The sequence below is a fragment of the Ruegeria sp. YTSA135 genome, assembly GCF_059610165.1.
Window position 1 is genome coordinate 171,855 of record NZ_JBXWNC010000001.1, and the last position, 55,022, is coordinate 226,876.

Annotated in this window: 60 protein-coding genes (1 of these 60 only partly in view); 28 read left to right on the forward strand and 32 right to left on the reverse strand. The window is 57.6% G+C overall.

All coding sequences use genetic code 11. From position 1 onward, the window contains the following. A protein-coding gene (locus tag AC2FIT_RS00795; protein WP_068331600.1) for a replicative DNA helicase crosses the window boundary here: on the forward strand, positions 1–441 show its 3' end. Its footprint begins 1,050 nt before the window's first position; the window shows 441 of its 1,491 coding nt (coding positions 1,051–1,491); its start codon lies beyond the left edge, outside the window; it ends in the stop codon at positions 439–441. 1 nt (position 442) lies between these two features. On the opposite strand, the gene AC2FIT_RS00800 is transcribed toward AC2FIT_RS00795, so the two are convergent. After that, complete coding sequence (locus AC2FIT_RS00800) at positions 443–982, reverse strand: GNAT family N-acetyltransferase (protein WP_496825739.1); 540 nt, start codon at positions 980–982, stop codon at positions 443–445. Between the two features lie 214 nt (positions 983–1,196). Here AC2FIT_RS00800 and alr point away from each other — a divergent pair, with 214 nt between their 5' ends. The 10 genes from alr (at position 1,197) to AC2FIT_RS00850 (ending at position 11,092) form a co-directional block, all read left to right on the forward strand. Next, the gene (gene alr / locus AC2FIT_RS00805; protein ID WP_496825741.1) at positions 1,197–2,231 is read left to right on the forward strand and encodes an alanine racemase; all 1,035 of its coding nucleotides are present in this window, start codon (positions 1,197–1,199) and stop codon (positions 2,229–2,231) included. Then, positions 2,228–3,010: an MlaE family ABC transporter permease gene (locus AC2FIT_RS00810; RefSeq protein WP_224889148.1), complete on the forward strand. Its 783-nt coding sequence runs from the start codon at positions 2,228–2,230 to the stop codon at positions 3,008–3,010. Before alr ends, AC2FIT_RS00810 begins: the two co-directional genes overlap by 4 nt. After that, complete coding sequence (locus AC2FIT_RS00815; protein WP_224889149.1) at positions 3,007–3,753, forward strand: ABC transporter ATP-binding protein; 747 nt, start codon at positions 3,007–3,009, stop codon at positions 3,751–3,753. Before AC2FIT_RS00810 ends, AC2FIT_RS00815 begins: the two co-directional genes overlap by 4 nt. 453 nt (positions 3,754–4,206) lie before the next feature. Further along, positions 4,207–4,659: a paraquat-inducible protein A gene (locus AC2FIT_RS00820; protein ID WP_224889151.1), complete on the forward strand. Its 453-nt coding sequence runs from the start codon at positions 4,207–4,209 to the stop codon at positions 4,657–4,659. Positions 4,660–4,976: 317 nt separating this feature from the next. Then, on the forward strand, positions 4,977–5,594 hold the full coding sequence (locus AC2FIT_RS00825) for a DNA repair protein (protein ID WP_496825744.1): 618 nt from the start codon (positions 4,977–4,979) through the stop codon (positions 5,592–5,594). 119 nt (positions 5,595–5,713) lie between these two features. Beyond that, positions 5,714–7,075 carry a DNA repair protein RadA gene (gene radA / locus AC2FIT_RS00830; protein ID WP_496825745.1) on the forward strand — a complete coding sequence of 454 codons (1,362 nt, stop codon included), beginning with the start codon at positions 5,714–5,716 and terminating at the stop codon, positions 7,073–7,075. Positions 7,076–7,116: 41 nt separating this feature from the next. Next, positions 7,117–7,737 (forward strand): CvpA family protein, encoded by a 621-nt coding sequence (locus AC2FIT_RS00835; protein ID WP_224889154.1) that lies wholly within the window; start codon positions 7,117–7,119, stop codon positions 7,735–7,737. A 628-nt stretch (positions 7,738–8,365) separates the two neighbouring features. Further along, positions 8,366–9,889: an amidophosphoribosyltransferase gene (gene purF / locus AC2FIT_RS00840; protein ID WP_496825747.1), complete on the forward strand. Its 1,524-nt coding sequence runs from the start codon at positions 8,366–8,368 to the stop codon at positions 9,887–9,889. Positions 9,890–10,156: 267 nt separating this feature from the next. Continuing rightward, positions 10,157–10,405, forward strand: coding sequence for a hypothetical protein (locus AC2FIT_RS00845; RefSeq protein WP_496825749.1), 249 nt, complete (start codon positions 10,157–10,159; stop codon positions 10,403–10,405). 42 nt (positions 10,406–10,447) lie between these two features. Next, positions 10,448–11,092, forward strand: a complete 645-nt coding sequence (locus AC2FIT_RS00850; RefSeq protein ID WP_068331633.1) for an SDR family NAD(P)-dependent oxidoreductase — start codon at positions 10,448–10,450, stop codon at positions 11,090–11,092. 61 nt (positions 11,093–11,153) lie between these two features. Here the strand turns inward: AC2FIT_RS00850 and AC2FIT_RS00855 are convergent, their stop codons facing one another. The 4 genes from AC2FIT_RS00855 to tatA all read right to left on the reverse strand — a co-directional run bounded on the left by AC2FIT_RS00855 (position 11,154) and on the right by tatA (position 13,667). Then, a complete protein-coding gene (locus AC2FIT_RS00855) occupies positions 11,154–11,996 on the reverse strand; it encodes an ATP-binding protein (protein ID WP_496825751.1) in 843 nt (280 codons plus the stop codon). Positions 11,997–12,114: 118 nt separating this feature from the next. After that, on the reverse strand, positions 12,115–12,990 hold the full coding sequence (gene tatC / locus AC2FIT_RS00860; protein ID WP_496825753.1) for a twin-arginine translocase subunit TatC: 876 nt from the start codon (positions 12,988–12,990) through the stop codon (positions 12,115–12,117). Next, a complete protein-coding gene (gene tatB / locus AC2FIT_RS00865; protein ID WP_068331639.1) occupies positions 12,987–13,445 on the reverse strand; it encodes a Sec-independent protein translocase protein TatB in 459 nt (152 codons plus the stop codon). The genes tatC and tatB overlap by 4 nt, the downstream gene beginning before the upstream one ends. 6 nt (positions 13,446–13,451) lie before the next feature. Beyond that, the gene (gene tatA, locus AC2FIT_RS00870; protein ID WP_496825756.1) at positions 13,452–13,667 is read right to left on the reverse strand and encodes a twin-arginine translocase TatA/TatE family subunit; all 216 of its coding nucleotides are present in this window, start codon (positions 13,665–13,667) and stop codon (positions 13,452–13,454) included. A 218-nt stretch (positions 13,668–13,885) separates the two neighbouring features. On the opposite strand from tatA, the gene AC2FIT_RS00875 reads away from it, so the two are divergent. Both AC2FIT_RS00875 and AC2FIT_RS00880 read left to right on the forward strand, forming a co-directional pair. Beyond that, positions 13,886–14,191, forward strand: a complete 306-nt coding sequence (locus tag AC2FIT_RS00875) for a hypothetical protein (RefSeq protein WP_496825758.1) — start codon at positions 13,886–13,888, stop codon at positions 14,189–14,191. A gap of 21 nt (positions 14,192–14,212) precedes the next feature. Continuing rightward, the gene (locus AC2FIT_RS00880; RefSeq protein WP_068331643.1) at positions 14,213–14,884 is read left to right on the forward strand and encodes a helix-turn-helix transcriptional regulator; all 672 of its coding nucleotides are present in this window, start codon (positions 14,213–14,215) and stop codon (positions 14,882–14,884) included. 39 nt (positions 14,885–14,923) lie between these two features. Here the strand turns inward: AC2FIT_RS00880 and AC2FIT_RS00885 are convergent, their stop codons facing one another. From AC2FIT_RS00885 to AC2FIT_RS00920, 8 genes are all read right to left on the reverse strand, one after another. Continuing rightward, positions 14,924–16,090: a peptidoglycan DD-metalloendopeptidase family protein gene (locus AC2FIT_RS00885; RefSeq protein WP_496826478.1), complete on the reverse strand. Its 1,167-nt coding sequence runs from the start codon at positions 16,088–16,090 to the stop codon at positions 14,924–14,926. A gap of 62 nt (positions 16,091–16,152) precedes the next feature. Further along, entirely contained in the window at positions 16,153–16,803 is a 651-nt protein-coding gene (locus tag AC2FIT_RS00890; RefSeq protein ID WP_496825760.1) for a protein-L-isoaspartate(D-aspartate) O-methyltransferase, read from the reverse strand. Further along, positions 16,800–17,582: a 5'/3'-nucleotidase SurE gene (surE, locus tag AC2FIT_RS00895; protein WP_496825762.1), complete on the reverse strand. Its 783-nt coding sequence runs from the start codon at positions 17,580–17,582 to the stop codon at positions 16,800–16,802. The genes AC2FIT_RS00890 and surE overlap by 4 nt, the downstream gene beginning before the upstream one ends. Before the next feature lie 121 nt (positions 17,583–17,703). Next, positions 17,704–18,825: an ABC transporter ATP-binding protein gene (locus tag AC2FIT_RS00900; protein WP_496825764.1), complete on the reverse strand. Its 1,122-nt coding sequence runs from the start codon at positions 18,823–18,825 to the stop codon at positions 17,704–17,706. Between the two features lie 45 nt (positions 18,826–18,870). Continuing rightward, positions 18,871–19,917, reverse strand: a complete 1,047-nt coding sequence (locus tag AC2FIT_RS00905) for a methyltransferase domain-containing protein (RefSeq protein ID WP_496825766.1) — start codon at positions 19,915–19,917, stop codon at positions 18,871–18,873. 95 nt (positions 19,918–20,012) lie between these two features. Beyond that, entirely contained in the window at positions 20,013–21,125 is a 1,113-nt protein-coding gene (locus AC2FIT_RS00910; protein WP_496825768.1) for a YhaZ family DNA alkylation repair protein, read from the reverse strand. Between the two features lie 2 nt (positions 21,126–21,127). After that, positions 21,128–21,907 (reverse strand): SDR family oxidoreductase, encoded by a 780-nt coding sequence (locus AC2FIT_RS00915; RefSeq protein WP_496825770.1) that lies wholly within the window; start codon positions 21,905–21,907, stop codon positions 21,128–21,130. Between the two features lie 75 nt (positions 21,908–21,982). Further along, positions 21,983–22,345: a nuclear transport factor 2 family protein gene (locus tag AC2FIT_RS00920; protein ID WP_496825772.1), complete on the reverse strand. Its 363-nt coding sequence runs from the start codon at positions 22,343–22,345 to the stop codon at positions 21,983–21,985. A 109-nt stretch (positions 22,346–22,454) separates the two neighbouring features. Here AC2FIT_RS00920 and AC2FIT_RS00925 point away from each other — a divergent pair, with 109 nt between their 5' ends. The 3 genes from AC2FIT_RS00925 (at position 22,455) to AC2FIT_RS00935 (ending at position 26,557) form a co-directional block, all read left to right on the forward strand. Then, positions 22,455–24,059, forward strand: a complete 1,605-nt coding sequence (locus tag AC2FIT_RS00925; RefSeq protein WP_496825774.1) for a peptide chain release factor 3 — start codon at positions 22,455–22,457, stop codon at positions 24,057–24,059. 18 nt (positions 24,060–24,077) lie between these two features. Continuing rightward, the gene (locus tag AC2FIT_RS00930) at positions 24,078–25,016 is read left to right on the forward strand and encodes a glycosyltransferase family 2 protein (protein ID WP_496825776.1); all 939 of its coding nucleotides are present in this window, start codon (positions 24,078–24,080) and stop codon (positions 25,014–25,016) included. Between the two features lie 185 nt (positions 25,017–25,201). Continuing rightward, complete coding sequence (locus AC2FIT_RS00935) at positions 25,202–26,557, forward strand: DEAD/DEAH box helicase (protein WP_496825778.1); 1,356 nt, start codon at positions 25,202–25,204, stop codon at positions 26,555–26,557. Here AC2FIT_RS00935 and AC2FIT_RS00940 read toward each other — a convergent pair. From AC2FIT_RS00940 to AC2FIT_RS00950, 3 genes are read right to left on the reverse strand one after another with little or no spacing between them, the layout of a single operon-like run. Continuing rightward, positions 26,554–27,456: an EamA family transporter gene (locus tag AC2FIT_RS00940; RefSeq protein WP_496825780.1), complete on the reverse strand. Its 903-nt coding sequence runs from the start codon at positions 27,454–27,456 to the stop codon at positions 26,554–26,556. The two genes, AC2FIT_RS00935 and AC2FIT_RS00940, sit on opposite strands and share 4 nt — an antisense overlap. Positions 27,457–27,477: 21 nt before the next feature. After that, complete coding sequence (locus AC2FIT_RS00945) at positions 27,478–28,362, reverse strand: fatty acid desaturase (RefSeq protein WP_496825782.1); 885 nt, start codon at positions 28,360–28,362, stop codon at positions 27,478–27,480. Next, the gene (locus AC2FIT_RS00950) at positions 28,355–28,558 is read right to left on the reverse strand and encodes a DUF2061 domain-containing protein (protein ID WP_496826480.1); all 204 of its coding nucleotides are present in this window, start codon (positions 28,556–28,558) and stop codon (positions 28,355–28,357) included. Before AC2FIT_RS00950 ends, AC2FIT_RS00945 begins: the two co-directional genes overlap by 8 nt. 107 nt (positions 28,559–28,665) lie before the next feature. Between AC2FIT_RS00950 and AC2FIT_RS00955 the strand changes: the two genes are divergently transcribed. Together AC2FIT_RS00955 and AC2FIT_RS00960 are read left to right on the forward strand one after the other, a co-directional pair. Then, the gene (locus tag AC2FIT_RS00955; protein WP_496825784.1) at positions 28,666–29,532 is read left to right on the forward strand and encodes a helix-turn-helix domain-containing protein; all 867 of its coding nucleotides are present in this window, start codon (positions 28,666–28,668) and stop codon (positions 29,530–29,532) included. An 82-nt stretch (positions 29,533–29,614) separates the two neighbouring features. Next, positions 29,615–29,797, forward strand: a complete 183-nt coding sequence (locus tag AC2FIT_RS00960) for a hypothetical protein (RefSeq protein ID WP_224889171.1) — start codon at positions 29,615–29,617, stop codon at positions 29,795–29,797. A gap of 6 nt (positions 29,798–29,803) precedes the next feature. Here the strand turns inward: AC2FIT_RS00960 and AC2FIT_RS00965 are convergent, their stop codons facing one another. From AC2FIT_RS00965 to bcoG, 3 genes are read right to left on the reverse strand one after another with little or no spacing between them, the layout of a single operon-like run. Further along, positions 29,804–30,562 (reverse strand): SDR family oxidoreductase, encoded by a 759-nt coding sequence (locus AC2FIT_RS00965; protein WP_496825786.1) that lies wholly within the window; start codon positions 30,560–30,562, stop codon positions 29,804–29,806. Then, positions 30,559–32,025 carry a carnitine 3-dehydrogenase gene (locus tag AC2FIT_RS00970; RefSeq protein ID WP_496825788.1) on the reverse strand — a complete coding sequence of 489 codons (1,467 nt, stop codon included), beginning with the start codon at positions 32,023–32,025 and terminating at the stop codon, positions 30,559–30,561. The genes AC2FIT_RS00965 and AC2FIT_RS00970 overlap by 4 nt, the downstream gene beginning before the upstream one ends. 39 nt (positions 32,026–32,064) lie before the next feature. Then, entirely contained in the window at positions 32,065–32,976 is a 912-nt protein-coding gene (gene bcoG, locus AC2FIT_RS00975) for a 3-dehydrocarnitine:acetyl-CoA trimethylamine transferase BcoG (protein WP_496825790.1), read from the reverse strand. Positions 32,977–33,108: 132 nt separating this feature from the next. Here bcoG and AC2FIT_RS00980 point away from each other — a divergent pair, with 132 nt between their 5' ends. Further along, the gene (locus tag AC2FIT_RS00980) at positions 33,109–34,095 is read left to right on the forward strand and encodes a GlxA family transcriptional regulator (RefSeq protein ID WP_496825792.1); all 987 of its coding nucleotides are present in this window, start codon (positions 33,109–33,111) and stop codon (positions 34,093–34,095) included. A gap of 64 nt (positions 34,096–34,159) precedes the next feature. Here AC2FIT_RS00980 and AC2FIT_RS00985 read toward each other — a convergent pair whose 3' ends face one another. Genes AC2FIT_RS00985 through AC2FIT_RS00995 form a run of 3 tightly spaced genes read right to left on the reverse strand, consistent with a single transcriptional unit; the run spans position 34,160 to position 37,173 of the window. Next, entirely contained in the window at positions 34,160–35,206 is a 1,047-nt protein-coding gene (locus tag AC2FIT_RS00985) for an aldo/keto reductase (protein WP_496825794.1), read from the reverse strand. 37 nt (positions 35,207–35,243) lie between these two features. Continuing rightward, positions 35,244–35,702 (reverse strand): DNA polymerase III subunit chi, encoded by a 459-nt coding sequence (locus AC2FIT_RS00990; RefSeq protein WP_496825796.1) that lies wholly within the window; start codon positions 35,700–35,702, stop codon positions 35,244–35,246. A gap of 4 nt (positions 35,703–35,706) precedes the next feature. Further along, positions 35,707–37,173: a leucyl aminopeptidase gene (locus AC2FIT_RS00995; protein ID WP_496825798.1), complete on the reverse strand. Its 1,467-nt coding sequence runs from the start codon at positions 37,171–37,173 to the stop codon at positions 35,707–35,709. 239 nt (positions 37,174–37,412) lie between these two features. On the opposite strand from AC2FIT_RS00995, the gene lptG reads away from it, so the two are divergent. The 5 genes from lptG to rsmA are packed head-to-tail and all read left to right on the forward strand — an operon-like array spanning position 37,413 to position 43,747. Next, complete coding sequence (lptG, locus tag AC2FIT_RS01000) at positions 37,413–38,513, forward strand: LPS export ABC transporter permease LptG (RefSeq protein WP_496825800.1); 1,101 nt, start codon at positions 37,413–37,415, stop codon at positions 38,511–38,513. Next, positions 38,513–40,675, forward strand: coding sequence for an LPS-assembly protein LptD (locus AC2FIT_RS01005; RefSeq protein ID WP_496825802.1), 2,163 nt, complete (start codon positions 38,513–38,515; stop codon positions 40,673–40,675). Before lptG ends, AC2FIT_RS01005 begins: the two co-directional genes overlap by 1 nt. Then, entirely contained in the window at positions 40,666–41,919 is a 1,254-nt protein-coding gene (locus tag AC2FIT_RS01010; RefSeq protein WP_496825804.1) for a peptidylprolyl isomerase, read from the forward strand. Before AC2FIT_RS01005 ends, AC2FIT_RS01010 begins: the two co-directional genes overlap by 10 nt. Next, complete coding sequence (gene pdxA, locus AC2FIT_RS01015) at positions 41,916–42,908, forward strand: 4-hydroxythreonine-4-phosphate dehydrogenase PdxA (protein WP_496825806.1); 993 nt, start codon at positions 41,916–41,918, stop codon at positions 42,906–42,908. The genes AC2FIT_RS01010 and pdxA overlap by 4 nt, the downstream gene beginning before the upstream one ends. Further along, on the forward strand, positions 42,905–43,747 hold the full coding sequence (gene rsmA, locus AC2FIT_RS01020) for a 16S rRNA (adenine(1518)-N(6)/adenine(1519)-N(6))-dimethyltransferase RsmA (RefSeq protein ID WP_496825808.1): 843 nt from the start codon (positions 42,905–42,907) through the stop codon (positions 43,745–43,747). Before pdxA ends, rsmA begins: the two co-directional genes overlap by 4 nt. Before the next feature lie 57 nt (positions 43,748–43,804). Here rsmA and AC2FIT_RS01025 read toward each other — a convergent pair whose 3' ends face one another. From AC2FIT_RS01025 to prfA, 3 genes are all read right to left on the reverse strand, one after another. Next, positions 43,805–44,386, reverse strand: coding sequence for a DUF4167 domain-containing protein (locus AC2FIT_RS01025; RefSeq protein ID WP_224889184.1), 582 nt, complete (start codon positions 44,384–44,386; stop codon positions 43,805–43,807). Positions 44,387–44,629: 243 nt separating this feature from the next. Next, positions 44,630–45,472, reverse strand: a complete 843-nt coding sequence (gene prmC / locus AC2FIT_RS01030) for a peptide chain release factor N(5)-glutamine methyltransferase (protein WP_496825810.1) — start codon at positions 45,470–45,472, stop codon at positions 44,630–44,632. Next, positions 45,469–46,524, reverse strand: coding sequence for a peptide chain release factor 1 (gene prfA / locus AC2FIT_RS01035; protein ID WP_496825812.1), 1,056 nt, complete (start codon positions 46,522–46,524; stop codon positions 45,469–45,471). The genes prmC and prfA overlap by 4 nt, the downstream gene beginning before the upstream one ends. Positions 46,525–46,587: 63 nt before the next feature. Between prfA and AC2FIT_RS01040 the strand changes: the two genes are divergently transcribed. Beyond that, the gene (locus tag AC2FIT_RS01040; RefSeq protein WP_475182583.1) at positions 46,588–46,890 is read left to right on the forward strand and encodes a hypothetical protein; all 303 of its coding nucleotides are present in this window, start codon (positions 46,588–46,590) and stop codon (positions 46,888–46,890) included. Here the strand turns inward: AC2FIT_RS01040 and AC2FIT_RS01045 are convergent. The 4 genes from AC2FIT_RS01045 to AC2FIT_RS01060 form a co-directional block, all read right to left on the reverse strand. Beyond that, positions 46,816–47,220: a DUF1499 domain-containing protein gene (locus AC2FIT_RS01045; RefSeq protein ID WP_496825814.1), complete on the reverse strand. Its 405-nt coding sequence runs from the start codon at positions 47,218–47,220 to the stop codon at positions 46,816–46,818. The two genes, AC2FIT_RS01040 and AC2FIT_RS01045, sit on opposite strands and share 75 nt — an antisense overlap. Before the next feature lie 63 nt (positions 47,221–47,283). Beyond that, entirely contained in the window at positions 47,284–48,231 is a 948-nt protein-coding gene (gene speB / locus AC2FIT_RS01050; protein WP_496825816.1) for an agmatinase, read from the reverse strand. Between the two features lie 63 nt (positions 48,232–48,294). Next, positions 48,295–49,263: an agmatinase gene (gene speB, locus AC2FIT_RS01055; protein WP_496825818.1), complete on the reverse strand. Its 969-nt coding sequence runs from the start codon at positions 49,261–49,263 to the stop codon at positions 48,295–48,297. A 12-nt stretch (positions 49,264–49,275) separates the two neighbouring features. Further along, on the reverse strand, positions 49,276–50,439 hold the full coding sequence (locus AC2FIT_RS01060) for a M20 aminoacylase family protein (protein ID WP_496825821.1): 1,164 nt from the start codon (positions 50,437–50,439) through the stop codon (positions 49,276–49,278). A 66-nt stretch (positions 50,440–50,505) separates the two neighbouring features. Here AC2FIT_RS01060 and mazG point away from each other — a divergent pair, with 66 nt between their 5' ends. The 3 genes from mazG (at position 50,506) to AC2FIT_RS01075 (ending at position 52,814) form a co-directional block, all read left to right on the forward strand. Beyond that, positions 50,506–51,363 (forward strand): nucleoside triphosphate pyrophosphohydrolase, encoded by an 858-nt coding sequence (gene mazG, locus AC2FIT_RS01065; protein WP_496825823.1) that lies wholly within the window; start codon positions 50,506–50,508, stop codon positions 51,361–51,363. 63 nt (positions 51,364–51,426) lie between these two features. Then, positions 51,427–52,368 (forward strand): nucleoside hydrolase, encoded by a 942-nt coding sequence (locus tag AC2FIT_RS01070; RefSeq protein ID WP_496825825.1) that lies wholly within the window; start codon positions 51,427–51,429, stop codon positions 52,366–52,368. Next, positions 52,365–52,814 carry a GNAT family N-acetyltransferase gene (locus AC2FIT_RS01075; RefSeq protein WP_496825826.1) on the forward strand — a complete coding sequence of 150 codons (450 nt, stop codon included), beginning with the start codon at positions 52,365–52,367 and terminating at the stop codon, positions 52,812–52,814. The genes AC2FIT_RS01070 and AC2FIT_RS01075 overlap by 4 nt, the downstream gene beginning before the upstream one ends. On the opposite strand, the gene AC2FIT_RS01080 is transcribed toward AC2FIT_RS01075, so the two are convergent. From AC2FIT_RS01080 to eno, 3 genes are all read right to left on the reverse strand, one after another. Further along, positions 52,811–52,978, reverse strand: coding sequence for a hypothetical protein (locus tag AC2FIT_RS01080; RefSeq protein WP_496825828.1), 168 nt, complete (start codon positions 52,976–52,978; stop codon positions 52,811–52,813). The genes AC2FIT_RS01075 and AC2FIT_RS01080 overlap by 4 nt on opposite strands. A 161-nt stretch (positions 52,979–53,139) precedes the next feature. After that, positions 53,140–53,586 carry a GNAT family N-acetyltransferase gene (locus AC2FIT_RS01085; RefSeq protein WP_496825830.1) on the reverse strand — a complete coding sequence of 149 codons (447 nt, stop codon included), beginning with the start codon at positions 53,584–53,586 and terminating at the stop codon, positions 53,140–53,142. 116 nt (positions 53,587–53,702) lie between these two features. After that, positions 53,703–54,980 (reverse strand): phosphopyruvate hydratase, encoded by a 1,278-nt coding sequence (eno, locus tag AC2FIT_RS01090; protein ID WP_496825832.1) that lies wholly within the window; start codon positions 54,978–54,980, stop codon positions 53,703–53,705. Positions 54,981–55,022 lie beyond the last annotated feature (42 nt).

A 55,022-nucleotide genomic window follows, 5' to 3' on the forward strand; every position in this document is an offset into this window, starting at 1 on the left:
CTCTGCCGCGGCATGGCCGACAACCGTGTCAACGAAATTGCCGAGATTTCGATGGGCATGAAAGCCATCGCCAAAGAGCTGAACATCCCTGTTATCGCGCTGTCGCAGCTAAGCCGTCAGGTGGAAAACCGGGATGACAAACGCCCCCAGTTGTCTGACCTGCGGGAATCAGGCTCGATTGAACAAGACGCCGACGTCGTTATGTTCGTCTTCCGCGAGGAATATTACAAAGAGCGTGAAAAACCCGGCGATCACGAGTTGGACAAGATGGAAGAGTGGAAGCAGGCCATGGAACGCCTGCACGGCAAGGCCGAAGTCATCGTCGGCAAGCAGCGGCACGGCCCCATCGGAACGGTCGAGCTGTCCTTTGAGGCTCAGTTCACGCGCTTCGGCAACCTTGTCAAACCCTGGCAGCAAGACGGTCAGATCGAAGGCTACTGATCTACCAAAGTTCAGGTTTGTTGAATGCGCTGACACAGCGCGATGGCCCTTTGATCGGCATGTTCGATTGCCTCAGGGATTGCCCCAACCATCCGTGCGGCATGCTCAGCGGCATGGGCGATTGCGCATCCGTTTCAGTGATCGGATGAAACCCGGACTTACCGTAGTAAGCCGGATCACCGTAGGTAACGACAAAGTCCACCCCTTGCTGGCGTAGGTGCCCAAGCCCAAAGCTGATCAGTTTTTGGCCAATACCCGTTTTCTGGCGATCGGTTCGCACAGCCACCGGAGACATCAGGAATACCTGTCGCGGGTCCTGATCATAGTGAAGCCGCGAAAACAAAATGCATCCACAAAGCAACCTTTCATCCAAGGCCAACACCGCCACCAAATCATCCTTGGGTGTTGAGTGCAAAAGGTCAGACGACAGAGAACTGACCGCAAGCCCCTCGGCCTCGCCTTCCGAGGCGGTAAAGACGTCGCGAAACAGCTCGGGCAGTTCGTCCGACCATGCTTGGTATTCGGCGGTCAGGTTCAGCATTTTGCCTCCATAAAGTTGCATGCACGGTCCCACGTATTGCCCACAGTTGATCACGTCTTGGACACAATGGCGAGATACGTCAAACAACACGACCGCCATTTTTTTGCCGAGGGGCAAGTATACGGGCCAGAAGTCGCGCAGTATCAAGGATATATGTACAGGAATTACCGCATTCCCCCTTGACCTACCGCGATCCAATGTCATGAACAGCACCATGAGTACCGCACGACTAACGATCAACCTACATGCGCTGGCCAGCAACTGGCGCGCGCTCAACGCCAAGACGGATGTCGAGACCGGCGCCGTGGTCAAAGCCGACGCCTATGGCCTTGGCGCCGGGCCGGTGTCAGCAACGCTGGCCGAAGAAGGTGTTCGTAAGTTTTTTGTCGCCGTCGCCGAAGAAGGTGCCGCCGTGCGCAAGGCCATTGGTCCCGGGCCGATGATCGCCGTGTTCTCCGGCCATATGGAGGGTGACACAGATCTGCTTCGGGATCATGATCTGACGCCGCTGATCAACTCACCCGAGCAATTTGTGCGCCACCAACAAGCGATGCCCGATCACGCCTTTGGCATTCAGTTGGACAGTGGCATGAATCGCCTCGGGCTAGAGCCGACAGATTGGGCCGAACTGCGCCCCAAAGCTGAGCCTTTAAAGCCGGTGGTGGTTATGTCTCATCTGGCCTGTGCGGATGAACCCGATCACCCAATGAACCAACAGCAATTGAAAACCTTCCGCGCGATGACCGACGGCGTTGCGGCCCCTCGGTCCTTAGCGGCCACCGGGGGTATACTGTTGGGGCCGGAATTCCATTTTGACTTCTGCCGCCCGGGTGTCGGTCTTTATGGCGGTATGCCGTTCGCCGAGACCAAACCGGTTGTTACAGTCGATTTACCCGTTATTCAGGTTCGCGCGGTCGAGGTCGGAGAGACCGTTGGCTACGGCAACACCTGGGTCGCCCGTCGTCCTTCGCGCATCGCAACCGTTGCGGCTGGCTATGCGGACGGCCTGCACCGGGCAATCGGAGGTGGCATCGACACATTCGCCGGTGATCAGCCCTGCCCGGTGGTTGGCCGCATCTCGATGGATTTGATCACGGTCGACGTCACCGATCTGCCCCAAGACCCCGAGCGTCTGCGCATTCTGAACGGGCATCAAACCGTCGATGACCTGGCCGAAGCCGCAGGCACGATTGGGTATGAAATCCTCACCTCGCTTGGCGCGCGCTACTCTCGGGGTTACGTAGAATGAATCCTCTCTTTTTGCTGGGCGGGTTGGGCCGGGCGGTTCTGGCTCTTTTCGCCACTTTTGGCCGGGTGGGGCTGTTCGCGTTTCATGCGGTCTCACATATTTTCCGCCCGCCCTATTACCCGCGTGAGTTTGCCGTTGCGCTGATGAATATCGGCTGGCTGTCCCTGCCGGTTGTCGGCCTGACCGCTATCTTCACTGGCGGTGCGCTGGCTCTGCAAATCTATGCCGGTGGCGCCCGTTTCAACGCCGAGGCCGTGGTGCCGCAGATCGTCGCCATCGGTATGGTGCGGGAACTTGGCCCTGTCCTTGTGGGCCTGATGATCGCCGCGCGCGTCACCTCATCCATCGCGGCCGAGATCGCCACCATGAAAGTTACCGAGCAGATCGACGCGCTGGTCACGTTGTCGACCCATCCGATGAAATACCTGACGGCCCCCCGCGTTCTGGCCGCGCTGATCACCGTTCCGCTGCTGGTCGGTATCGGTGACATCATCGGTATCGCAGGTGGCTATGTGGTTGCGACACAGAACCTTGGCTTCAACCCCGCGACCTACCTGTTGAACACCGTCAATTTCCTTGAAACGAGGGATATCGTTTCCTCGCTTGTCAAAGGGGCCGCCTTCGGCGTAATCGCAGCCGTCATGGGATGCTACTATGGCATGAATTCGGGGCGTGGCGCGCAGGGCGTGGGCCGGGCCACCAAATCCTCGGTTGAATCCGCCGCTATCATGATTCTCGCCGCCAACTTCATTCTGACAGGGGTGTTCTTCTCGCTATGATCCGGATGGAGAATGTACAAAAAGCGTTTGGGTCCAACCAGGTTCTGCAAGGTATGAACCTTGAGATTGCGAAGGGCACCTCAATGGTCATCATTGGCGGCTCGGGCACCGGAAAGTCGGTGGCTCTGAAATGCATCCTTGGCCTGATTAAGCCCGACAGCGGTATGATTTATGTTGATGGCAAAGACGCAAGCACGGGCGACCGCGACGCGTTCTTGGCCCGGTTCGGCATGTTGTTTCAGGGGGGTGCCCTGTTCGATTCCCTGCCCGTTTGGCAAAACGTCGCGTTTCGTTTGCTGCGCGGCCCAATGAAGCAGCCTGCCGACTATGCGCGCGAAATCGCTATCGACAAGTTGCGCCGCGTCGGACTGCGTTCCAACGTGGCCGACCTCTACCCTTCGGAACTTTCGGGCGGCATGCAGAAACGCGTCGGCCTTGCCCGCGCAATCGCCGCCGAGCCCGAAATCATTTTCTTTGACGAACCCACCACCGGTCTGGACCCGATCATGTCCGGCGTCATCAACGACCTGATTCGCGAGATCGTGACCGAGATGGGCGCCACCGCGATGACCATCACCCACGACATGAGCTCGGTCCGCGCGATTGCCGACAACGTGGCAATGCTGCATGACGGCGTGATCCAGTGGACTGGTCCGGTGAGCCAGATGGACTCCTCGGGCGATCCGTATCTTGAGCAGTTCATCAGCGGTAGTGCGGAAGGGCCGATTGAGGCGGTGCGGTAGCAGGTTTATCCGACCGTCGAATGGAGAAACCTACTCTATTTTGTTTTTGAACCTTCGCGCTCGCGAGAATGGTCTGAGACCCTTTTCAGCAGTAGCAATACCGTCCAAGGTATTATTAACGGAAACAACCAAACTATGTATGGAACAAGGTGAACAGACCGGCTCTCTAGATAGAATTCAGGTTCGTAAACAACATAGTAAATCAGCACAATTTCTGTAAAAATAACGATTAAGAGAACCTTATAAATTCCTCGGCTTTCAGGAACTTCTTTGAAAAAAACTATTTGCGACACACTTGGCATTGCTTAAACCATCCAACTTTGAATGCTAACTTGTCAGCGATCTTACACTTCCATGGAAATGCGTATATCTGAGCTGGCTATGCTCTGACGAGTCTCGCGGCAGAGTTGAGTGACACTTGATGCGAATTAATAGCTTAACTAGGTGTCCTTTATGACCCTCCGCCTCGCCACCCTCTCGCTCCTGATCCTCTACCCCATCGCGTGGTTCGCTCCGTTGATGCGAGCGGGCCTGCTCCCGATCTTCGGCTTGTCGGAAATAAGCGTCATAACCGGGCTCCAGTCCTTGTGGAAATCAGACGTCTTCCTGGCACTGATCGTCACGATCTTTGCCCTCTTCGCACCTTACATCAAAACCATCGGCACCGCGCTGATCCAATGGGACCTGCTGGATGCACGTGTCCAACCCGCGCTGAATATCCTCGGCAAACTGGCGATGGCCGACATTTTCCTGATCGCGCTTTACATCACGCTGGCCAAGGGAATCTCTTACGCGACCATTGAAACAGCGTGGGGTCTTTACCTGTTCACGGCCTGCATTCTGGCCTCGATCGCACTGGGTCACATTACGGAAATGACACGCAGTTCACGAAATACTCTGAGCTAATTGATTGAAAACACTCATCTGAGTATCATTATCTTATTTCGAGCAGCAAAAAATTGTCGTTTTCAGGTCCGCAGCGGATCAATCTGTGTGTTTTGGATTTCTCCGCTTGGGTCTGGTTGTGTACCGGTTTTAGAAGGAGTTCGTCGACCATGACTGCCCTCCATAATATTACTTTGCAATTTCAGAATGTCTTTTTGAGACTAACTTTTGCACTCATATGTGCAGCAGCCCTTTTCGCCGTTTCCGTAACGTTTTTGTCAGCATTGGGGGTGCTTCCCTGGCTGTCCATGCAAGCCGGTCTCGCGGGAGGATCAGCTATGGACGCCGGAATGTATATCCAGATTGGCCTGACCATGCTGGTCCTCATGCTGGCTTTTTACTTGCCGGCAAATGCGCGGATGATGGCCTTAGAAAACAGCCACCGTAAGTTTGCTTTGAACATGCACGATGTGTCCGAAGCCTATCAGTTGGCGCACGCTGCGGATCGTGGCGGTCTGTTCGTCATGTCTTCCGAGTTCGACGCAGTCAAAGAGCGGATGGCCTTCTTGCGCCAGCACCCGCAACTGCAATCTCTCGAACCCGAGATACTGGAACTGGCGGCGCAAATGAGCCACATCAGCCACGAACTTGCTGAAACCTATGGCGATGCTCAGGTCAACCGGGCACGAACCTTCCTGCAACAACGGCAGGAAGAAATCGAAATGTTCCAGCACCGTTTGGAAGAAGCGCAAGTCATCCAGAATGAACTGCGCCAGTGGACGCGCGACGTTGAAATGGAAGAAACAATTGCCCGATCGCAATTGACGCGCCTCCGGGACGAACTGTTTGAATTGCTACCGGAATTGTCGGTTCAGCTGCAGGCACAGTCGCAGGATGGCGCACCTGCTTCATCCAGCGTTGTCGCTATGTCGCCACCCCCCCGCGCGGCTGAGTAGGCGCGTATGCGCCCGCCGCGGACGATGGCCCAAGGGGCCTGAGGACGCGGCGCGCCATCGGCGGAAAGGAAAGCCCGTAAGGGCTTGAAGAACGGCCCAACCTCGGGCACCAAGGCCGCATGGCAAAAACGACTTTCTCCTGCTCGGCCTGCGGCGCGTCGCATTCGCGCTGGTCCGGGCGTTGCGATGCATGCGGTGAATGGAACACGATCACGCAAGACGTGCCCCTTTCGGCTGGACCCGCGAAAAAGTCACTCGGTGGCAAGCGCGGTCAATCTATAACCCTCACGGATCTGTCCACCGAGGAAACGCCCCCACCCCGCACGCTCTGCGGGGTTGAGGAACTGGACCGCGTGCTTGGCGGTGGCCTGGTTCCCGCTTCGGCGCTGTTGGTCGGCGGAGACCCCGGCATTGGCAAATCCACCCTTTTGCTTCAGGCCGCAGCGCGGTTTTCCCGCGCGGGCGTCAAGACCATCTATGTTTCGGGCGAGGAAGCCAGCGCGCAGGTTCGCATGCGTGCACGGCGTCTTGGACTTGAGGACGCACCGGTTCAACTGGCCGCCGAAACCAACCTGCGCAACATCCTGACGACGCTCGAGGCAGAAAAGCCCGGCCTTGCCATTATCGACTCGATTCAGACGATGTGGGCAGACAATGTGGACAGCGCGCCTGGTTCAGTATCACAAGTCCGGGCTGCTGCGCATGAATTGACCACGTTTGCGAAACGACACGGTGTATCGATCATCATGGTCGGCCATGTCACCAAAGAGGGTCAGATCGCAGGCCCGCGCGTTGTCGAACACATGGTTGATACCGTGCTTTATTTTGAAGGTGAGCGTGGTCACCAATTCCGTATTCTGCGTGCCGTTAAAAACCGGTTTGGCCCCGCTGACGAGATCGGCGTATTCGAGATGACCGGCAGAGGGCTGGCTCAGGTCACCAATCCTTCGGCCTTGTTCCTGTCGGAGCGTGGCACCCCCAGCCCCGGATCTGCCGTTTTCGCTGGTATAGAGGGCACACGCCCCGTCCTGGTTGAGTTGCAGGCACTTGTGGCCCCTTCGCCCCATTCTCAATCCCGCCGGACCGTCGTTGGATGGGACAGCGGGCGGCTGGCCATGATCCTTGCCGTGCTCGAAGCGCGCTGCGGCGTGCCTTTCGCTGGGCTTGATGTCTATCTGAATGTGGCCGGAGGGCTGAAAGTCAGCGAACCCGCCGCAGACCTTGCGGTCGCCGCCGCCCTGCTGAGCGCCCGCGAAGACACGGCCCTGCCCGCTGACACCGTTGTTTTCGGAGAAATCTCTCTATCAGGGGCACTTAGACCGGCCCCACAAACCGAAAACAGGTTGAAAGAGGCGCAAAAACTTGGTTTCAAATCGGCCATTGCTCCGGCGGGTGGCAAAACTGGTACTGTGGCAGGTCTGACACTCACCCGACCCTCTGATTTGGTGGGGTTTGTTGGCGAAACCTTCGGAGCAGGTTAAGATAGCACCTTAAGGGGCTGAAAAAAATACAGGCGAGGGCCATGGAAGGTTTTACAATTATCGACGGGGTGGTTGCCCTGATCATCGTCGTGTCGGGCTTGCTGGCCTACTCACGAGGGTTCCTGCGCGAGGTTCTGGCCATCGCGGGCTGGGTCGCGGCCGCCGTTCTGGCCTTTATCTTTGCGCCTCAGGCTGTCCCATTGGTGAAAGAAATCCCGGTGGTTGGGGATTTCCTGCGCGACAGTTGCGAACTATCGGTGATAACGGGCTTTGCCGCAGTTTTTGCCATTGCGTTAATCGTGGTCAGTATCTTCACACCGCTATTTTCGTCGATCGTGCAACGTTCAGCCATTGGCGGGTTGGACCAGGCGCTTGGCTTTTTCTTTGGCATCGCACGCGGTATCCTCCTGGTTGCCATCGCCTTCTTTGTCTACGACACAATCATGACCGGCCAATCCTACACGATTGTAGACGAAAGCCGCTCTGCCAAAGTTTTCGAACAATTCAGCGACCGGATCGAAGAGCAGAACCCGGAACAGGCTCTGGGCTGGGTTACACAGCAATATGAGGAACTCGTGGCAAGCTGTGGCGCTGACACTCAAACCACGCAAGAGCCAGCGGCCCCCGCCGCAGACGAAACAGCACCCGCTACCACTGAATGAGAAAATGCCCGGTTTCTACCGGGCTTTTTTTTCCGTAGCGACGAAATGGGCGAGCTAAACAAACCCCTCGCCCGCGCAGACCGTACATCTCATGGTTTTAACGCCAAAACACCCATCACAGCGCCCAAAAACCGGCTTACCATGAATATCCCGACTTTTGACAACTTCTCCCGCTCCATTGCAGATGGGACACGGCGCACGCCCCATGCCGCGGCAACGATGGCACCGGCGGTTTGTATGCTCTTCCTTTTTTTGTCCTTGCTTGTGTTCCCACATAACCAAGCCCCAATCGACACTAGACGCATTTTGATACTCTTTAATCTTGATATGACAACACAAGGCTGGCCCGGTGTCACCTTTTGATGCCGTGACCGGAAAAACCTTGTGCAGGAAATCACAATTGTGATCCTTTGATGACACAGGTCCCGTTAGGCATTATGTGGATGCCGAACTGACATGGAATCGGAGCTACCGATCTTGCTGTACCCGTTTTTACCTCGCGCCTGCCCGCAGGACGATGACGCGTCTACGTCATCTGTCACGGCGGCACCGCCGGGTGCAAAACCAGCCATGCAGATGTTCAATTCATCACCGCTAGTGAAAACGTCGTAGAAATTGGAGCCCGTACATGTGTGGGATTTTGGGGATCGCAAGCAAGACGCATGATGTCTTTGCGGAAATCTATGACGGGCTGCTTATGCTGCAGCACCGGGGTCAGGACGCCTCGGGCATCGTCACTTACAATGGTGAATTCTTCCGCGAAAAAAAGGCCAATGGTCTGGTCAAGGATGTGTTTAACGCGCAAGACGCTGAAACTCTGTTGGGCAGAATCGGGTTGGGCCATGTCCGCTATCCGACCGCAGGATCACTAAGCGCGGCAGAGGCTCAGCCTTTTTTTGTCAACGCGCCCTATGGCATTTATCTGGTCCACAATGGCAACATCACCAACACGGCTGAACAGCGCGAGAAAGTGACCGCCAAGTACAGCCGCCATCTGCGGACCACATCGGATTCCGAAATTCTGCTGAACGTGCTGGCGGATAAAGTGGCCGACGCAATCAAGGTCAACGGTAATGCCGAGCCAATCCGCAACATCTTTGCCGGTGTAAAAATGACTATGGAACGTGTTCAGGGAGCCTATTCGGTAATCTGCCTGGTTGCCGGAGTTGGTATGCTGGCGTTCCGCGATCCGTTTGGAATTCGCCCTCTGTCGGTTGCTAAGCGCGAAGTGGATGGTGCCGGAGACGATTATGCTTTTGCCTCGGAAGACGTGGCTTTTGGGATCAACGGGTTCAAAAAACTGCGGGACCTTGAGGCAGGTGAGGCGATTCTTATTGATCTGGAAGGCAACATGCACACTTTCCAGGCCGTCGACGGCCGGTTGACCCCCTGTATTTTTGAGTATGTTTATCTGGCGCGCCCGGATTCATTACTGGACGGTGTGTCGGTTTACAAAACCCAGATGCGTATGGGCCAAACGCTCGCCCACCAGATTGAGGAAGCGGGTCTGGAAATCGACCGGATCATCCCCGTACCGGACAGTGCCCGCCCGGTCGCGCTGGAAGTCGCCAAGGCCACGGGCATCCCCTATCGCGAAGGACTGGTCAAAAACCGTTATGTCGGCAGAACCTTTATCATGCCCGGACAGGAAGAGCGTCAGAAGTCCGTGCGCCGTAAGCTGAACGCCGTTCCGCTTGAGTTCAAAGACCAAAACGTTTTGCTGATCGACGATTCGATCGTGCGCGGGAACACGATCAAGAAGATCGTTCAGATGTGCCGAGAGGCCGGTGCCAAGAAAGTCTACGTCGCCAGCGCCTCTCCGCCTGTGAAGTTCCCGAATGTCTACGGCATCGACATGCCTACAAAGCACGAGTTGATCGCCAACGGCAAAGAGATTGAAGAGATCCGTCAGGAACTGGGCGCGGACGCCCTGTTCTATCAGAACCTTGAGGATCTGATCTGGGCCGCCAAAGAAGGCAACCCCGAGATCGAGTCTTTCGACTGCTCGTGCTTTGACGGCGATTACATCACCGGCAGTGTCAGCAATGACTATTTGAACAGCCTCGAAAACAGCAGTCGCGCGAGCAAGAAAAAAGAAGACATGCAGATGCCGGGTGGCTCGTGGAACCGGGCGGAGCTGGCATCAGGATAAGCCTTTTCGCGAATCAATATTTTGATCGGCCCGTGTCACAAAGGTGATGCGGGCCTTTATTTTTGGGTCTCAGGATGGGATGAGTGGATTTTTGCGCACAACCCTTCGCTGAAGAAATCGCAATCCCAATGGCTTCGCCGTCAAAGCTAACCGCATTGCCTTGATGCGACGTCAGTGAGGCTTTTTCTTGGCCTATCTGTTTGCTAATCCGCCGTTTGCCAACCACTCACAACAAGGGGCCGTGCCAAAGCGGCGGGGCCGAACTTCATGTCGAATTCAACTGTCGAAAGCGCAGCTACGCAAAAGGGTGCGCTGAAGAAAAACTCTATTTCTGTACTTGGTGTTTTTGGTTCCCCGCAGGATATGCGCGCGCTTATTCGATTGTCTTCTGGACGCATCAAAGAAATCAAACCTGGCAGTCGCGTGTCGTCGGGGACCGTCATGGCGATCGATCCCGAGGGCATTATGCTGCGACAAAGCGGCCAGACTAAACGGATCGCCATTCCGGGCGGCTAATCCTGTCTTGACGCCCTGCGCCCATGGGTCCAAACCGCTGTCATGACCGATCAGACCAAAATTGCACTCGTTACCGGAGCTTCTCGTGGCTTGGGCGCTGCCCTGGCCGAGGCGCTCGCGCCCGAATATCACATCGTCGCCGTTGCCCGCACGACGGGCGGCCTGGAAGAACTGGATGACCGCATTCAGGCCAAAGGTGGCGCGGCCACGCTGGCGCCGATGGATATTGCTGATCCGAACGCTATGGCGACCTTGTGCCGTGGCATTCACGACCGTTGGGGGAAAGTGGACTTGTGGCTGCACACAGCCGTCCATGCCTCGGCCCTGACGCCGGCACATTTCATCGACCCGAAAGAATGGACAAAGGCGGTTAGCATCAATGCAACTGCCACGTCTGTGCTGATCCCCTACATCGCGCCTTTGTTGGGTGAGACTGGCCATGCTGTTTTCTTTGATGACCCGAAGGCAGGCCAAAAATTCTATGGCATCTATGGCGCGACCAAGGCCGCTCAGTTGGCGCTGGCACGCAGTTGGGCGCTTGAGACAGAACGCACCGGTCCGCGGGTTTCAATTGTCGAGCCGTCACCGATGCCCACCGCCGTGCGCGCAAGGTTCCATCCCGGAGAAGATCGCGATGCATTGACCGGAACGGCAGACGAAGCCGCACGGATTTTGTCGCTGCTTTAGTGTATGGCCCTTTGGGCCACGCCTCCGGCGGGGATATTTTCAGCCAGATGAAGCGTACAGGTTATGCGATATGCACACCGTTGCGCCCAGCCAGATCAACGAAGAATTGCCATGCAACGCGGCCCGAACGCCCGCCGCGTGTTGCCTGCCATTCGATGGCTTCGGCACGCAAGGTTTCGGCGTCGACTGACACGCCGTAGGCAGCGCAATAGCGGTCGATCATCGCAAGATATTCGTCCTGATCGCAGGGATGGAAGCCCAGCCAAAGACCGAACCGATCCGATAGCGATACCTTTTCTTCGACCGCCTCTGACGGGTTGATGGCGCTGGAGCGTTCATTCTCGATCATGTCCCGCGGCATCAGATGGCGGCGATTGGACGTCGCGTAGAAGACAACGTTCTCGGGGCGACCTTCGATGCCTCCGTCCAGCACGGCCTTCAGCGACTTATAGTGCTGGTCGTCGTGACTGAACGACAAGTCATCGCAGAACAGGATGAACCTGTGCGGTGCAATCCGCAGGTGATTCAGCAGGCGTGCGACCGAGCCCATGTCTTCACGCTGCAGTTCGACCAGTTTCAGGTCCGGGTAATCGGCCTGCAGTGACCCATGAACGGCCTTAACGAGGCTGGATTTCCCCATTCCACGCGCACCCCACAACAATGCATTATTGGCCTTGAAACCGGCCGCAAAGCGGCGCGTGTTGTCCAGTAGCGTATCTCGGGACCGGTTGATGCCAATCAATAGTTCCAGATCGACGCGGTTGACTTGTATGACCGGTTCAAGCCTATCGGGTTCGATATGCCAGACAAAGGCGGGTGCGGCACCGAAATCCGGCGCGGCCAAAGGGGCCGGTGCCATGCGTTCCAGTGCATCGGCAATTCGGTTCAGGGCTTGGTCATCCATTCGGGCCTCCGGTCGTGACTTGGCGGGTTCAAACCACGTTCCGACCCGAGCAACAAGAGTCCCAGATGAAAAAGGCGCGCCAACAATGGGCGCGCCTGATCTTTAGCCAACAGCAGATTTACTTGCCGTCTTCTTCACGGATGATCTCGTCATCCGCCTCTTCTTCGTCGTCATAATAACCGTCTGCGCGCAGTTGCTCTTCGCGCTTCTTTTCAACGCGGGCAACAAGGAAGATCGACACTTCATACAACCCGTAGACCACGACAAAGAGAATGATCTGAGTAATTACGTCTGGCGGGGTCACAAGCGCGGCCAGAACCAGAATGGCGACCACGGCATACTTGCGCACGCTGCCCAGCCCTTCGGCGCTGACAAGACCCGCTTTCCCCATCAGCGTAAGCAAAACGGGCAGTTGGAAGCACAGCCCAAACGCAACAATGAACTTGATTGTCAGATTCAGATACTCTTGTGCTGACCCTTGAAACACCACGCTGAGCGGAGCGGAAGCCGTGCCTTCGACAACAGCTTCGCCTTCTGCGCCAAACTGCTGGAACCCTAGGAAAAAGTCATAGGCCAGCGGCGTGACCACGTAGAACGCAAAGCTTGCCCCCAGTAGGAACATAAAGGGAGAAGCCACCATGAAAGGCAGAAATGCGTTCTTTTCCGACTTGTAAAGACCCGGTGCCACGAACCGCCACATCTGCATTCCAATATACGGAAACGCCAGCATGAACCCACCCAGAAGCGAGACTTTGATGGCGACAAAAAAACCTTCCTGCGGAGAGATAAAGATCAGCCCGCAATCCTGTCCCCTTTCGGCCAGCACGTCGCACAGGGGACGGGTGAGGAAGTTAAAGATCGGCGTAGCAACCGTAAAACAGATGATCATGCCGACCAGAAACGCAACGACACAGTGAATCAACCTTGTGCGCAGCTCTGCAAGATGCTCGATCAGTGGGGCCGAGCTGTCTTCGATCTCGTCAGTGTTGGTCATGTCTTGCTTTCAGTTTTTAGCGCGGCCTCGGCCTCTTCGGCCTTGGCAAGAGCATCTGCGGCTTCCTTGGCCTTGCGTTCGGCAGCTGCGCGGGCGGTCGTGGCCTGAATCTTCTTGGCCTGCTCGGCACGTTCAGCGGCCAGTTTGCCCGTCTCGCTATCAGGGTCGAACTTGGTCGGGTCAATGCTGCGGGCCATGTCCTGTGCGGCTTCTTTCACACCGTCCATGGCGCTGCTGACCGGGTTGGCTGCCGCATTCAGACCTTTTTTGATTTCGTTGACACCCGCTTGGTCGGCCGCTTCGTTCATGGCACTGCTGAATTCGCGCGCCATGCCACGGGCCTTGCCAACCCAACGACCAACATTGCGGAACAGCACCGGCAGGTCCTTTGGCCCCACAACGATCAGGGCAACAATGCCGATGACCAAAAGCTCGGTCCAGCCCAGATCAAACATCTTCGTTTAGACCTTATCTTTTTTAGACTCAGGCGTAACGTCTTTTGCCACTTCGGCGGCGTCTTGCTCTATCTCGTCGGTGCCTTCTTTCACACCTTTCTTGAACGATGTGATGCCCTTGCCCACTTCGCCCATCAACGAACTAATCTTGCCGCGGCCAAACAGTACCAGTACCACAACGGCGATCAACAGCAGGCCGGGAAGGCCGATATTATTGAGCATGTCTCTTCTCCTTGTACGTCGACGCCAAGCGTCGGGAATATGATCTGGCTCGTGTCTACGCCTGCCAGGCCCGTGGGAAAAGTGGCGGAACGGCGTTCGACGCTCAAATCTGGCGGCATCACACATTTTTTGTAGACTGGTTATTTCCAACTGACAGGTTTATGTCAGTTGCACAGGGTTAGGACACGGTTATCGAAACTTGATCAACGGAGATACATATGACCCATGTTGCAGAAATCGTCACCTTCACCCTCACTGACGGCACATCGCCGGAGGAATACGTGAAGCTCAGCCAGGCGTCCGAGGCGTTTGTCCGCTCAGCCCCCGGATTCGTCCACCGTCAGCTGAGCCAAGGTGAGGATGGACGTTGGACCGACTATGTCATCTGGACGGATTTGAAAGCTGCACAAGACGCAGCCGCTCAGCTTCCTCAGCAGGAATGTGCTGCTGGCATGATGGCTGCGATCAATCCCGAAAGCATCCAGATACGCCATGAGAATGTGCTATGGAAAATGACCGCATAAAAGCAGCCGGAACGGCGTGTCATGCGCCGCACTGACCGTCTGTTCGACATCATCCAGATCCTGCGCGACGGCAAACTGCACCGCGCGCAGGACATCGCGGACCGGCTTGAGGTCTCGGTCCGCACGATTTACCGCGACATGGACACTCTTGTCGCCTCGGGCGTGCCTGTGGAGGGCGAGCGCGGCGTCGGCTACATGGTGCGCGAACAGATCACCCTGCCCCCCTTAACCCTGACCCCGATAGAATTGGAAGCCTTGAACCTTGGCATGGCTATCGTGGCCGAGGCGGCAGACGCTGATCTTAAAGCGGCAGCCGAAACACTGGCTGAAAAGATCGACGCAGTTTTGCCGACCCAAGTCGTGGCCGAGGCAGATACATGGAAATTCGCGGTGTATCCCTTTGCGGATGCAGCGCGTGGATTGGCCCACATGGCCCCGATCCGTGCTGCGATCAAATCCCGCCAGAAACTGCATTTGTCCTATCGTCGCATTGATGGTGTGCTGACCGAGCGCACGATTCGCCCGTTGCACATGGAGTATTGGGGTCGTGTCTGGACCCTGACCGCGTGGTGCGAGTTGCGGGACGGTTTCCGGGTGTTTCGCATCGACTTGATCGAAGCCGTTTCACCCCTGCCCGAGATTTTTGCCGATGAACCGGGAAAACGGCTCAGCGACTACGACCCCTATAACTAGGTCGCCCAACCAAAGGCGGGTCGAATCCAGCCAGTGCATTTACTGTAAATAGGGCTCGGGATCGACAGCTTCGAATCCTTTGCGCACTTCGAAATGCACGTAAGAATTGTCTCCGCCCCTCAGTGAGGCGATCTGCTCACCCCGGCGCACGCGATCGCCCTTTTTCACCGTTATCTTGTCGACATTCGCATAGACCGTCAGAAGATCGTTGCTGTGTTTGACTACAATGATAGGTACCTGATCTGCATCTGCGGTAATCGCAGCCACGGTGCCCGCTTCGGCTGCCTTTACAGCCGCGCCCGGAGCGGCGGCGATGTCGATCCCCTCGTTCTTGCCCTTCTCATAGGTCCGAATGATCGTGCCTGTCACCGGCAGCCCAAGGGCTGCGCTGCTTTGGTTGGTCGGTGCTTCGGCGGTCACGTCCGGTGCTGGCTCGGCCGGGGCGATCACCTCGTCCGGCAGTGGTTGCGTTGCACTGGGCGGGGTCGGCGTTGGCGAACCCTGCCCCGGCTGCGTCACGTTGGTGGCGGCTACAGGAGCCTGTTGTGGTGCGGGTTGGTTCTTGATCGGGATCAGCAGGAACTGATCCTCGCGCACGGTAAAGTCCGGACCCAATCCATTCCATTCGGCCAGCGCATCCACTGGCACATCGTAGAGCCGCGCGATGGTGTAAGCCGTCTCACCGCGTTTGACCTTGTGCCGGATCGGCTCTGGCCCAGATGGCGCAGGGGTCGGATCGGGTGCCGTCGCCGCAGGCTGCGCGGGCTCCAGCGTCGACGTCCGGACCGACCCATCTGTCGGCGCCTCGTCAATCGCGGTTCCGGCTATGGTGGCGATATCGACGGTACTGGCACCACCGACCGGGCGCGGCAGAGCGATCACTTCACCGTCACGCAACTTATCAGTGGGTTTCAAGCCATTGAAACTTGCCAACTCGCCCTCGGGCAATCCAACCCGCGCGGCAACATCTGCAACCGTATCACCGCGGCGCGCGACAACCACCTGGTATGTTGGATAGGATATGACGCCTCGGGCATCTGGGGTCGGACGATTGGCTGTCGCGGCTTGCGCGGCATCAGAGGTCGAAAATCCCCCCACATTTCCACGAAGATCATAATCCAGCGGACCTTCGCACCCCGCAAGGATCACCAAAGCTGTCGCGCCGGTGGCGCAGCGGAGTATCGCTGACTTGGAAACTGCTCTCATCATACTGTCCTCAACGCCTGCCCGTGTTCTCCGGGGTTCCGTCGCGTGTTGCCTAACAATCCTTACACCCCGTCCTTACCAAGACCCTCTAACAAGGGCACAAAACGAACGGGCAACAACTCATCATAGTCCAAGCCGGTCTCGGTCCGCCTGACACGGATCAGCGTCTGAACCGCATCCGACTGTCCCACCGGCAAAACCATGATACCGCCGATTTTAAGCTGCGCCAAGAGCGGCCCGGGCGGATCCTCTGCCGCCGCAGTTACAATGATACGGTCAAATGGGGCCTGCTCGGGCAAACCAAAAGATCCGTCCGTCAACATTGCGGTTACATTGGTCAGGCCGAGGTCGCGGAATAACTGCCCGGTTTCCCGCACCAGCCGCTTGTGGCGCTCAACCGTATAGACCCGGCGCGCCAACTTGGACAGGATCGCAGCCTGATAGCCAGATCCGGTGCCAACCTCTAACACTTTGTCGCGCGGGTGCACATCTAACGCCTGCGTCATCAGCCCCACCACCGAAGGCTGGCTTATCGTCTGCCCGCACGCAATCGGCAGTGGTGTATCCTCATAAGCGCGATCGGCAAACAAGCCCTTGACGAATTGGCCCCGGTCGATCTGTTCCATCGCTGCCAGCACACGCGCATCCGTCACCCCACGCGAGCGCAGGGCAAACAAAAACTGCATGGTTGTTTCGGGGTCCGGTCCGGTCATTCGATTGTCTTCAATGCCTCAAGGGCATCATGTGCCGTCAGATCCGCACGCATCGGCGTGACCGAGATGTAGCCCGCCAGATTAACCGCCGCATCCGTGCCCGGCGCGGTTGGGTTGTGCTGATAGCCGCCTTTTATCCAAAGGAACCGCCGTCCCGAGGGCGAGCTGTGCGGCTCGACCGAAAAATGCGTGTCACGACGAAATCCTTGCGGAGCGATCCGCGTGCCCAGCACTTCATCTGCAGGCACAGGTGGGAAATTTACGTTGTAGAACAAGTGGTAATCGCCCTGATTTTCCGGCGCAGCATCCAGGATCTTTCGCACGAGACCAGCGCCGAACCGGGCCGCCGTTTCAAACGGATCGTCAAGCCCCAGATTCCGCGGTCCGAAGTACTGCGACAGGGCAATTGCCGGAATGCCCTGCAAAGCGGCCTCCATCGCGCCGCCGACAGTGCCGGAATAAAGCGTGTTCTCTGCCGAGTTATTCCCCCGGTTGACCCCGGACAGCACCAGATCGGGGTGCGCATCCTTCATCACGTCGTGCAATCCAGCCAACACGCAATCCGCAGGAGAGCCCTCTGCCGCAAACCGGCGCTCGCCCAGTTCGGCGACCATCATCGGGTGCGTGTAGCTGATACAATGCCCAACCCCCGATTGCTCGAACGCGGGCGCGACCACCCAAACCTCGCCCTGGGGTCCGGCCAGATCGGCTGCGATGGCTTCCAACGCGATCAGACCCGGCGCGTTAATGCCGTCATCATTAGTAAGAAGAATACGCATAAGCCCCATCCGCCGCAGTGTTTGAACCTTGATAGACCCGCCCTCGCGTGGCGGCAAGCAAAGCAGGCGTGCAATCTGAGGCTTTCGCGCACCACTTGGGTCAAAACTGCGCGTCTGAACCCTAAGCGTGGAAAACGAAGCAATGACTGCGGCGAACCGTTAACCACATGACCCGCCCAGGATTTGGTACAAACACGTTTGGCACTGTCGTCTTCAAGATCGATCCGTCATAGTCCATCCGAAACTCGACAAGGCTTTCATTGCCCAAAAAACGCGCGCGTTCCACAACACCACGCGCAGCCTTGCCATCGGTTGCAGTAGGCAACGGCCCTTTGCCATTGCGGTCAAAGTCCAACCGAACGTGTTGTGGCCTGAACACGATCTCGACATTTGTCCCGTCCGGAACGCCCGGAGCCAGGAATTGCCCGAACGGCGTTTCAGCCAAAGCGCCTTTAACATTGGTCTTTAAAATATTGATATCGCTAAAAAAGGCCATCGCAGCCTTGTCGACTGGACGTGTGTATACATTGTACGGCGCACCTTGCTGCACGATCTTGCCGCGCCGCATCAAGGCGATCTCGTCCGCCATACGCATCGCTTCCTCAGGCTCGTGTGTGACGAGAACAACAGCAGCATCCTCTTCCTTGAGAATGGCCAGCGTCTCATCCCGGATTCCATCACGCAGCCTGTTATCAAGGCCCGAGAATGGCTCATCCATCAGCATGATGCGCGGACGCGGCGCAAGCGCACGGGCCAGCGCCACGCGCTGCTGTTCTCCCCCCGACAAGTGGTGAGGGTATTTGTCAATGAAGTGAATCAAATCGACCTTGCGCAAAAGTTCCTCAACCCGGGCACGCTTTTCGTCCTTGTGGCCTTTCAAACCAAAAGCCACATTGTCGGCCACGTTAAGATGCGGGAACAGCGCGAAGTCCTGAAACATCAGACCGATCTCTCGGCGTTCTGGCGGGATTCGGAACACGGTGTCGCAAATCAACTTGCCGTCTACATAGATTTCACCGGATTCCTGCATCTCGACCCCGGCAATCATGCGCAAGGTCGTCGACTTGCCGCAGCCCGATGGCCCCAGAAGGCAAGTCACCTTCCCCGCGTCGACAGACAGGGATACGTTGTCAACAACAACCCGCCCCTCGTACCGCGCGATCAAATTTCGAATTTCCAGACGAGGAGGAGTTGAGTCTACTGTCACCGATGGGCCCCGCTGTCTTTTCCCGATCAAATTCATCGGGCTTAGGCGGGGATAGCAACCCCGCCCGTCAGGTGCAAGACATCAGCAGCATCCGCCCGACGCGACCTCGCCCGGCGTTTCAAATGCGTTTTCTCCACCGCAATCTTCAAATATGCCGAAATGAGTGGAGAAATCGCCAATGAACTCAAAATGCTGCGCAAAACGTGTGCTTTTCAGCATCAGCCAGGTGTTGCCGCAGACCGGGAAAACCTTGCCTGTTTCGATCGCGTGATGGTCATCCAGTTCAAACAGATGCGGCGCGTTGGGGATAGTGCCCTTGTAGACCACCGCCTGCCCATAGTCCTCGCAGGCCGGTTCCAACCCTGGCAGTTTAAACAGGCGGTAGGTGGCCGACTGGAATTTCAGCGGAGCTACTCGTGCCTCGAGCAACGGATTTTCGATGGTTAGCGGGCGATGCGTGACGCGGCGCGGATCGCCAAACCCGGCCTTGCGGGCAATTGACAGGAAATCATTCAAATACAACGCTCCGGAAAGGCATTCGCCGTACAGAACGTCATCCTCAGCCATGGTTTTTGGCACCCGACGGTCGGCGTAAACGTCCGAGAAATACATCTCGCCACCATCCTTCAGCAGACGGTGCGCACCGCGTAGAACCGCCCCTTTGTCCGTGGCTAGGTTGATCACACAATTTGAGACAATGATGTCGAAAGATCCCGGCTCAAGGTCCAGTTCATCAAGCCTTTCGATGTATCCGTGGTGGAATTCCACATTGCTGGCCGCGTAGCCAAATGCACTGGCGTGGTAATCCTGATGAGCACGCGCAACCTCCAGCTGCTCGAGCGTCATATCGACGCCGACGACCCGGCCCGTTTCGCCCACCATCGCAGACAGAGCATAAACATCGCGGCCTGCCCCGCAACCCAGATCAAGGATGTTCATCCCCGTCAGATCCAGCGGCGCGATCAGGCCACAGCCGTAGTAACGGGTCAGCACCTCATCATGAACTTTGGACAGAACCTGCTTCAGATGATCCGGCATGGCGTCCGGGGTACAGCACGCGTTGGTCTGCAAATCCGAACTGCTTTGCAGCACTTCACCATAGTAATTCTGCACGGACTCATGATTCATCACAGGTTTCCTTTTCCCGATGGCTGGAAATCAGGTAATTCAGCCCTGTCGTTGGTGCAATCCGTTGAGGCAAAATCTGACGAAAGCGTGAGGGTTTATGCGAGTAATTCGAAGTCCGCACCCGTACGCACCCGTCCATTGACCTGAATTTCAAGCCTATGCGCACCAGGAACCAAAGTGTATGTGGACGCGTTTCCCTTTAGCTTGTGCGACTTACTAAGGCTCAGCCCACCATCCCGCAGCCTTGCCTGTTTCAGCTTGTGAATCTTAACTGAGGTTTTCCCTCCAGGCCTTTGAAAGTGCACGATATAATCGACTAGGACAGGTTGGTTATTTTGTCCGCCTAGCAAGACATCGAATTCCAACAGCCCGTCAATCCGCGCCTCACCCCTTATTTGCAATTCAACGGTAACATCGGCCTCAGGATCATATCCCAGCAGTGTCATGGCTCCCGGATGACCTGTTTTGACCAGCCCGCGGAGGGTATGAGATGTCATCCAACGCAGTTCGCCCTGATCTTGCTGACCTTTTGCTTCCCACGCGCGTAACCGATCCAGAACCAGATCAGGGTTCTTCTTGGTGATGTCGTTCAGATGGTTCGCCACCGACCGCGTGACATAGCGCGTCGGATCTTTATGCAGTCTGTCCAGCAAGTGTAACGGATCTTTCAAGTCCAGTCCGACCGCTTGCCCCCAAGGCAGTCTGGGTCGTGTACCTTCGCTTACCAACCGGCGCACGTGATAGCTGTCATGATCACACCAATGTTGCATCCGATCCAGCACCAGCTGTGGATGAGTGTTCAGGAACGGACGGATGGCCCATTCCATCGAAAAGCGCTGCGTCACTTCTTCCAGCACATCAAGCGCCAGATCAGGATGATCCAATCCCACGGACGCGATCCATTCGCCCAGAGGGGCAAAGATGAAGTCGCCGAAATCGTCATCCGTTTTGGTTGGATCAAGCGGTGGCGGCAGCGCCCGCAGAAGGGTCGGCGCGACATCCGGCAGCGCCCCCGGAAACGCATTTTTCAGGCACTCGGCAATCCAGGCTATGCGCTCTTTCAGCTCAAGGTCCAGCAAGCGGGACATCACCTGACCCTCAAAGGCTTGGGCATTAAAAGTCGGCGCAGCCCCGGCGAACAAACCCGCCAGATAGCGGGTCTTTTCTTGGTTATACAGCTGATCTTTCAGCGAGAATCCTTGTGACATCCCTACATCGTCAAGTTTGTGGCACCACCATCCAGCAGGATGTTCTGCCCCACGATAAAGCCCGCCTGTTGGGAACACAGAAACGCGCAGGTAGCACCGAATTCCTGCCGCGTGCCATAGCGGCGTGCAGGAATCGTCGCAGCACGCTCGGCCCGAGCGTCATCCATTGAGATACCCTTTTGCTCTGCCACACCGCTATCCAGCGCATCCGCGCGGTCGGTGGCGTGGATACCCGGCAGCAGATTGTTGATCGTCACGCCATACGGTGCCACCTGCCGCGACGTGCCTGCGACATATCCGGTCAATCCGGTCCGCGCAGCATTTGACAGACCCAGAACGGCAATCGGTGCCCGCACGGATTGCGAGGTGATATTCACCACCCGGCCCCAACCCTTGTCCATCATTCCCGGCAACAGTGCTGTCATAAACGCAATCGGCGTCAACATATTTGCATCCAGCGCCTTGATGAAATCGTCACGCTCCCAATCCGACCACATACCGGGCGGTGGACCACCAGCATTTGTCACAAGAATGTCAATGTCTTGCGCGGCTTCAATGACCTGCGCCTGACCATCGGGGGAGGTCACATCGCAGGCAACGGTCTGCACCGAAACGCCGTGCTGGGACCTCAGACGATCGGCTTCGCGCTCAAGCGTTTCAGCCCCGCGCGCATTCATCACCAGATCAACACCTGCCTCGGCCAATGCCTCGGCACAGCCCAAGCCCAATCCCTTGCTGCTGGCGCAAACCAGCGCTCTTTTTCCACGAATACCCAGATTCATCTGATCCTCCCTGCCTTTCATTGGCCGCATGTCTAGCACCGGCCAGACAGGAAAGACCAGATTGGCAACACCGGCTTAATAGAAGAATTCTTCCCGCACGATCTTACCATCGGCAACGTGATAGACGCCAACTTCGCGCATATCGAAACTCTCGCCACTTTCCTTCACCTTACCCTGCACCTCGAAGATCACGGCAAAACGGTCATCGCCGTGCAGGTACGGATCACTGACCGTGGCGCTTGACACTTCGTGCGCCCCTTCCCACCATTCGTGTTTGCCGCGGATTCCGTCCACACCATGCGTTTCCCGGCCAGAGCCGTCCATGTCCTGTGCTTCAACCGAAACCGCGTCTGCCGCATAAAGCTTAGGCAGGTTTTCCTTGGCGCGATCCTCACGACATCCCGCAACCAGTTCTTCTGCAATCTCTTTTAAGTTCATTGGTCTTCCCCTCTATTTGTTCTCTTTATGTTCTTATTGCCACAGCAACACGATTCTGAACATCCCCTTTATCTTGCCTCGGCCGGTTTCCCCGCCTATACGCGCGCTTATGCTTGATACCTCGAACCAACCCGTACTGCCGCCCGAGATCGCCCGTCGCCGGACATTTGCCATCATCTCGCACCCAGATGCGGGCAAGACGACGCTGACTGAAAAGTTCCTATTGTACGGGGGCGCGATCCAGATGGCCGGCCAAGTGCGCGCCAAGGGTGAGGCGCGGCGCACGCGTTCGGATTTCATGCAGATGGAAAAGGATCGAGGCATTTCGGTTTCCGCCTCGGCCATGTCGTTTGACTATGGCGATTACCGGTTCAATCTGGTGGATACGCCCGGTCACTCGGACTTCTCGGAAGATACCTATCGCACGCTGACTGCAGTGGATGCCGCCGTGATGGTCATCGACGGCGCGAAGGGTGTGGAAAGCCAGACGCAGAAATTGTTTGAGGTCTGCCGCCTGCGCGATCTGCCGATCCTGACCTTCTGTAACAAGATGGACCGCGAAAGCCGCGATACGTTCGAAATCATCGACGAAATTCAGGAAATGCTGGCCATTGATGTCACGCCCGCCGCATGGCCCATCGGCGTGGGTCGCGACTTCATCGGGTGCTACGACATGCTGCGCGACCGGCTGGAGCTGATGGACCGTGCCGACCGCAACAAGGTGGCCGAAAGCATCCAGATCGACGGTTTGGATGATCCCAAACTGGCTGAGCACGTGCCCGAGCATCTGTTGGAGAAGCTGCTGGAAGAGGTTGAAATGGCGCGCGAACTGTTGCCCCAACTCGACCCACAGGCGGTGCTGGAAGGGCATATGACGCCAATCTGGTTTGGCTCCGCCATCAACTCCTTCGGCGTGAAAGAATTGATGGAGGGCATCGGTGCTTATGGTCCTCAGCCGCAGATCCAATCGGCTGAACCCCGTCAGATCTCCCCGGACGAAAAGAAAGTCGCCGGGTTTGTCTTCAAGGTGCAGGCCAATATGGACCCCAAGCATCGTGACCGGGTGGCCTTTGTGCGCATGGCCTCGGGGCATTTCAAACGCGGCATGAAGCTGACCCATGTGCGGTCGAAAAAGCCGATGGCGATCTCGAACCCAGTGCTGTTTCTGGCATCCGACCGAGAACTGGCCGAAGAAGCCTGGGCCGGTGACATCATCGGCATCCCCAACCACGGCCAGCTGCGCATCGGTGACACGCTGACCGAAGGCGAAGCGATCCGCGTGACCGGCATCCCGTCTTTCGCGCCGGAACTGCTGCAGACCGTCCGTCCGGGCGATCCGATGAAGGCCAAGCATCTGGAAAAAGCCCTGATGCAATTCGCCGAGGAAGGCGCGGCCAAAGTGTTCAAACCCTCAATCGGCTCGGGCTTTATCGTCGGCGTTGTCGGCGCGCTGCAGTTCGAAGTACTGGCCAGCCGGATCGAGATGGAATATGGCCTGCCCGTCCGGTTCGAAGCGTCTCAGTTCACGTCAGCCCGTTGGGTCAGCGGCGACAAGGCCGACGTTGAAAAGTTTGTCAACGCCAACAAACAGCACATCGCCCATGACCATGATGGTGACATCGTGTACCTGACCAGACTGCAGTGGGACATTGACCGAGTTGTGCGTGACTATCCGGCACTGAACCTCACGGCGACCAAGGAAATGATGACGTGATCGGCCAAAACGCTGTTTATGACCGGTAACCCGAGCTGGGGCATTGTTTCGACCGTTCGGGGCCCGACCCCGGACATACTGCGCTTTGTGGCCTATCACCTCGACTTGGGTGTCGACCGGATGTACATCTTTCTGGACGAACCCAACTCGGTAGCCTTTGGCGCACTGGCTGAGCACAAAAAGATCGACGTCCATACGTGCGATCACAGGTTCTGGGCAAGCCGGAAACGCGACCGGCCCCAAGCGCACCAGACTCGCCAGACGGCGAATGCATCCTTCACCTATCGCAACACTGACGTGGATTGGCTGACCCATATCGACATGGATGAGTTTTTATGGCCGGACCGCCCCATTTCTCAGTGTCTTGCAGGGGTCTCTGACGACCTTCCCGGTGTCCGGGTCCGACCGATCGAAGCACTGGCCGGCTGTGAGGATGAGTACAAGGCGTTTATCCCCAAAGGCCCGCGGCGCGAAAAACTCGTTCAAACAATTTACCCAAGCTTCGGTGCATTTGTTCGGGGCGGTTTTTTAAGTCATTTGCAGGGTAAGATATTCGCCCGCACCGGTTTGCCAAAGATCAGTTTTCGTATCCACAATCTGCTTCAGAACGGCGAGCCCTTGCCCTGCAAAGCCGAGCTACCCGGCGTCGACCTTTGCCACCGCCACGCACCGGATTGGGACTGCTGGCTAGCTCACCTTCCATTCCGGCTTGAGTGTGGCTCTTATCGCCCCGGAATGTCCCCAAACGTGCCGCGTGCCGATGGCGGGATGAACATGAACGAATTGCTAACCCGTATCGACGCCGAAAACGGTATCGACGGGCTGCGCAGTTTTTTCGATGAGATCAGCGGCGCAGACCCCGAGGTGCATGCGCGGCTTGAGAAATTTGGCATGCTCCGGCATCGACCCCTAAATTTGAACGCCAAGCTTGCGAAACACTTTCCCGGAAGTGCCTGAATTGTTGCGGTAAACCCCCATCTGCAGGACGCAGAAACATCTTCGGGGGACTTCATTTGACCCCGACCTACGATTTTGTTATGTCCCGCTCCAAGCCGAAATGCGCGATGTTGCGTATGGCCTTCCGGGCCCGGCACACCTTTGACGCGCGGGCCAGGTCTAGTGTCCGCAAAAACCGGACATACATGACAAAGTTTAACGAACTGAACCTGAACCCCAAGGTCCTCAAAGCCATTGAGGAAGCTGGATACGAAACCCCCACCCCGATTCAGGAAGGCGCGATACCGCCTGCTTTGGAGGGGCGCGATGTGCTGGGTATCGCCCAGACCGGGACCGGCAAAACTGCCAGTTTCACTCTGCCAATGATCACCTTGCTGGCGCGCGGTCGTGCGCGCGCGCGGATGCCTCGGTCGCTGGTGCTGTGCCCGACTCGCGAGTTGGCCGCACAGGTGGCCGAGAATTTCGATACATATTCAAAACATCTTAAACTGACCAAGGCGCTGCTGATCGGTGGTGTCAGCTTCAAGGAACAAGACGCCCTAATTGATCGCGGTGTTGATGTCCTGATCGCAACCCCGGGCCGACTGCTGGACCATTTTGAGCGCGGTAAGCTGTTGCTGACCGGCGTTCAAATCATGGTGGTGGACGAGGCCGACAGGATGCTGGATATGGGGTTTATCCCTGATATCGAACGCATCTTCTCGCTGACACCGTTCACCCGCCAGACCCTGTTCTTCTCGGCCACCATGGCCTCAGAGATTGAGCGGATCACTGACACTTTCCTGTCCGCCCCCGCCCGGGTCGAAGTTGCGCGTCAGGCCACGGCCTCGGAAACGATTGAGCAAGGCGTGGTGATGTTCAAGGGCGGACGACGCGACCGTGAGGCCAGTGCTAAGCGCAAGGTTTTGCGTGCTCTGATCGATGCCGAAGGCGACAAGTGCACAAATGCGATCATCTTTTGCAATCGCAAGACAGATGTGGATATTTGCGCGAAATCGCTGAAGAAATATGGCTATGACGCCGCCGCGATTCATGGTGACCTAGATCAATCGCAGCGAACGAAGACACTGGATGGGTTCCGTGACGGGTCGCTACGCCTATTGGTGGCATCAGACGTCGCCGCGCGCGGGCTGGATGTCCCTTCGGTAAGCCACGTGTTCAACTTCGACGTTCCCAGCCATGCCGAGGATTACGTCCACCGTATCGGCCGTACCGGCCGCGCCGGACGCGATGGCAAAGCGATCACGATCTGCACGGGCCGCGATGAAAAGGCTTTGGATGCAATTGAAAAGCTGATCCAAAAGGACATCCCGCGGCTCGACAATCCAGTCAAGGACGAACCGAAGCCGGCCGAGAAGCCAGAGAGAAAAAGCAAATCTTCGGACGTTAAAAAGAGCGAAAGCAAAAAGACCGACCGCAAAAAGGACAAAGAGCCCAGAGGGCGTGGCCGGCGTGACGACAATGGCTCGAGCGTCGTGGGCATGGGCGATCATCTGCCGAGTTTCATCGCCCTCAGCTTTGATGAGCGCCGCACGGGCTAGATCGCCAGCACCAGCGCCAGAATAGAGACACCAAGCAACGTCATCCCGGCGATCTCGCGCCGGGTGATCGTCTCATGAAAAAACAGGATCGAGGCGAGCAAGCTGAAGATAAGCTCGACCTGCCCTAATGCCTTGACGTAGGCCGCGTTTTGCAGCGTGAAGGCGAAGAACCAGCAGAACGACCCGCACAGGCTGGTCAGGCCAACAAACACGCCCGTGCTTCGTGTCTGCCACACAGCGATAAGTTCGGCCCGGTCGCGCCACAAAAGCCAAAGCCCCATGCTGATAAACTGGAACGTGACGACGAACGCCAAGGTGATCAAGGCGCGGAACCAAGCATCGATGTCCCCCAACTCCAGCGATGCGCCGCGATAGCCGACCGAAGAAAATGCAAACAAGACCCCTGATCCCAACCCCAAGCGGGATGCGCGGTTGGATAGGTGTTTCCACCAGGCCCCACCGCCTTCGGGGCTTTTCGACAACAGCAACACTGCGGCGAGCCCCAGTATGATCGCCAAAAGCGCCCCGTTCGAGATTTGGTCGCCTAACACCAAAAACCCAACAATTGCGGTTTGAATCACTTCAGTTTTCTTGAAGGTGATTCCCACGGCAAAGTTACGCTGCTTGAACAGGGCAACTACGCAGATCGTCGCCAGGATTTGCGCGGTGCCACCGACCATTGCGTACAGCCAGAACCAAGCGGTCAACGGTGGCAGGCTGTACCCGGTTACAAGCAGTGCAATGGTCAGCGCCATAACCGCAAGCGGTAAAGAATACGCAAATCTGGCGAATGTCGCCCCGGCCGCCGTCAGCTTTACGGTGCTCAGCGATTTCTGAAGCATGAACCGCACTGTTTGAAACGAGGCGGCAGCGATGGTGACGGGAACCCATAAACTCATAGGGCTCCTTGTGTCGCTAAATCACTCTTTTGACCAGAGCGGATGCGCCACCGGGTCCTTCGCCCGCCAAAGGTATGTCCTGATAATCTCGGAATACGACCGATAGACATAGGCTTGGTTACTGGTCAGATACCGATCTTTATCTGCACGGTACAACGCAGGAAGCCGATACCATGGCGCGCGGGGATTCATGTGATGAACGACGTGCAGGTTATTGTTCAAGAACAGAAAAGCCAGAAGTCCGCGGTCTTCTATAATCACCGTACGAGCGCTTGTATCCTCATGCGCGCGGTGTTCCAAAAAGGTGCGGATTTTCACAAGGCCGAGGCCAAAATAGGCCGAGAGTAGATAGGCCCAAATAGGCATTAATGACTGCGACACAACCCAAAGAACCGCCGAAACACCAAACAAGTGAACCGCCCAGGCCCGCAGGATTTTACTGTCTCCGCGCAGTACTCTTCGCCCCTCATCCCGTACAAACATGACCTGTCCGATCGCTGGGCCCAACACAATGCGGCCCAACAGCGTGTTGTTCACGCTTAGCATCCGCTTTTGCCAAGGCCGCAATGATATCCAGACTTTGGGGTCCAGATAGTTCGATTCTGGGTCGTCATAGGGGTCGGTCAAGGTTTCGTCGCGATGATGCGCCAAGTGTAGATCGCGGAATCTTTGGTATGGGATGAAAAGCGTTAGCGGCAGCGCCATCAACGCCTCGTTCAACCATCTGCTGCGGAACGGGTGGCCGTGCAGTGCCTCATGCGTCAGTGAAGAGTGTAGCGCTGCGACCAGCGCCATCGCAGGGATCGCCGCCCATACTGGCAGAAGGAAGATCACAGCCAACCAAGCGCCATAGCACGCAAAGATCAGGCCAAGGGTGCCCCATTCAGGCGATGCGGGCCTAGACATTGCGGCCCCACGTAATCCCGGCCCAGACACGCTCATAAATAACGTAGAGTGTCAGGCCAATTGCAGTATTCACAACCGCCAGCGCTCCCCCGACAACCGCCGAGCCGGTGGCGACAAGCCCCACCAGCGTCATCACGACCAATCCCATGGCATTCCACAGGACAGCTTTCACGACAGATCTTCGTCGTGTTTCCATTCCGTCACCCATATTGTTGTTATGTCTCCAAAATAACGGAACACCACATACGTTGAAAATTCTGAATATGATTAACAAAATTCATCAATTGTGATATTTTGAAGCGTATGCAGAGTAAAATAGACAAACGATACCGTGCGGCACAGTTCCGACAGCGCCTCGCCCGCGCAATGGAAGAGCGTCAAGTGAGCCAAAGCGCCGTTGCCCGTCAAATCGGCGTGGATCGTTCGACCGTCTCACAATTATTGACGGATGAGGGCGCGCGACTTCCGAACGCCCATGTGGTTGGAAGCTGCGCCTCGGCCCTTGGGGTTTCCGCGGACTGGCTTTTGAGTCTATCAGACCGACCGGAAAGCGCGGCGGAACTTTTAGCTAGTTCGCTAACCATGACCGAGGCCCCTCGGGCGCTGGTGGACGAACGCATCTTCGAATGGCACCAAGAGGCCGCGGGCTACAAAATTCGTTATGTTCCAGCAACTTTGCCGGACATGTTAAAAACGCGCGCCGTGTTAGAGTGGGAATACGCACCACACCTGGGCCGAACTGCCAATCAAGCGATCGGAGCTTCAGCCGATCGCCTGACATGGATGCGTAGTGCTCAGTCGGATTATGAAATCGCGATGCCCCTCTATGAAATCGACAGCTTTGTAGACGCCACCGGGTATTATGAGGGATTGTGCCCCAAAATCCGGCGGGACCAGATTGACCACCTGCTTGATATCTGTGAGCAGCTCTATCCGCGGCTACGAATTTATCTGTTTGATGCGAAACGGCTTTACTCTGCACCGGTTACGATTTTTGGTCCGCTTCTATGCGTATTTTATGCTGGCAGCCACTATATGGCTTTTCGTGACCGCGACCGGATTGAAACTTTTACTCGCCATTTCGACCGCTTGGTGCGCGAAGCTGATCTGACGGCGCGCGACTTCCCAGAGCACCTGAGGCGTCTCCGTTCCGCAATTTCTGACCCTTAAAGATGCGTCAACGCGAAACCTATGCTATCGTCCATCGGCGCGAGTCTTCGGGTAATCCGATCACAGACGGAGGACGACAGGAATGGACGCACTACAAACCGCACAATACGCACGGGCCCTATATACTGCTCATGGTGACCAGGCCGAGGCGGAAGCCGCGCAAAGAATGCGCGAATGCGAAGCCGCCGGGAATGTACAAGAAGCAAAAGACTGGCAGGCGGTCCGCCAGACCATTCGCCAGTTTCGCGGTCCCAACCAGGGCTGACGCCACCTAGATTTTCGGGTCGGGATTCACAGTATGGCCGTCCACGGCGATGACCTGACCCGATATCAGCCGCGCCGAATCTGAGGCGAGGAAAACAGCCATATTGGCAATGTCGCGGCCCTCGACAAATCTGCCCATCGACGTGCCCGCGGCATACCCTGCATACACCTGGTCGCGGGTCATGCCCTTGGCAGCGGCCTCACGTTGCAGAACACCTTCCATCCGCGGCCCTTCCACCGCGCCGGGACAGATCGCATTGGCGCGGATGCCGTGCGGGCCAAGTTCCATTGCCAAGGTCTTCATCAACCCAATCACGGCCCATTTCGCTGCAGCATAGGGCGAGCGGTATGGATAGCCATACTGACCAGCAGTTGAGGACGTAAGGATAACGCTGCCCGTTTGTGTCGCCTTCATCAAAGGCGCGGCGTATTTTGCCGCCAGAAAAGCGCCGTCCAGATTGACCGAGATGCAGGATCGCCAATCGCTCAAGTCAACATCCTCGACGGCAGCGGTTGGTCCGGCAATTCCGGCATTAGCGCACAAAGCATCTAATCCGCCCTTGGCACCAATGGACTGAAAGACTGCACTCATGTCGGTTTCATTCGAAGCATCAGCTCTACGCGCCGTCCAGTGTTCGGGCACGGATTGCAGCGCGGCTGCATCTATGTCTGTGATCCAGACATCGTATCCCGCCGCATCAAACGCCTCGGCCATGGCGCGACCGACGCCCGAAGCGCCAGCCGTGATAAGAACACGCCGACTCATGCCGGTTTACGGATCGCGGCCCCCGCTCCCTCGGGGTACGGGAGTCCGGCCTGCGCCTCAGCAATCTGCGCCATTGCGGCTTCGATCTCGGGCGAAGGCGCACTGGGGCGACGTGTTTCCAGACTGACATGCAGCAAAAAGCTTTCGCCCGTTGCCAGCAGCTTTTCGCCCTCATACATTCTGTGAAAAACGTGCAGTTTCTTGCCCTGCCCCAGCAACATCTGGGTGCGTATTTGAATCCTGGCCCCTGCTTGCACTTCGTCGATATATCGGATGTGGTTTTCGGCCGTAAAGTAGCTGCCGCCCGATGCGATATAGTCCATATCGCACCCGATAATCTCCATGAAACGGTCCGTCGCGGCGGCGAACGCCTCAAGATACTTCGCCTCGTTCATATGGCCGTTGTAGTCGGTCCAATCCAACGGCACCGCACGGGATAGGGTCAGGATCGGCTGGGTCAAGTCGGCTTGTTCAAGCGTTGGCAAAGCACCGGGTTTGAGCCGCGCATCGTGTTGGTTCAACACAGCCCCCGCACCATAGTTTTGCACCTTCAGCGCGCGCATCATGCTGACAAGGTTGTTGTCGCGAATGCGCTCCAACTCACGGATCGAGTGCATGCCTGATTGCGCATCGGATTGTTCGGCAATCAAGTCGACCAATTCATCGGTGAATTCGGGCACATCCATCAGCTTGGTCCAGGGCCATTTCAGCGCCGGGCCGAACTGCGCCATGAAATGCCGCATCCCGGCCTCGCCACCCGCCACGCGATAGGTTTCGAACAGACCCATCTGCGCCCAGCGAATGCCAAAGCCCATACGGATCGCCTCGTCCACCTCTTCAGTCGTGGCGATACCGTCTTTGACCAGCCACAACGCCTCACGCCAGACCGCTTCAAGGAAGCGGTCAGCGATATGCGCATCAATTTCTTTCCTGATGTGCAGCGGGAAGAACCCCACCGATTTCAACAAATCCTGTGCACGTTCTACCAATTCGCGCGGGTTCTTTTCCGTGGGCACCAGCTCAATGAGGGGTAGAAGGTAGACCGGGTTGAACGGGTGCGTCACGACAATCTGCTCAGGCCGCAGCGCGCCTTCTTGAAGCTCGGACGGTCTGAACCCGCTGGTCGAGGATCCGATGATCGCACCAGGATCACAAGCCTCCTGTAAGTCTTTGTAAACCCTTAACTTAAGGTCCAGCCGCTCTGGCACACTTTCCTGTATCCAAGTAGCCCCCTGTACCGCCTCAGCCATTTCATCATGGAAGGTCAGTGCGCCTTCGGAGGGCAGCGGTACGTCGCTTAACCCCGGCAGGGACCGTCGCGCGTTGTCCAGAACCTCGCCAATCTTGCGCTCGGCCTCAGTGTCCGGATCAAAGACCCGCACGTCCCACCCGTTCAGCAGAAAGCGCGCGGCCCATCCGCCGCCGATTACGCCGCCACCGATGATTGCTGCTGTTTTTGTCATGTCTTTATTCCATTCCTTGGGCGAGATTCAGCCTGCTATCTAAACTGGTGCCCGCTTGGTCAGCCCCAGCTTCTCACGCACGTCTTGCGGCCCGATCACGCGCGCGCCCATATTCTCAATGATAGTTCCAGCGCGTTCGACCAACTGCCAGTTCTCGGCCAGCACGCCCTTGTCGAGCCAAAGGTTATCTTCGAGACCAACGCGGACGTTGCCGCCTGCCAGAACCGCCGCCGCGACATAGGCCATCTGGTTGCGGCCCAGAGCAAACGCGCTGAACGTCCAATCATCCGGCACGTTGTTGACCATTGCCATAAAGGTGTTCAGGTCGTCTGGCGCGCCCCACGGCACTCCCATGCAAAGCTGAACAAGCGCCGGGCTGTCCAGCACGCCATCTTTTACCAGTTGCTTTGCATACCACAGATGACCGGTGTCAAAGGCCTCGATCTCAGGCTTTACGCCCAGATGCGTCATCATACGCCCCATCGCCTGCAACATGCCCGGCGTGTTGGTCATGACGTAGTCTGCCTCAGCAAAGTTCATGGTGCCGCAGTCCAGCGTGCAGATCTCGGGCAGGCACTGCGCCACGTGCTCAACCCGTGCTGCCGCGCCAATCATATCCGTCCCGTCTTCGCGCAGGGGCAAGGGCTGCTCGGTCGGGCCAAACACCATGTCTCCGCCCATCCCTGCGGTCAGGTTGAGAACGACGTCGACCTCGGCCTCACGAATTCGTTCCGTGACTTCGCGGTACAAGTCCAACCGGCGGCTGGGCGCGCCGGTCTCGGGGTCGCGCACGTGGCAATGGACCACCGCCGCCCCGGCTTTTGCCGCGGCGATCGCGCTTTCGGCGATTTGCTTCGGTGAACGTGGTACATGCGGGCTGCGATCCTGCGTTCCGCCCGAGCCTGTCACGGCGCAAGTGATAAAGACGTCGCGGTTCATTTCCAGAGGCATTGTGTTCTCCCCAGTTTATACCCGGTTTTGCCCTGAGTTTTCCCCAGGCTTCTCCCCGGATTCCGATTTGCGTTCGCCCCCGACTTTGACGCAGCCTTGGGAAAACACTTGCCAGAATGCGAATCGAACTTGATGAAATCCGCGAAAAACATATTGCAGCCCGAACATCGCGCCCTGAAAACAGCGGTGCTGGTGCTGGATGAATGCAACACGCTGAGTTTTGCGTCGGCAGTAGACCCGATGCGTGCAGCCAACCGACTGGCAGATCGCCCGGCCTTCGACTGGGACTATGTGACCGCCAAGGCGGAACCGGCCATGCTGACCAGCGCGCTGAGCGTGCCGGGCATCCCTTTGGCACGGCTGCAGGGTTGCGACCTGATGATCGTTCTGGCCGGGTTCCAACTGGCCCGTCACGCGACGCCCAGTTTGCTGGCTGGCCTGCGCCGAATCGCAAAAACCGGGGCAACGATGGCGGGGATCGACGGTGGCCCCTGGCTGCTGGCCGAGGCGGGGCTTTTGGACGGCCACGCCGCGACCACGCATTGGGAAGACCTGGCAAATTTTGCCGCCCGCTTCCCTGAGGTTGACGTACGACCCGACCGGTTCACGGTCTCGGCTAATCGCCTGACCTCGGGCGGTGCGATCCCAGCGGTTGAGATGATGCTGCACATTATTGCCGCGCGCCACGGCGCGGGTTTTGCCGCACGTGTTTCCGGCCTCTTCCTCTATGACGGTGCGCCCGAACCGACGAAACCGCAAAGCCGCACCGGTGCGCCGCACCGTCATACGGCGCTGACAGCTAAGGCGAATGCACTCATGGAGGCCTCTCTCGATGAACCTCTCCCACTGGTCGATATCGCCGAGGCGCTTGCCACCAGTCCCCGCACTTTGCAGCAACAGTTCCGCCTGCGCCTTAATACCACGCCGCAAGATCACTATTTGCAACTGCGCCTGGCCGAAGCCCGCCGTCTGGTTACCGACACAGACATGCCTTTGATGGACGTGGCGCTGGCAACGGGCTTTGCCTCACAATCCAGCTTTGCACGGGCCTTCCGCACAGCCCACGGCCTGTCGGCCCGTGACCTGAGGCAGGAAAGAACGCAAGCACCCCACCACTGATCTGGCTCTGCCCGCCCAGCCAAATTCAATGAGACGGTCGGGCGGGGCTTGGCGGGCAACGCCGCTAGAATGGCATTGGATGCGCGCGATGGGCCTGACCGATCTCGGCCATCACCTCAGCAGATAGCCGAAGATCCTTGCCTGCCAGAATATGCTCCAACTGCGCCACTGACGTCGCGCCAAAAATCGCGGACATCATGAAAGGCCGTGTGCGGCACCAGGCCAGGGCCATGTGGATCGGGTCCAACTTGTGGCGCTCGGCGATCTCCAGATACGCGGCTACGGCCTGAAACACGCGTGGGCTGTTACGTCCGCCCATCTCAGCCACCAGGGACATGCGTGAGCCGTCAGGCACCGCCCCACCCTGATACTTGCCGGTCAAAAAGCCCGCGCCCAGTGGTGAAAAGGCCAGCAGACCGACATCCTCATGCACGCTCAGCTCGGCCATATCCGTATCGAAATGACGGCAAAGCAGCGAATACTCGTTCTGTACCGAGGCGACCCGCGGAGCGCCCATCTGCTCGGCAATCCGCAGCCATTGCGCAGTGCCCCACGCGCTTTCGTTGGACAACCCAAAGGCACGGATGTTGCCCTTGTCAACCTGCGCCTGCAACGCCTCAAGGCATTCTTGCATGTTGTCCAGAACTTCATTCGTATTGTGTCCCGACGGGGCATAGTTCCAGTTTTGCCGGAACATATAGCTGCCCCGGTTGGGCCAGTGAAACTGGTACAGATCAATGCAGTCTGTCTGTAGCCGCCGCAGAGAGCCCTCGATTGCCTCGGGGATCGTCTGCCCGGAAATGGGCGCACCGTCGCGGGCGTGGGCAAACCCCGCTCCAGAATGCTTGGTCGCCAGAATGTAATTCCCCCGGCGCGACGGGTTTGCCGCATTCCAATTGCCCAGAATCTCTTCGGTCCGGCCCACGGTTTCTTTCGAGATCGGGTTCACCGGATACATCTCAGCCGCGTCCACGAAATTGATCCCGGCGTCAAGCGCCAGTTCGATCTGGGTATGCCCATCTGCCTCGGATGTCTGCGTGCCGAATGTCATCGTACCCAGGCACAGGTCTGACACCATGATTCCCGTGCGGCCCAAAGGCTTCATTTCCATCTGTCTCTCTCCTGAGAAGTCTTTCGGTGCCAGAGCGTTATGCTTCGGCCTTTTTTTCCCAACGGCCCGTTTCCTCGGACCAGTATTGCGCCGCGCAGCCTGCGGCTGTCAGCGCTTTCCACTGACCGCGCGCATGCTGAACGGCGTGATCATCATTGCCATCGAACAGGATGCAAACCCGTTCCAACGCGGATACTTCATCCGCATCCACAAGCGCGCCGTCTACTGCCATCACACAAGCCGGATCATTCGCGGCCTCTGGTTCAGTCGTCAGCAATATGGGCTGCGCCGCATCATGCGGACCACCCGCGCGGCCATGTGGCAAGAACCCATCTTCCGGTCCCAGCCACAGCTTTTCATCCAACCAGTCCATCCGCGCGGGATCAGTACCCCGCACGGCAATCTTCCATCCGGCCTGACGTGCCTTGTCCAGCAACACCGGCAGTGTTGCTTCCAAAGGCTGTCGTGTCAGGTGGTAGAAATAGACGGCGCCCATCTGTTTACTCGAAGTGATCCTCCACAAGGCGGCTGAGCGCGCGAACACCCCAACCGGTTGCCCCTTTGGGTGCGTAGGACGTTTCTGACGATACCGAGGCCACACCCGCGATATCCAGATGAATCCACGGCGTTTCCTCTTTTACGAAACGCTGCAGGAACTGCGCTGCAGTGATCGAGCCTGCCGGGCGCCCACCGACGTTCTTCATATCAGCGATGCGCGATTTCAACTGTTTGTCATAGGCATCGCCTAGGGGCATCCGCCACGCGCCTTCATCCTCGGCCTTGGCCGATTTCAGGAAGGCATCGCAGAACGTATCGTTGTTCGAGAAGACACCCGCATTCTCATGCCCCAAACCGATGATGATCGCGCCGGTCAGGGTGGCAAGGTCGATCATGCCCACAGGCTTGAATCGCTCTTGAGCGTACCACATCACGTCGCACAGAACCAAACGACCTTCAGCGTCGGTGTTGATGATCTCGACCGTGTCGCCCTTCATCGACTTGACCACGTCACCGGGGCGCGTGGCATTGCCGGATGGCATATTCTCGACCAGACCGACCAGACCCACGACATTGGCCTTGGCCTTGCGTTTGGCCAGCGCCCGCATGGCGCCAGCAACGACCCCGGCACCGCCCATATCCATCGTCATATCTTCCATGCCGCCCGCTGGCTTCAGCGAGATACCACCGGTGTCAAAGACAACGCCTTTTCCGACCAAGGCCAGCGGCGCATCATCCTTGTCGCCACCGTTCCACTGCATCACAACAACCTTCGATGGGCTGACCGATCCCTGCCCGACGCTTAGGAGCGTGCGCATACCAAGCTCAGCCAGCTTGTCCTCTTCCAGAACCTCGACCTCAAGCCCCAGCTCTTTCATCTCAACCAAACGCGCAGCGAATTCGGTGGTGGTCAGAACGTTGGCCGGTTCGTTGGTCAGATCACGCGTCATCCGTACACCATCGGCCACGGCGTAGAGCGGAGCAAAGGCGGCTTCGACTTCGTCAGACTTCTGGTGGCTGATCATGACAGAGCCGCCTTCGTCCGTGTCCTTGGTCTTATGCGCATCAAACGCATAGCTGCGAAGCGCGATCCCCATAGCAAGCTCTTCCGCTCGAACCTGGTTGCCTGCCATCACAAGGATGTCCTTGCCGCCTGCCAGCTTTGCCAACGCCGCACCGGCCTTTCGCGCCTCGTCCGCGTCGGGGCGGCGCGGCAAGACCACGATATCCAGCGCTTCGGCAGCCATGCCGCCGGGCCAAGCCAGCGAGATCACGTCGCCAGTCTTGACCTTTTCAAACCGGTCGCTTTCAACCAGTCGCGCCACCGCGCCACGAGTCAGGCGGTTAGCACGGCGCACTGCGGGGCTCATCTTGCCATCGGCCGGAATGATAATGGCGACCCTGCCCTCGGCCTGTGTCATTAGGTCCGCGTCGAAAGGTTGAAACCGGATCGGTACAAGACTGCTCATCGCAAGCTCCTCAGATTCTGTTCACCAAGACCTAGCCCGCGCTAAGCATCTTGACCAGATAGCAGTTTTCCCCGCCCGCCAATTGCATTACAGTCCGGAAAAAAACCGACCGGATCGAGGAACAGTGAATTGGCGAAACAGGGCAGGCATATGCCGAAGCGCATCTGCGTAGGCGATTGCGGCTATAGCCACATATGCCTCTGTTCCCACATCGACCTTCGCGGGTGGGAGGCTCGGCCGTGATCCTCGATCGTTATTTCGCTCGCCGTTTCTTACAAAGCTTTCTGGTTATCGGCGGTATTTTTCTTACGCTGATGATTCTGATCGACCTGGTCGAGCAAGCCCGTCGGTTCAATTCTGAGAATCTGTCGTTCGGCAAACTGCTGCATCTAACACTTCTGAATACACCAGCAGCCATTAACGAGATGCTGCCGCTGCTGGTTATTCTGGCTACAATCGCGCTTTTTATTGGTATGGCGCGCAGCTCGGAACTAGTGGTGACACGTGCCATTGGGCGGTCAGGTATCCGTGCTTTGTTTGCCCCGGTGGCGCTGGCGCTGATCATCGGCGCAATGGCTGTCGCGCTGCTGAACCCAATCTCAGCCGCCACCTCCGAAGAATACTGGCGTCTTTCTGGAGCCTACAAGAACAAGGACGACTCCGCCCTTTCCATCACCCGAGAAGGCGTGTGGTTGCGTCAGGGGTCGGCAAAAGGGCAGTCCGTCATCCACGCGCGCGGCACGACTGCTTCGGACGCGCTTGAACTCACCCGGGTCACAATCATCACCTTCTCGCCGGATGGAAAACCGACGCAACAAATCATTGCCGACAAAGCACGCTTGTCGAGCGACTCGTGGGTTCTGTCAAACGCAAAGATCTGGTCGTTGGCAGATGACGTAAATCCTGAGGGCGCCGCCGAAGTACACGAGCAGATCGAAATCCCCACCACACTCACCCGACAGCGAATTCTGGACACGCTAAGCCAACAGGGTCTGATTTCGATATATGATCTGCCCCAGCTTATCCGCGACCTCAAAGAGGCCGGGTTTTCCACCAAACAATACGAGGTTTGGCTACAGGTCGAACTTGCGCGGCCTCTGTTTCTGATGGCAATGGTCATGATCGGCGCAGCCTTTACCATGCGCCATGTTCGCTTTGGCGGCACGGGGATTGCGGTGTTGTCTGCCGTTCTGCTGGGTTTTGCCATCTACTTTGTTCGCAATTTTGCCCAAATACTCGGGGAAAACGGTCAATTGCCAATCTTAGTCGCAGCCTGGGCACCGCCCTTTGCAGCCATACTTCTGTCTCTCGGTCTTCTGCTTCATGCGGAGGACGGCTGATGCGGCTCATATCCAGCCTTTTGCTGTCCGGTGCCGTCGCTCTGGCCCTGCCAGCAGTGACCGCCGCACAAACCCAGTCATCAGCCAACCTGGCGCAGGATACACAGCAGGAAGACCAGCCCGCCCTGCTTGTGGCGGACAAGGTTTTCATCACGCCGGATCGTGTTTTGGTGGCTGAAGGAAACGTCGAAGCCTTTCAGGGTGACGTCAAAATCACTGCTGAACGCATCACCTATGACCGAGAAAGCGGTGCGCTTAAACTGGAGGGACCGATCCGTATCGACGAGGCCGGAGAGACAACGCTGCTGGCGGATTCGGGTGAATTGGATGACGGTATTCAGAACGGTCTGCTGATTGGCGCGCGAATGGTGTTCGACCAGCAGGTTCAGATCGCGTCAGTTCAGGCGGCCCGTGCTGGGGGCCGGTATACGCAATTCAGCAAGGTATCGGCCACCTCATGTCACGTCTGCGCCAACGGGCGACCGCCAATTTGGCAGATCCGAGCCCGGAAAGTGACGCATGATCAACTGGAACGGCAACTGTACTTTGAAGGCGCGCAATTCCGTGTTTTGGACCTGCCAGTGTTCTATTTTCCCTATCTGCGACTGCCTGACCCGACGTTGGAGCGCGCGACAGGGTTTTTGGTGCCCTCGGTGCGCACCACCTCGCAACTGGGAACGGGCCTGCAGGTGCCGTATTTCATTAAACTGGGTGATCACAGGGACCTTACGCTAACCCCGTATGTTTCATCCAAGACTAAAACCCTGGGGCTGCGCTACCGTCAGGCTTTCAAGAAAGGTCGCATTCAGCTTGAAGGCGCCTATACACGTGACGATCTGCAACCGGACGAGGATCGCGGATACCTGTTTGCCAACGGTTGGTTCAATGTCCTGAACGGATACCGTTTCCTTTTCAACATCAAGACCACGTCAGACGACGCTTATCTGGCTGACTACGGCCTGCCCGACCTTGACCGCCTGCGCAGTGAGATCGCGCTGGAGCGGATCAAACGCGACACTGCATTTCGCACCAGCTTTATCCACTACAAAACACTGCGTGACAGCGAAGATCAGGATGAAATCCCGTCGCGAGTGTTTGATCTCTACTACCAAAAGCGCTTGTTCCCGACCTCTGTCGGCGGCGAGGTGCGGCTGGGCTTTATTGCCCACACTCATGAGCGGACCAGTGACGAGGATATTATCGGGCGTGACGTCGCCCGTGCCACCGTTGATGCCGAATGGCTGCGCAACTGGACGTTCACGACCGGTCTGCGGGTCGAAGCGCGCCTGGGCGCATCAATTGATAGGTTCGATATTCGCAATGACAGCGAGTTCCCCAACAACGTCACCCGAACTACGCCGCGCGCTGCACTGACACTGCGCTATCCGCTTCGCAAGCAAGAGAGCTCGGGCGCGACGCAAGTCCTGGAACCGATTGCCCAGATCGGCTGGACCCATGTGTCCGACGAAGATATTCCAAACGACGAAAGCACTTTTCAAGAATTTGATCAGGGCAATCTTTTGTCCCTGTCCCGATTTCCCGCCCCGGATCGGCGCGAGGACGGGCTTACAGGTGTATTCGGCGTAAATTGGTCGCGCTATACAGCCGGGAACTGGCGCGCGCTGGTCACGATCGGTCAGGTGTTTCGCGCAGATGCCGACCCGAATTTCAACCTGACATCGGGTTTGCAGGGCACGTCCTCGGACCTGCTGTTGGCGGGACAGCTTAGCACGGCCAATGGCTGGACCTTTGCCGGCCGCGGCCTTTTGAATGGGGATTTCAGCTTTGCCAAGGCTGAACTGCGTGCGGGCTGGCAACAACAGACTGTGGGCGCCACAGGCAGCTATGTCTGGCAAGAGCCCGACCCGGACGAAAATGTGGACGACGAGATCTCTGAAATCCGGCTGACGGGGCGTTACAGGGTAGATCAGAACTGGAACACACGGGCCTCGGCGCAGTATGACCTTAGCGAATCCGAACCGATCCGTTATGGGCTTGGTGTGACGTATCGGAACGAATGTGTGCAGGTTAACATGAACGTCAGCAGGCGATTTACTTCGTCGTCAAGTATTGAGCCTTCGACCGAATTCGGGTTTACCGTAGCCTTGACGGGTTACTCCGTCAAAAGTGGCGGCCAACAATACAAGAGAAGATGCAGTTGATTTCAGGTTTCACCAGTTTCCTCCGCTCCGGTTGGCTTCGTCCGGTCGCCCCTGCCCTTGTCGGGGCAATGCTTGCTTTGGCATCACCGCAGGTGAACGCACAAAGCCCGTTTTCGCCGGCAATCAAGGTCAACCAGGACATTATCACCTGGTATGAGCTGACACAGCGGCAGCAGATGTTGATTGCACTTGGCGCCCCGGGCGCGACCGAGGATGAAGTGCGCGACGCCCTGATCGACGACAGGTTACGCCGCCAAGTCATGCGCGAGGCCGGTATTGAAGCCGCCCCCGAAGACATCGAGCTTGGCATCGACGAATTCGCCGCGCGGGGACAGTTATCGACCGACCAGTTCCTGCAATTGCTGGCTGATGAAGGGGTCGATCGCGAAACTGTACGTGATTTTGTTGCAGATCAGCTTTCCTGGCGCGACTATGTCAGCGCGCGTTTCCTGTCACAAGCGCGCCCAAGCGAGGAAGAGATCAACCGCGCCCTTGGTGAAGCTGGTGGCGGCGGTTTGCAAGTACTGCTGTCCGAAATCATCATCCCGGTTAATCCGCAAACCGTAGCGCAGGCCGAGCTTTTGGCGCAGGAAATTTCCCAGTTGCAGGGTTTTGATACGTTTTCATCGGCGGCAACGCAGTATTCGGCGGCGGCCACGCGGGACAACGGCGGGCGTCTGGATTGGTTGAACCTGTCTGACCTTCCTCCTGCGCTGCAGCCAGTCGTGCTGGGGCTGAAAGACGGCGATATTACGCAGCCATTGTCACTGCCCAACGCCATCGCCCTGTTCCAGATGCGCGGCATCCGCGAAGTGGCCGCCGGGACGACCCGTTTTTCCGAGATCGACTACGCGATTTACAATTTGCCCGGTGGCCGCAGCGCCGAAACTCTGGCAAGGGCTGCAAGGCTCCGCGAGGACATTGACACATGCGACGACCTCTACGGCGTCGCGCAGGGTCAGCCGCCCGAAGTTCTACAACGCATCCAGGCCAGCCCCAGCGAAATTCCGCGTGACATAGCGCTTGAGCTTGCAAAGCTCGATCTGAACGAGGTCTCGACCGCGCTGACACGCAATAATGGTCAAACGCTATTGTTCCTGATGCTCTGTACCCGCACCCGCGAACTGGGCGAGGACACGTCGCGCACCGACGTCGCCAACGCACTGACTCAACAGCGGCTTGCGGCTTTTGCAGAAAGCCTGCTAGCCCAGCTGCGTGCAGAAGCAAACATCGTCGAACAATGACAGCGCCGATTGCGCTCAGCTGCGGGGAACCAGCGGGAATTGGGCCGGAAATAGCAGCAAGGGCGTGGTCGACTTTGCGCGACAGCTGCCCCTTCTTTTACATCGGTGATGCAGAGCATTTGCCGCCTGCGACACGAGTTGCGCGCATTTCACACCCGTCCGAGGCGAAAGATATCTGCGCCACCGCCCTGCCGGTTCTTCAACTGGACTTTCCCGCGCCCAATGTGTCCGGGGAACCCGACCCAGCGAACGCGCCATCGGTGGTTGCCGCGATTGAGCAGGGCGTGTCACTGGTACAAGCGGGTGCTGCGTCGGCGCTTTGTACGGCGCCGATTCACAAGAAAGCCCTGATTGACGGCGCTGGTTTTGGCTATCCCGGACATACCGAGTTTCTGGCCGCACTTGCAGGCCGGGACCGTGTTGTCATGATGCTGGCCAGCGATCAGTTGCGTGTGGTGCCAGCAACCATCCACATCCCACTGTCCGAAGTGCCCTCGGCGCTGACCCCCGAGTTGCTGACCGAAACCATCTTGATTACCGCTGAGGGACTACGACGCAATTTTGGCATCGCACACCCCCGGATTGCCGTTGCCGGGCTCAACCCGCATGCGGGCGAAGGTGGTAAAATAGGGTCCGAGGAAGTGGACTGGATCGCAAACCTAATCACTGATCTGCCTACGAAGGATTTTACCGTCACCGGCCCACACCCGGCGGATACGATGTTTCATGCCGCCGCCCGCGCCCGCCATGACGCAGCGATAGCGATGTATCATGATCAGGCGCTCATCCCTATCAAAACGCTGGATTTCGACAAGGGCGTGAACGTGACGCTTGGTTTACCTTTTATCCGCACCTCACCCGACCATGGCACCGCACTTGATATCGCCGGACAGGGTATTGCTACCCCCACCAGTCTGATCGAGGCTCTTAAGCTTGCACAGCGGATGGCGCACAGCTCAATACTCAGTACGTCGGCATCCAAGTCATGAGCGCAATCGACAATCTTCCCCCACTGCGCGAGGTCATCGCAAAACACCAGCTTTCGGCACGCAAATCGCTGGGCCAAAACTTTCTGCTGGACCTGAACCTGACCGCCAAAATCGCGCGCCAAGCAGGAGATCTCAGCGCGTGCGACGTCTTGGAAATCGGTCCCGGCCCTGGTGGTTTGACACGCGGGCTGCTTTCTGAGGGCGCCCGAAAGGTCGTTGCAGTGGAAAAGGATACGCGCTGTATCGCGGCCCTAAACGACATTGCAGCAGCCTATCCCGGGCGGCTTGAAGTGATCAACGGCGACGCTCTGGAAATCGACCCTCTTAATCACCTGACCCAACCAATCCGCGTCGCGGCCAACCTGCCTTACAACGTAGGGACCGAGTTGCTGGTCCGCTGGTTGACCCCACCGCAATGGCCACCTTTTTGGCAGAGCCTGACGCTGATGTTCCAGCGTGAGGTCGCTGAACGTATCGTCGCCCAACCCGGCAGCAAAGCCTATGGCCGCCTTGCCATCCTTGCTCAGTGGCGGGCCGAGGCACGGATTGCCATGTCTCTGCCCCCCGGCGCGTTTACCCCGCCACCCAAGGTATCCAGCGCCGTTGTTCACCTGACCGCACTGCCCGAGCCGCGCTTTCCCGCAGACGCGGCCACATTGTCACGTGTCGTTGCAGCCGCCTTTAATCAGCGGCGCAAAATGCTGCGAGCCTCGCTGAAAGGCGTTGCGCCTGATATCGAAGACCGGCTTCTGGCTGCGGGAATCAAGCCGACACAGCGCGCCGAGCAGGTCCCACTTGAAGCTTTCTGCGCATTGGCCCGTGAAATTCATAAAGGCTAGGCAGAAACGAAAAGCCCCGGAATGACCCGAGGCTTTTTTTAAAACTGCTGTTTGCGCCTATTCCGCAGCTTCGGGTGCGTCGCCATCTGTATTCGGCGCTTCGTCCGCTGGCGCAGCCTTGGGCTTCCGCGTGCGCGGCCGACGCGCCGGCTTTTCTTTCTTCTCGGGCACGTCTACCGCCGGAGCCGCAGTCTGACTTTCTGGCGTCTCGACCAGGCCGGATTCCGGGGCTGACCCTTCGCTTGCGAAATCCATTACATCGGGCTGCGGCGATTCGGCCAAGTCGGCTTGGCGAGCGGCTTCACGCTCCTGCCGCTCGGCACGTTCGCGGTCACGCTCGGCCTGGCGTTCGCGATTCTGGCGCTCCTGCTCTTCCCGGCGTGCTTCGATTTCGCGCTGCGCTTCGCTCAGCAAACGCAGGTAATGCTCGGCATGCTGCTGAAAATTTTCCGCAGCTACACGGTCATTAGAAAGCTGGGCATCACGCGCCAACTGGTTATATTTGTCAATGATTTGTTGGGGCGTACCGCGCACCTTGCCTTCAGGACCCGAGCTGTCAAAAACCCGGTTCACAACGTTGCCACCAGAAGGGCGATTGCGGTTATTCTTGGCCCGCGAGCGGGATTTGGAAGATCTCATCTTAATTTACGTCAGCCTTGTCATTCGGTGCCGATCACGTCGCGCCCTGCACTGCTCAATGGCTTTAGCCGTCACGCGATGTCGACTTTTTTGGGCTTGGCGTCAGGGGCCCGCTGAAACAGCGTCAGCCTCGCAGACTAACTCTGAGTAAGCATGTCCAGCGCGTGCAGACAAGAGGTTTGTCCAAAAATTCGCAGCTTTTTTACAATTATCGGCACTTTTTAGCCTCACCTTGGGCTGCAACTATGGCATTCTGGCCATAACAACACGATCACGACCGTCCAGATCGGGAATGATCCGCGTTCCCGTCAGCCCCGCTGTTTCAAACAACGACACAACGCATTTTCCCTGAGTTGGTCCAATTTCAACGAGGATACGCCCTCCGGCCATCAGGAAGTCCGGTGCCGAGGCAGCGATATGGCGGTATGCGCCAAGGCCGTCACCCTCGTCCGTCAAGGCCATACGCGGCTCGTGCTCTCGCACTTCGGGCGAAAGGTCCTGTAGCTCGCTCAGCGCGATATAAGGCGGATTGGAAACAATTAGATCGAACTGGCCTTGAATGTTCTCAAACCAGTCAGAGCATACAACTTCGGCACGCCCTTGTATCTTATGAGAGACCGCATTTGCGCTGGCCTGTAGGCAGGCGGCCTCGCTCAGATCTGCGCCGACACCCGTCGCACTCGCCCGCTCAAGCAACAGCGTGATCAGGATACAGCCGGAACCGGTGCCCAAATCCAATACATGGTCAAACGGTTCGCTCAGCGCGGCCTCAATCAGCGTTTCAGTTTCGGGGCGCGGGTCCAGAACATCACGGCTGACACGAAACCGTCGGCCGTAGAATTCCCGCTCGCCCAGAAGATGCGATACCGGCACCCGAATGGCCCGCAATGAGATCAATTGGTCATAGCGTTCCGCGATTTCGGGTGACAGTTCTTCAGGTGCAATCAGTGTGACCCGGCTGGCCTCGATCCGCGCGGCGTGGGCCAACAATACCCGTGCATCACGAGCCGGATCATCCACACCCGCGGCCCGCAGGCGTGCGGTGGCTGCGACCATGGCCTGCGCTGCCGTCAGCGCAGCGATCATTGCGCCATCTCCGCCAATAGCCGCGCCTGGTCATCAGCTGTCAACGCGTCGATTACCTCATCCAAGTCGCCTTGCATGACCTGATCCAGCTTATACAATGTCAGGTTAATCCGATGATCCGTCATGCGGCCCTGCGGAAAATTGTACGTCCGGATACGTTCGGATCGATCGCCCGAGCCAACCTGGCTGGCTCGATCCGCCGAACGTTCACTGTCGATCCGCTGCCGTTCAAGATCAAAGAGGCGTGTTTTCAGCACCTGCATCGCGATCTCTCGGTTGCGATGCTGCGACTTTTCCGAGCTTGTCACCACCAAACCCGTCGGAAGGTGTGTGATCCGCACCGCAGAGTCGGTTGTGTTCACATGCTGCCCCCCGGCCCCCGAGCTGCGCATCGTGTCGATACGAATGTCATTGGCGTCAATCTGAATATCGACATCTTCGGCTTCGGGTAGAACCGCGACCGTTGCAGCCGACGTATGGATGCGCCCGCCGCTTTCGGTTTCCGGTACACGCTGAACCCGGTGCACACCGGATTCGTATTTCATCCGGGCAAAGACATTTTCGCCTTTGATATGGGCGACCACCTCTTTGATGCCGCCAAGGTCCGAGGTCTGTTCCTCAATGATTTCAAATTGCCAACCGCGGTTTTCTGCATAGCGCTGATACATCCGCAGGAGGTCACCCGCGAACAATGCGGCCTCATCCCCACCTGTGCCCGGTCGGATTTCCAGCATCGCAGGCCGCGCGTCTGCCTTGTCGCGCGGCAACAGTGCCAGTTGCAGCGCATGTTCGGCTTCGGGGATACGGGCTTGCAGCGCTGGAATCTCCTCTTCGGCCAATTCCTTCATATCCGGATCAGACAGCATCTCTCTGGCCTCAGCCAGATCAGCGACAAGCTGACGCCACGACATGATCTGATCAACGACCGGCTTTAGGTCGGAATACTCCTTCGCCAGCGCCGCGATATCTCCGCCCGAGGCGCCATCGGCCATGGCCGCTTCGAGGTACTGGAATCGCTGGGTTATCTGCACAAGGCGTTCTTCTGGGATCATCCACGCGGTGTCTCTTAATCCTAGGCTTTGGTCAAGGCCCGACCGTGTGCTAAGCTGCGGTTCATGAAAGGTTTGGCGCTTGTTTTTCTATTGTGCGCGGCCCCTGCCCTGGCCGATGTGGTCGGCCCTGGTGGCAAGGTTCAGGACTGCTATTGCACCGACAAATCCGGCACACGCATCGAGTTGGGCGAGTTGATCTGCCTACAAGTTGACGGGCGTATGTTCACGGCCCAGTGCCAGATGTCGCTGAACGTGCCGATGTGGCGCGAAGTGCAGGAGGGGTGCTTGTCTTCAAACCTCCAGAGCATCCAGCCATCCATCAACTCGGTCCCGATTTACTCCGAAATCGCCCTGCCCAAATCTTAGACGCCCGTGTATGCGCAGGGTGTCGCCGTCCTGCTGCACAGTTGTGTAATCCGGAAAACCAAAGACCCTGCTGCGCGTTACGTAGGTTACCATTCCCTCTGACACGGATCCCGCCAACACTTCAGTACGGGGCGCTTGCGTGGCAATGAAATGCAGACGCTCTAGGCCATTGGGTAGATCTTCGACAATGCGGAACACACCGCCGGGCATGTCCCGATCGGCGTCACCGGCAAGGGCAACGTGCCAACGATCAGGATCAGTTGGAGCGAAACGAAACACGGTCAATGCGATCAACACGGCCAGCAGCCCAAGAATTAACACTCGTTTCATCCCGAACCTTTTACATTGCAGAGTAGTTCTCTGACCTTTGAAATAGAGTGCGTGGTAGAATTTCTACCGCGACAACACTCCGGGCAGGATGCAAAGCATCTCGAACAGCAGGTTTGCTGCCGTAAGCGCTGTACTGCCCGATGGGTCGTAGGGCGGTGAGACTTCAACCAGATCGCAGCCCACCAGATTGATTCCGCCAAGCGCATGGATCAATTGCAGCGCCTGCGGAGTCGTAAGCCCCCCGATCTCAGGCGTACCCGTTCCGGGTGCGAAGGACGGGTCCAGGCTGTCGATGTCAAACGACAGGTAAACCGGGTGATCCCCGACCGTCTTGCGGATCTGGGACCCGATTTCCGTAAGGTTCTGCTGCCACAACTCCCACGCGGGGAACTGGCGGAAGCCCCAGCCCGCAGCTTCGGAAAAATCCGATGCTGCGTAGCCCGAGCCGCGAATGCCGATCTGAAAAGTCTTGTCAGGAATGATCAGCCCTTCTTCGTAAGCGCGGCGGAAGACGGTGCCATGCGTCTCTTTCTCGCCAAACATCTCATCGTTTACATCTGCATGCGCGTCCACGTGGACCAACGCAACCGGCCCGCGCTTGGCTGCGATCGCTCGCAGGATCGGCAATGTGATCGAATGGTCGCCGCCCATGGCAACAGGCGTCACTCCGTTGGCCACGATTACATCGAAGCTTTCCTTGATGATCTTCAAACTGTCGGCCAGCGAAAAAGTGTTGATCGCCAGATCGCCAATATCTGCGATCTGCAAACTGTCAAAGGGCGCGGCAGAGTTTGCCATGTTGTAGGGCCGGATCATCGCACTTTCGCTGCGAATTTGCTTGGGCCCGAATCGAGTGCCAGACCGCCACGATGTCCCGATATCCATTGGAATGCCCAAAACAGCCACATCCAGCCCGGCCAGTTTATCCGATTGCGGCAGACGCATGAACGTATTTGGACCCGAGAACCGCGCAAGGTCATTGCCGCTGATGGGTTGGTTAAAATCAGTCATTCTTGAATTTCTCCCGTCTGGCCGTTTGGTGAGCCAGATAGCGGAAAGATGGCTAACCAATGGTTAACCCTGCTCCAACTTTCTCCACCCCAACAGGCAGATGATCTGCGTTGCCACATGCGCCCCTGCAATCGCTGTCGCACCCGATGTGTCATAGGGCGGAGAGACCTCGACCACGTCCCCACCTTTGATGTTGATGCCCGCGATATCGCGCAGGATGATTTGCGCCTGAATGGAGCTTAGCCCGCCCCAGACCGGCGTACCCGTGCCGGGGGCAAACGCGGGGTCCAGACCGTCAATATCAAAGCTCAGGTAAACCGGGCTGTCGCCAAGAATGCCCTTGATCTTTTCCGCCACTGCAGCGGGTCCGGCTTCATAAACCTCGCGTGCGTCGATAATATTGACGCCCAGCGTATCTTCGTTGGTGGTGCGAATTCCCACCTGAACCGAGCGCTTCGGGTCCACGATCCCCGACTTCACTGCCTTGTAGAACATCGTCCCGTGATCAACGCGGGACATATCGTCATCCGCCCATGTATCTGTATGCGCATCAAATTGCAGCAGCGACATGGGCCCATATTTCTCGGCATAGGCTTTCAGGATCGGAAAGCTGATATAGTGATCCCCGCCAAGCGAAACCGAGGCTACATCAGCCGCCAGGATCGTTCGGATATGATCGGTCAGCAGATCGGGGAAGGCCGGAATATTGGCATAGTCATAGGCCACGTCGCCGTAGTCGATGATTGCCAGCTCACTCAGCGCATCAAACGGCCAGCCATAGGGCGCGTCAGGGGATTGCAACGCGCTGGCCTCGCGGATCGCGCGGGGACCCAGTCGAGTACCGGGTCGGTTGGTTACGGCCTGATCGAACGGCACGCCAGTGACGGCGATATCCACACCGGTCAGGTTCTTGGTGTAAAGCCGCCGCAGGAACGAGATTGCCCCGCCAAACGTATTTTCAAAAGACAGCCCCTTGAGGTCTGGGTTGGTAAAGGCTTCGTCTACCTGAGTTTTTGCGTCTTCCAGTGCCATGTCATTTCCTTTTCACCCCAACGGCTGCGCCTTTTCGACGATCCGCGCAAGGAACGAGGCGCCCACCGGCGCGATCTCGTCATTGAAATTGTATTGCGGATGGTGCAGCCCGGCCCCCTCGCCCTGACCCAGAAACAGGTAGGCGCCCGGACGGGCCTGCAGCATGTATGAAAAATCCTCGGCCCCCATGTTGCGGGTCATATTGTCGACAACCTGTTCGGGCCCCGAGATTTCGCGCGCGACGTCAGACGCGAAGCGGGTGCTTTCGGCATCGTTAATCGTGGCGGGATAGTCCACCTCGTAGTCCAGCCGCACCTCGACCCCGTACGAGGCCGCCTGCCCCTGCACGATCTGCTCCATCCGCTCAATCACCATCTGTTGGACTGCTGGATCGAACGTGCGCACCGTGCCGTTGATATAGGCTGTATCGGGGACGACGTTATTCACCGTACCTGTGTGAATCTGCGTGACGGAAACGACAAGATCGTCAAGCGCGTGGTGATTTCGACTGACGATGGTCTGAAGCGCCTGCGCGATACCACAGGCGGCCATGACCGGATCGCGGGTTTCGTGCGGCATGGCGCCATGACCACCGACGCCCTGTATATACACATGGAACGTATCCACCGCCGCCATGATCGCGCCCGGTGTCGTATGAAAGGCCCCCTCGGGCAGGCCCGGCGCGTTGTGAAGCGCATAGACCTGAGCAATGTCGAACCGATCCATGATGCCTTCTTCGACCATAACACCGGCACCGCCGCCCTCTTCTTCGGCGGGTTGAAAGATCAGCGCCACTCGACCACGAAAATTCCGCGTCTCGGCCAGGTATCGCGCGGCCCCCAACAGCATCGTGGTGTGGCCGTCATGACCACAGGCATGCATTTTGCCGGGATGCTTCGAAGCATATCCGACACCCGTATCCTCAGGAATCGGTAGCGCGTCCATATCTGCCCGCAGGCCAATTGTCGGGCCATCGCCCTGCCCATTGATGATCGCGACAATCCCCGTTGTGGCGATTCCTTCGTGCAGCTCATCCACGCCGAACCCTCGCAACCGGTCCGCTACAAACGCCGCCGTTTCATGGCAGTCGAAGGCAAGTTCAGGAATGGAATGCAGATGTCGGCGCCACGTGGCCATATCGGAAGAGAAATTAGCAATTCGGTTGACGACCGGCATCTGGGGTGGACTCCTGATCTTGAGTGCGGAATGCATGCATCTGACACCGGAACGAAAGGGTTCGCAATGGCCGAAAATCCTCTGATCCACGACAGCGACGCCGGGATCGAGCGTCTGCTGGAAATCATGCGCCGCCTGCGCGACCCTGAAACAGGCTGCCCGTGGGATATCGAACAGGATTTCGCAACCATCGCCCCCTATACGATCGAAGAAGCCTATGAGGTTGCTGACGCGATCGAACGCGAAGCGTTTGACGAGCTGAAGGGCGAGCTGGGTGATCTGCTGTTCCAATCCGTCTTTCACGCACAAATGGCCGAAGAAGCCGGGTATTTTACCTTTCAGGACGTGGTCCGCACCATGTCGGACAAGATGGTCACCCGCCATCCGCATGTGTTCGGAGACGAATCCCGTGAGAAGTCTGCGGAGCAGCAGACGCTGGATTGGGAGACGATCAAAGCAGCAGAACGCGCTGGCAAAGAACAAAAAGGAACGCTGGACGGTCTTGCAGCAAACCTGCCCGCCCTGCTGCGCGCCCACAAGTTGCAGAAACGCGCCGCGCGTGTAGGGTTCGACTGGCCTGATGCGAGCCACGTGCTGGCCAAGATCACCGAAGAAGCCGCCGAGTTGGAAGAGGCTCGCAACCGGATGGACCCAGACGCGCTTGAAGATGAGTTCGGTGATCTGCTGTTCGTGATGGTCAATCTGGGCCGTCATCTGGGTATCGAACCCGAGGCCGCCCTGCGCCGCACCAACGCCAAGTTCACCCGTCGCTTTGAACAGGTTGAGGCACGCCTGGCCGCCCGTGGCAAGACCCCATCACAAAGCGACCTGGCCGAGATGGATGCGCTCTGGGATGAGGTGAAAACCGAAGAGCATCGCGCCAATGGCAAACTCCCGCCTGTGGATGTAACGAGCAACGCCTGAAACCGCTGGACAAGCTCGGTGACACTTGCGAGTGTCCGCGCTTCAAGACCCCGGAGGTAACTCATGGCACCGCGCAAAATCATCATAGACACCGATCCTGGTCAGGACGACGCTGTGGCCATCCTGCTGGCGCTGGCCAGCCCGGAAGAGATCGACGTGTTGGGGATTACCGCCGTCGCCGGGAACGTGCCGCTAGTGTTGACCGCCAGGAACGCGCGCATTGTCCGCGAATTGGCGGGGAAAACGCATATTCCAGTATACGCCGGTTGCGACCGCCCCCTGAAACGCCCTTTGGTCACGGCAGAGCATGTGCATGGCAAAACCGGGCTTGATGGCCCTGTTCTGCCTGACCCTGAAATGGCTTTGACCGACGGGCACGCGGTGGATTTCATCATAGACACGCTACGCAAGCACGAGCCCGGAACTGTCACGTTGTGCCCGCTGGGGCCGCTGACGAACATTGCCACCGCTTTTCAGAAAGCCCCTGACATCATTGACCGGGTGCAGGAAATTGTTTTGATGGGCGGAGCGTATTTCGAGGTTGGAAACATCACACCAACCGCTGAATTCAACATCTATGTCGATCCTGAAGCCGCTGATATTGTGTTCACATCTGGCGTTACAATTGTCGTCATGCCGCTGGACGTAACGCACAAGGCGCTGGTTACGAAACACCGCAACGATGCCTTCCGCGCGCTTGACACAAAAGTTGGTCACGCTGTGGCCGAAATGACGGATTTCTTCGAGCGCTTCGACAAGGAGAAATACGGCTCGGAAGGTGCGCCATTGCACGACCCTTGCGTTACGGCCTATCTGATCCAGCCAGAGCTGTTTTCGGGCCGTCACATAAACGTTCAGATTGAAACACAGTCTGAATTGACCATGGGCATGACCGTCGCCGACTGGTGGGGTGTCACGGACCACCTGCCCAATGCGTTGTTCATCGGGGATATTGACGCCGATGGCTTCTTCGATCTGCTGACAGAAAGGCTGGCCCGGTTATGAGCGCCGCACTTAAGCTCGCCCGCCCCGATGATCTGGACCGCCTCATGAGCTTGGTCACGGCTTTTCATGCGGAAGAAGGCATTGAACAGGACGCGGATCAAAGGCGTGACGCCCTATTGCCATTGCTGGAGGGCATCCCGCACGGATGCATTTACCTGATTGGTCCGGGTCGCGCACCGTTGGGCTACATCATCCTGACCTTCGGCTGGTCGGTCGAATTTGGCGGTATGGACGGCTTCGTCGATGAAATCTACATTCGTCCTGCCATCCGAAGACGCGGCATCGCCACAGAGGTGCTGCACGATCTGCCTAAGGCACTGTCCCATGCAGGATTGACCGCCCTGCACCTTGAAGTCGATCGTGCGAACGAGACCGCGCAGAAGCTTTACCTGCGCACTGGGTTCAAACCGCGCGACAACTACATGCTGATGAGCAAGGTTCTTTAACGCGACTCGCCGCGGAAGATGAACATTGGCATATCCATGTCTTGAACCGGGTCGCCGGATGACACAGCTTCACCCGTGATTGGGTACGTCCCCGGGCCCGCACAGGCCGACAAGAATATGGTGCTGATCACTGAAGCTACGAGAAGGAATTTCGAACCAGTCATGGTGTGCTCCTTTCTGTAATTTGTTCAGAATACCTCAACTCGATCCGGCACAAGTATGAAAAAGTTCACACATAATGATATATTTGATGATTTATTTTTGGCGCGAGGGATTCCCCTGCGTTTTCAATTAGAAAACCAAGCGTAAATAAACTACACGTTCTTCAGGCAGAGTTGTTCGCGCGCAGATCCATCTCAAAAAACAGCAGATGACCCTTCGCGATTTCTAGAATCTCTGAATAAGCATCCCGCAAAGAGAACCCCATCGACAAGTATAAACGCGAAGCCTTCTGCATCGGTTTGCCTGTGTCCATACGGATGTAGTCAAATCCGCGCTCGCGGCACTTTTCGATAAGGGATTGCATTATCGCAAAACCCACACCTGCGCCCGGCACGCTATCTGCCACGAAAACGCGTTTTACCTCGGCCACGCGCGGGGCGATGGTGTGGAAAATCCCGCACCCGACGGGCTGATCATCTTTCAAAGCAAGACGCATACCACCGTTTGGCGGGCAGTGTTCAGTTTCTATAGACGAAAGTATCCGCGCGTATTTTTTGCGCGGATAGAAGGTTCGAACTATTTTCTGTGAATGCGCATCCAGCGTTAGCAATTAATCACGATAGTCCCAGCACAAACGCCGGACCGCTTCGACTTGGTCCGGCGTTGTGGGTTCTGTAATGCGAAGCACAGGCTGATCCTCGTTCAACTCACGGATCAGCGTAGCATTCAGCGCTTAAGGATCGAAGCCCCGGCATATTCTGCCACTTCACCCAGAGATTCCTCGATGCGGATCAATTGGTTATACTTGGCCAACCGGTCCGACCGTGCCAGCGAGCCGGTCTTGATCTGACCGCAGTTGGTTGCAACGGCAAGATCGGCAATTGTGGCATCTTCGGTTTCACCCGAGCGGTGCGACATGACGTTGGTATAGCGCGCACGGTGGGCCATATCGACGGCGCGCAGGGTTTCGGTCAGTGATCCGATCTGGTTCACTTTGACCAGCATCGAGTTCGCGCAACCGCGTTCGATCCCTTCGGCCAGACGCGCGGGGTTGGTCACGAACAGGTCGTCACCCACCAGTTGCACCCTGTCGCCGATGGCGTCGGTCAGGGCCTTCCAGCCGTCCCAGTCATCCTCGGACATGCCATCTTCGATCGAAATGATCGGATAGTCGTTGACCAGAGCCGCAAGGTACTCCGCATTCTCTTCTGAGGTCAGGCTCTTGCCCTCACCCGACAGAACGTATTTGCCGCCCTTGTAGTATTCGGTCGCCGCACAATCGAGCGCCAGGTGAATCTCTTCGCCCGGTTTGTAGCCCGCCTTTTCGATGGACTTCAGAATGAAATCCAGCGCTTCGCGGGTGGAGGCGATGTTGGGTGCAAAACCGCCTTCATCACCGACACCTGTGGCCAGCCCCGCCGCTGATAGTTCTTTTTTCAGTGTGTGGAACACTTCGGAGCCCATGCGAACCGCTTCGCGGATGTTCGCGGCCGAAACGGGCATGATCATGAATTCCTGGATGTCGATCGGGTTATCTGCATGCTCGCCCCCGTTGATGATATTCATCATCGGTACTGGCAAAATGCGGGCCGACGTGCCGCCAACATAACGGTACAAGGGCTGAGTGGTGAAATCTGCCGCCGCCTTCGCAGTCGCCAGTGAAACGCCCAGAATGGCATTTGCCCCCAGACGGCCTTTGTTCTCGGTCCCGTCCAGTTCGATCATGGCTTGGTCGATGGCGACCTGCTCGGTCGCGTCAAAACCAACCAGTTCCTCGGCAATTTCACCGTTGACCGCCGCGACGGCCTCTAGCACGCCCTTACCCATATACCGCGACTTGTCGCCGTCACGCTTTTCCACCGCCTCATAGGCTCCGGTGGACGCACCCGAAGGCACAGCAGCGCGGCCCATGGTGCCGTCTTCCAGAATCACGTCCACCTCAACGGTCGGATTGCCCCGGCTGTCCAGTATTTCGCGTGCGTGGATGTCGATGATGGTGCTCATGAGGCGCATTCCTGTCGCTAAAATAACTTGCACGCCTCATAC

Excerpts from the sequence above, each read along its gene's own strand:
- AC2FIT_RS00890 (WP_496825760.1), bottom strand. The coding sequence starts at position 16,803 with ATGACCGGACCGGACCCCGAAACAACCATGCAGTTTTTGTTTGCCCTG.
- AC2FIT_RS01060 (WP_496825821.1), bottom strand. The coding sequence starts at position 50,439 with ATGCCGGTCGTCAACCGAATTGCTAATTTCTCTTCCGATATGGCCACG.
- pdxA (WP_496825806.1), top strand. The coding sequence starts at position 41,916 with ATGACAGCGCCGATTGCGCTCAGCTGCGGGGAACCAGCGGGAATTGGG.
- tatB (WP_068331639.1), bottom strand. The coding sequence starts at position 13,445 with ATGTTTGATCTGGGCTGGACCGAGCTTTTGGTCATCGGCATTGTTGCC.
- AC2FIT_RS00940 (WP_496825780.1), bottom strand. The coding sequence starts at position 27,456 with ATGAGTTTATGGGTTCCCGTCACCATCGCTGCCGCCTCGTTTCAAACA.
- AC2FIT_RS01010 (WP_496825804.1), top strand. The coding sequence starts at position 40,666 with ATGCAGTTGATTTCAGGTTTCACCAGTTTCCTCCGCTCCGGTTGGCTT.
- AC2FIT_RS01045 (WP_496825814.1), bottom strand. The coding sequence starts at position 47,220 with ATGAAACGAGTGTTAATTCTTGGGCTGCTGGCCGTGTTGATCGCATTG.
- AC2FIT_RS00950 (WP_496826480.1), bottom strand. The coding sequence starts at position 28,558 with ATGGAAACACGACGAAGATCTGTCGTGAAAGCTGTCCTGTGGAATGCC.
- AC2FIT_RS01040 (WP_475182583.1), top strand. The coding sequence starts at position 46,588 with ATGAAAGGTTTGGCGCTTGTTTTTCTATTGTGCGCGGCCCCTGCCCTG.
- AC2FIT_RS00800 (WP_496825739.1), bottom strand. The coding sequence starts at position 982 with ATGCTGAACCTGACCGCCGAATACCAAGCATGGTCGGACGAACTGCCC.
- AC2FIT_RS00845 (WP_496825749.1), top strand. The coding sequence starts at position 10,157 with ATGTCGAATTCAACTGTCGAAAGCGCAGCTACGCAAAAGGGTGCGCTG.
- AC2FIT_RS00995 (WP_496825798.1), bottom strand. The coding sequence starts at position 37,173 with ATGAGCAGTCTTGTACCGATCCGGTTTCAACCTTTCGACGCGGACCTA.
- AC2FIT_RS00915 (WP_496825770.1), bottom strand. The coding sequence starts at position 21,907 with ATGAATCTGGGTATTCGTGGAAAAAGAGCGCTGGTTTGCGCCAGCAGC.
- AC2FIT_RS00810 (WP_224889148.1), top strand. The coding sequence starts at position 2,228 with ATGAATCCTCTCTTTTTGCTGGGCGGGTTGGGCCGGGCGGTTCTGGCT.
- AC2FIT_RS00920 (WP_496825772.1), bottom strand. The coding sequence starts at position 22,345 with ATGAACTTAAAAGAGATTGCAGAAGAACTGGTTGCGGGATGTCGTGAG.
- AC2FIT_RS00955 (WP_496825784.1), top strand. The coding sequence starts at position 28,666 with ATGCAGAGTAAAATAGACAAACGATACCGTGCGGCACAGTTCCGACAG.
- alr (WP_496825741.1), top strand. The coding sequence starts at position 1,197 with ATGAGTACCGCACGACTAACGATCAACCTACATGCGCTGGCCAGCAAC.
- AC2FIT_RS00925 (WP_496825774.1), top strand. The coding sequence starts at position 22,455 with ATGCTTGATACCTCGAACCAACCCGTACTGCCGCCCGAGATCGCCCGT.
- purF (WP_496825747.1), top strand. The coding sequence starts at position 8,366 with ATGTGTGGGATTTTGGGGATCGCAAGCAAGACGCATGATGTCTTTGCG.
- surE (WP_496825762.1), bottom strand. The coding sequence starts at position 17,582 with ATGCGTATTCTTCTTACTAATGATGACGGCATTAACGCGCCGGGTCTG.
- AC2FIT_RS00875 (WP_496825758.1), top strand. The coding sequence starts at position 13,886 with ATGACCCATGTTGCAGAAATCGTCACCTTCACCCTCACTGACGGCACA.
- AC2FIT_RS00965 (WP_496825786.1), bottom strand. The coding sequence starts at position 30,562 with ATGAGTCGGCGTGTTCTTATCACGGCTGGCGCTTCGGGCGTCGGTCGC.
- AC2FIT_RS01025 (WP_224889184.1), bottom strand. The coding sequence starts at position 44,386 with ATGAGATCTTCCAAATCCCGCTCGCGGGCCAAGAATAACCGCAATCGC.
- AC2FIT_RS01080 (WP_496825828.1), bottom strand. The coding sequence starts at position 52,978 with ATGACTGGTTCGAAATTCCTTCTCGTAGCTTCAGTGATCAGCACCATA.
- AC2FIT_RS00945 (WP_496825782.1), bottom strand. The coding sequence starts at position 28,362 with ATGTCTAGGCCCGCATCGCCTGAATGGGGCACCCTTGGCCTGATCTTT.
- prmC (WP_496825810.1), bottom strand. The coding sequence starts at position 45,472 with ATGATCGCTGCGCTGACGGCAGCGCAGGCCATGGTCGCAGCCACCGCA.
- AC2FIT_RS01075 (WP_496825826.1), top strand. The coding sequence starts at position 52,365 with ATGAGCGCCGCACTTAAGCTCGCCCGCCCCGATGATCTGGACCGCCTC.
- AC2FIT_RS00985 (WP_496825794.1), bottom strand. The coding sequence starts at position 35,206 with ATGGAAATGAAGCCTTTGGGCCGCACGGGAATCATGGTGTCAGACCTG.
- tatC (WP_496825753.1), bottom strand. The coding sequence starts at position 12,990 with ATGACCAACACTGACGAGATCGAAGACAGCTCGGCCCCACTGATCGAG.
- AC2FIT_RS00990 (WP_496825796.1), bottom strand. The coding sequence starts at position 35,702 with ATGGGCGCCGTCTATTTCTACCACCTGACACGACAGCCTTTGGAAGCA.
- AC2FIT_RS00885 (WP_496826478.1), bottom strand. The coding sequence starts at position 16,090 with ATGAGAGCAGTTTCCAAGTCAGCGATACTCCGCTGCGCCACCGGCGCG.
- AC2FIT_RS00930 (WP_496825776.1), top strand. The coding sequence starts at position 24,078 with ATGACCGGTAACCCGAGCTGGGGCATTGTTTCGACCGTTCGGGGCCCG.
- AC2FIT_RS00880 (WP_068331643.1), top strand. The coding sequence starts at position 14,213 with ATGCGCCGCACTGACCGTCTGTTCGACATCATCCAGATCCTGCGCGAC.
- AC2FIT_RS00835 (WP_224889154.1), top strand. The coding sequence starts at position 7,117 with ATGGAAGGTTTTACAATTATCGACGGGGTGGTTGCCCTGATCATCGTC.
- tatA (WP_496825756.1), bottom strand. The coding sequence starts at position 13,667 with ATGCTCAATAATATCGGCCTTCCCGGCCTGCTGTTGATCGCCGTTGTG.
- radA (WP_496825745.1), top strand. The coding sequence starts at position 5,714 with ATGGCAAAAACGACTTTCTCCTGCTCGGCCTGCGGCGCGTCGCATTCG.
- eno (WP_496825832.1), bottom strand. The coding sequence starts at position 54,980 with ATGAGCACCATCATCGACATCCACGCACGCGAAATACTGGACAGCCGG.
- AC2FIT_RS00825 (WP_496825744.1), top strand. The coding sequence starts at position 4,977 with ATGGACGCCGGAATGTATATCCAGATTGGCCTGACCATGCTGGTCCTC.
- AC2FIT_RS00855 (WP_496825751.1), bottom strand. The coding sequence starts at position 11,996 with ATGGATGACCAAGCCCTGAACCGAATTGCCGATGCACTGGAACGCATG.
- prfA (WP_496825812.1), bottom strand. The coding sequence starts at position 46,524 with ATGATCCCAGAAGAACGCCTTGTGCAGATAACCCAGCGATTCCAGTAC.
- AC2FIT_RS00910 (WP_496825768.1), bottom strand. The coding sequence starts at position 21,125 with ATGTCACAAGGATTCTCGCTGAAAGATCAGCTGTATAACCAAGAAAAG.
- AC2FIT_RS00900 (WP_496825764.1), bottom strand. The coding sequence starts at position 18,825 with ATGAATTTGATCGGGAAAAGACAGCGGGGCCCATCGGTGACAGTAGAC.
- AC2FIT_RS01070 (WP_496825825.1), top strand. The coding sequence starts at position 51,427 with ATGGCACCGCGCAAAATCATCATAGACACCGATCCTGGTCAGGACGAC.
- bcoG (WP_496825790.1), bottom strand. The coding sequence starts at position 32,976 with ATGCCTCTGGAAATGAACCGCGACGTCTTTATCACTTGCGCCGTGACA.
- AC2FIT_RS00980 (WP_496825792.1), top strand. The coding sequence starts at position 33,109 with ATGAAATCCGCGAAAAACATATTGCAGCCCGAACATCGCGCCCTGAAA.
- AC2FIT_RS00905 (WP_496825766.1), bottom strand. The coding sequence starts at position 19,917 with ATGAATCATGAGTCCGTGCAGAATTACTATGGTGAAGTGCTGCAAAGC.
- AC2FIT_RS00820 (WP_224889151.1), top strand. The coding sequence starts at position 4,207 with ATGACCCTCCGCCTCGCCACCCTCTCGCTCCTGATCCTCTACCCCATC.
- speB (WP_496825816.1), bottom strand. The coding sequence starts at position 48,231 with ATGACTGATTTTAACCAACCCATCAGCGGCAATGACCTTGCGCGGTTC.
- AC2FIT_RS00815 (WP_224889149.1), top strand. The coding sequence starts at position 3,007 with ATGATCCGGATGGAGAATGTACAAAAAGCGTTTGGGTCCAACCAGGTT.
- AC2FIT_RS00970 (WP_496825788.1), bottom strand. The coding sequence starts at position 32,025 with ATGACAAAAACAGCAGCAATCATCGGTGGCGGCGTAATCGGCGGCGGA.
- AC2FIT_RS00960 (WP_224889171.1), top strand. The coding sequence starts at position 29,615 with ATGGACGCACTACAAACCGCACAATACGCACGGGCCCTATATACTGCT.
- AC2FIT_RS00935 (WP_496825778.1), top strand. The coding sequence starts at position 25,202 with ATGACAAAGTTTAACGAACTGAACCTGAACCCCAAGGTCCTCAAAGCC.
- AC2FIT_RS00850 (WP_068331633.1), top strand. The coding sequence starts at position 10,448 with ATGACCGATCAGACCAAAATTGCACTCGTTACCGGAGCTTCTCGTGGC.
- speB (WP_496825818.1), bottom strand. The coding sequence starts at position 49,263 with ATGGCACTGGAAGACGCAAAAACTCAGGTAGACGAAGCCTTTACCAAC.
- AC2FIT_RS01005 (WP_496825802.1), top strand. The coding sequence starts at position 38,513 with ATGCGGCTCATATCCAGCCTTTTGCTGTCCGGTGCCGTCGCTCTGGCC.
- rsmA (WP_496825808.1), top strand. The coding sequence starts at position 42,905 with ATGAGCGCAATCGACAATCTTCCCCCACTGCGCGAGGTCATCGCAAAA.
- mazG (WP_496825823.1), top strand. The coding sequence starts at position 50,506 with ATGGCCGAAAATCCTCTGATCCACGACAGCGACGCCGGGATCGAGCGT.